Below are 55,748 nucleotides of genomic sequence, written 5' to 3'. Positions count from 1 at the left end.
CCAGAAGGTCGTCGACACCAAGGTGCGCTTCAAGCGTCTGTCCGGCTTCGATATCGAGAGCTACCTTGCGTCGGGCCAATGGCGCGGCAAGGCGGGCGGCTACGGCATCCAGGGCATCGCCGGCAGCTTCGTCGTCAAGCTCGTCGGCTCCTACAGCAACGTCGTCGGCCTGCCGCTCTACGAAACCGTCAGCCTGCTTGTCGGCGAAGGCTACGACGTGCACAATCGTTGGCTGGAAGGCTGAACGAGTGACCGACGAAACGAAGAAAAGCGGTTCGAACGTCGCGCCCCTGCGCGCGCCGCGCCCGTGCCCGGAATGTGGCCGGCCGTCGCACCGCGAACACTACCCCTTCTGCTCCGACCGCTGCCGCAACGTTGACCTCAACCGCTGGCTCTCCGGCTCCTACGCTATTCCGGTCGCCGACGACGAGGCGAAGGCCGACGACGGCGACGACCGCTAGGCGTGCCGCTACGGCCGGACCCGCCAGTCCGGCTTTTCCTTCCATATATCCTCTTTGCCGCGAACGACGCCGCGAAGATCCTCGCGCGCCACCAAGTGCGCGCGATCATCTTTTTCGGCTTCCGACGGCCACTTTCCACGAAAAATGGACGAGGGAGAGGATGCGATCTCTCTGAAACTCCTCGCTTTTTCGGTCATTCGATTGTCCACAGGATTTCGGTCAAAAAACTTTCATTTGGCGCTGGACACCGCCGAACAAGATGCTATAACCCCGCTCGTTCCCGGGGCACACACAGGCGCCCCGATGGTTCCGAAAGGAGCCAATGCCCGAAACGGCAGGATGCCCGGATAGCTCAGTTGGTAGAGCAGCGGATTGAAAATCCGCGTGTCGGTGGTTCAAATCCGCCTCCGGGCACCATTTTTTTCTCCAAGATCTTGGTCCTTTAAAGCGCGTTTCGCGCTAGCGTGCGTTCGCCTTGCGACTGCGCCTCCTCAATACGTCGTCCACTCCTGCACCAGCATCTCGCGAAAGCGGATGGCGGCCGGTGATAGTCTGCCGCCGCGGCGTTCGACGAGGCCGATGGTGCGGCTGACGGTGGGAGCGGTCAGTGGGACTGTGGCGATGACCGGGTGTTCGACCTGGGGTGTCGCCAGCCGCGGCATCACCGAGATGCCGAGGCCCGCCTCGACGAGGCCGAGCGAGGTCGAGAGGTGGTTGACCTCATAGAACCAGTTGAGCTGCACCTGCGCCGTTGTCAGCGCCCGGTCGAGCACGGCGCGGTTGCCACTGGTCTTGCTGACGCCGATCAGCGGGTGGCCGGTGAGGTCCGCCCAGGTCAGTTGTTTCGACGTCGCAAGCGGATGGTCGCGGCGGCAGGCGAGCACGAAGGGGTCGTCGACGAGCGGCGTGAAGCTGAGATCGGGGCGCGCAGCACCTGTTATGTTGATGCCGAATTCCACCTCGCCGTTGGCGACCGCATCGAGCCCTTCATTGGCCGAGAGATCGAGGATGCGGAAGCGGATGCCTGGAAATTTCTCGTTGAAGGACTGCACAACCCTGGGAAGAAAATAGAAGGCCGCGGTCGGGACCGAGGCGATTGTGACCTGGGCGCGGTGTCGCCCGCCGAGATCGCTGATCGAGAGGATCGATTCCTCGAATTCGTCCACCAGTCGCCGCACCAGCGGCAGAAGCTCGCGCCCGACCTGCGTCGGCGCCACGTGCCGGGTCGTGCGTTCGATCAGCTGCGCGCCGACGGAGGCTTCAAAACCCTTGATCCGCCGTGAAAGCGCAGGTTGTGAAAGATTGAGCTGGCGGGCAGCTTCGTTGAACGAGCCGAGGTCGAGGACGGCGAGAAAAGCCTTGAGGTCGAGGAATTCGAAATTATTGCGCATATCGGAATAATTACGTCATTCTTTGCATTTCACAACAGATTTGATCCGTGAGATCCCTCCGATCAGCCGGTTGCGGCCGGTGCGGAGGAGCATGCGGAATGGATGACTTGATCAGGATACCCTGCGTGATGATGCGCGGCGGAACGTCGAAGGGACCGTTTTTTCTGTCTCGCGATCTTCCGGCTGATCCGGTCGAGCGTGACCGCCTGCTGCTTGAAATCATGGGGTCGGGCCACCCGCTGCAGATCGATGGCATCGGTGGCGGCAACTCGCTGACGAGCAAGGTCGCGATCGTCGGCCCGTCGAGCCGTCCGGAAGCCGATGTCGATTATCTCTTTGCCCAGGTAAAAGTGCTGGAGCGCAGCGTCGATACGGCGCCGAACTGCGGCAACATGCTCTCGGCCGTCGGTCCCTTCGCCATCGAGGCCGGCCTGGTGTTGCCGACCGGCGACGAAACGGTCATCAAGGTGCACAACGTCAACACCGGCAAGATCATCGACGCCCGCATCCAGACGCCCGGCGGCGCGATCGCCTATCAGGGCGAGGCCGCCATCGACGGCGTCCCGGGCAAGGCGGCGCCTGTCTATCTGGCTTTTCGCGACGCGATCGGCGCCAAGACCGGCCGGCTCTTGCCGAGCGGTAAGGCCACCGATGTCATTCTCGGCCTCGAAGTGACCCTGCTGGATGGCGCGACGCCGGTGGTGATCATCACCGCTGGGGATATGGGCTACACCGGCTCGGAGCCGGCTGCGGTTTTCGACGCCGATGCGGATTTCATGGCCCGGCTCGAACAAATCCGGCGGGAGGCCGGAAGGCTGATGGGGATGGGGGACGTCAGCCAGTCGGTTCTGCCGAAGCCGGTGCTGATCGGCGCGTCCGCAAACGGCGGCGATCTGGCCGTGCGCTATTTCACGCCCGCCAATTGCCACACGGCGCTTGCAACGACCGGCGCGGTGAGCCTCGGCCTGGCGGCAACGATCCCGACGAGCCTGGTGGGGCAGCGGTTTCCGGAACTCTCGCTGCCGGCGACGATCGCCTTCGAGCACCCGACCGGCGAGCTCCGGGTGAGGGTCGAGAAGGCCATGGGGGACAACAGCCCGACGGTGTCTGTCATGCGCACCACACGTCGGCTGTTTGAAGGTGCGGCTCTTGTTCGCAAAGACGCTTAGGGTCTTGCCGAGCAACGTGTCGCGAATGCATTAACGAACTGGGAGGAGAACAAAATGCCCATGAAATTTACCCGTCGCGTCGCCCTTGCCCTGTGCGGGGTTGCCATGACCATGTCGGTCGCAGCCCCTGTGATGGCGCAGGATGCCTATCCGTCCAAGCCGATCACGCTGGTGGTTTCCTATGCCGCCGGCGGCGGCACGGATGCCATCGCCCGCGTCTTTGCCGCGCGGCTTGAAAAGGCGCTCGGCGGTCGCGTCATCGTCGAAAACCGCCCAGGTGCTGCCGCCAACCTCGGCACTGAAGTTGCTGCTGCGGCTGATCCCGACGGCTACACCCTGCTGATCGGCAATCAGGGCCCGATGGTCGTCAACCCGCATATCTTTAAGCTGAAGGCCGATCCGGGCACCGACCTCGATCCGATCGCGATGATCGCCGATGCGTCCCTCGTCGTCGTCGTCGGACCGTCGCTCAAGGTCAACACGCTCGGCGAGCTCGTCGAGGCGGCCAAGTCCGGAGAGCTGGTCTATGGTTCGGCCGGCAACGCCTCGGCCAGCCATCTCGGCGCCCTGCTGCTCGGCCAGACCGCCGGCATCAAGGTCAGGCACGTTCCCTACAAGGGTGCTGGCCCGGCGGTGAATGACCTCGTCGGCGGCCATATCGACTTCATGGTCACCACCATTCCCTCGGCGATCGGGCTGATCGAGAGCGGCACGCTGAAGGCGCTTGCCGTCACCGGCGACAAGCGCTTTGCGAGCCTGCCGGATGTGCCGACCGCCATCGAAGCCGGCGTTCCGGGTTACACTGCATCGGCCTGGTACGGCCTCGTCGGGCCGAAGGGCATGCCGGCAGACGTGAAGTCGAAGCTCGAAGCGGCGACGACCGAGACGCTCAGCGATGCGGACGTGCTCGACAAGCTGAAGAATGACGGTGCCGTGCCGTCCTCCATGGGCCCCCAGGCCTTTGCCGAGTTCATGGCCAAGGAGCGCGCGCGCTGGGGCGACGTGGTGAAAGCCGCCGACATCAAGGTCGAGTAAGATGCAGGCCACGTCCACGAACACTGAAACCGAGCCCTCTGCGGGAGGGCTCGGCCGGGAGAGGCTTGCCGGCATCGTGCTGGTCGGCCTTGGCGGGCTTGGCCTCTGGGCCGGCTCGGATTTGCCCTTCATGACCTCGGAAGGCGTCGGCTCGGGGCTGATGCCGCGGGTGCTGTCCGTCGTCATCCTGGGGCTCGGGCTCCTGCAACTGGTGCTGAGCCGAAAGGATCCGGGGCCGTCGACCGGCCGCTGGGCGATCCGCGAGACGATCCCCGTCATCCTCGGCGTCGTTCTTTTTGCCGTTACGGTGCGTGGCTATCATCTCGGTCCGGTTACCATTCCCGGTCTCGGCCTGTCGATCGCCTGTCCGCTGGCGGTCGTCGCTTCCGGCCTTGCCGCGCGCGATGCGCGCCTCGGCGAACTTCTCGTCTTTGCCGCCGTGCTAACAGCCTTCTGCATCGGCCTCTTTCGCTATGCGCTCGGGCTTTCGGTTCCCGTCGCGCCCTGGCTTCTAGGATACTGAGATGCTGGACGTCTTTATCAACCTCGGCCTCGGCATGACCGTGGCGTTCACCCTGCAGAACATCGCGCTCTGCTTCATCGGCTGTCTCATCGGCACGCTGGTCGGCGTGTTGCCGGGCGTCGGCCCGGTCGCCACCATCGCGATCCTTCTGCCGGTCACCCTCTCGCTCGATCCGACCGGCTCGCTGATCATGCTCGCCGGCATCTATTACGGCGCCCAGTATGGCGGCTCGACCACGGCCATCCTCGTCAACATTCCCGGTGAAGCGACAGCGGTCGTCACCGCCATCGACGGCCACAAGATGGCGCAGAAGGGCCAGGCGGGGCTTGCGCTCGGTCTGGCGGCGATCGGTTCGTTCTTTGCCGGCACGGTTGCCACCATCGTGATTGCCGCCCTCGGCGTTCCGATGACGCGCATGGGCCTACTCTTCGGTCCGACCGAGTATTTCTCGCTGATGATCATGGGTCTCGTCTTCGCCGTCGTGTTGGCGCATGGCTCGCTTCTGAAGGCGGTGTCGATGATCCTCGTCGGCGTGCTGCTCTCCTGCGTCGGCGCCGACATGGAGACGGGCCGCGAGCGCATGACCTTCGGCCTTGAAATGCTCCAGGACGGCATCGAATTCGTCGTGCTGGCCATGGGCATCTTCGGCTTTGGCGAGATCTTCAAGAACCTTGCCGATCCGGAATCCCGCGATGTCGTGCGCAGCCGCATCGGCCGCCTGTGGCCGACGCTGAAGGAGCTGAAGGAAAACTTCCCGCCGATCCTGCGCGGCACCTTTCTTGGCTCGGTCCTTGGCGTCCTGCCGGGCAACGGCGCGATCCTCGGCCCCTTTGCCAGCTACGCCGTGGAAAAGCGCATGTCGAAGCGGCCGCAGGACTTCGGCCATGGCGCACCGGCGGCTGTCGCCGGCCCGGAAAGCGCCAACAATGCCGGCGCGCAGACCTCCTTCATCCCGCTTCTCACCCTCGGACTGCCGCCAAACGCGGTGATGGCGCTGATGGTCGGCGCGATGATGATCCAGGGCATCGTGCCCGGACCCCAGGTGATCGAGCGCAATCCGGAACTGTTCTGGGGGCTCATCGCCTCGATGTGGATCGGCAACCTCATGCTGGTCATCATCAACCTGCCGCTGATAGGGCTCTGGGTGAAGCTGCTGCGCGTTCCCTATCGCCTGCTGTTTCCGGCGATCGTCTGCTTCTGCTGCATCGGCCTCTATTCGATCGCCAACGATGCCGCCCAGGTGATGATGGCCGCCCTGTTCGGGATCATCGGCTACGCCCTCTACAAGCTCGAATTCGAGCCTGCGCCGTTGGCGCTCGGCTTCGTGCTCGGCCGTTTGCTCGAGGAGAAGCTGCGCCAGTCACTGATCATCTCCGGCGGCAGCCCGCTGACGTTCCTGCAATCGCCACTGTCGGCCATTCTGCTTGCGATCGCCGTCATGGCGCTCGTGGTCGCCATCTCGCCGTCGATGCGGCGAAACCGCGACGAGGTCTTCAAGGAAGCCTAAGGCTGCTTTGAACCTTGATAAAGGCCACGGGCGTGCCGCGCCCGTGGCTTTCTTGTTTTCGGGTCGGCGGAAGAGGTATCGTCTCTGGTCGATCAAGAACATCGCTCCTCTTCACAAGTGCGCGGAAGCGGCGTAATCTCCAAGGATATTCTTAAGTAGAAATAATTTAAGTATTATATCCTGCGGGGACAAAGGAATGGCTGCGACGGGAGCGCGCGGCGACAGGCGGGAGCAAATTGACGGGCTTCGCGTGATCGCCATGACGGGGGTATTGTACGTTCATTACTGGAACGAGCATCCCACGCTTGAATCGGTTCGAGTTTCACTCTTCTTCATCATCAGCGGCTTTTTGATTGGGGTGATCCTGCTGTCGGCAAAAGACACCCAGGCGACGATCAACGTCACCAACTTCTACATTCGCCGATCGCTCCGCCTGCTTCCGGCCCTGTTCCTGATGCTGTTCGTGGCGGCGTTGTTCAACATGGATGGCATACGCAACAGCCTGGTGTGGCACACGTTTCAAATGTCGAGCCTGTATTTCGCCATCACCCAGGACTGGGAGCCCTGGGTTGCCGCGCATCTCTGGAGCCTCAACATCGTCGAGCAGTTCTACCTGACCGCTCCGCTGATCATCATCTTCCTGAGCCGGCGGCATATATTCGTGGCCTATGTCCTCATCTTTACGATGTCGGTGATCGCCCGGACCTACAGCGACGAGCTCGGGCTTCTCGCCTGGTCAAACATCGTTCTTGCCTTCGACCCCGTGGCGGCCGGGGCCATCCTCGCGCTGGTCAAGGACAATGTCGACGTGCGGGCGGTGCTGACGAGCAAGCTCAACAACCTCGTATCGGTCGCCATCATCGCGTCGCCGCTCTTCGTCGGTATCAAGTTCGGCCACTCGGAAACCTACAAGTTGCTTTGCATCTACGCGCTGTCGTCGATCGTTCTGAGTTCCTACATCGGATACAAGGGCGTGTCGGCCTATCTGCTTGCAAACCCTGTCACGCGCTTCCTCAGCCGGGTCAGCTACGCCACCTATGTGTACCATATGGCGCTCTGGTGGCTGGTCGCGGAGCAGTGGCCAGCGCTCTACAAGGCAGGGCCGATGACATTCCTCGTCATGAGCACCATCACCGTGATCGTCGCGACGATTTCCTGGCATCTGGTGGAAAAGCACTTCGACGCCCTGAAAGCCCTGTTCCCGGTAACCCAGCCGGTGCCGCTGGCGGCCGAGCGTGCCTGACCCCGGCTATGGGCCGGGCCGGGGCAGGGCCGCAATTTTTGCCAACGACCGGAAGCGCCGACGCAATATTTGCACGTCGAGGCGGGTTTCTTAAGTCCGCGTTAACCACGTATTTGGTTGTATCGCCACAATCACAGCGGCCCATGAAGGGCATTTTTCAATTTTAAGATGTCACTAATATGGTCAGCATTCTCACGAACGCTGGGGCGATTTCTGCGCTCCAGACTCTGCGTACGATCAATTCCGGCATGGCCGAAGTACGCGGGCAACTGAACTCCGGCCTCAGAATTCAGACGGCGGCGGACAACGCCGCCTATTGGTCGATTTCGACAACCATGCGCTCGGACGCCAAGGCCGTGTCCGCGGTTCAGGACGCGCTCGGGCTCGGAGCGGCCAAGGTCGAGACGGCCTATGCGGCGATGGATGCCGTTACCGGTATTCTCAGCGAGTTCAAGGCCAGGCTGGTGACGGCGAGGGAGCCCGGCGTCGACAAGGGCAAGCTTCAAAAGGAGCTCGACCAGCTCAAGCAGCAGATCCTGAGCATCGTGGATTCGGCGAGCTTCAGCGGGCAGAACTGGCTGAGAACCAGCGTCTCCGACATCTATGACAGCGACCTGAATCGCACCTCCGTCGCCTCCTCGTTTTCGCGAGACGCCCGCAACGGCGTGTCGCTGAACACGGCCGACTTTTTCCTGCGGGACTCCTCGCTGTTCAACAGCACCGGCGGCGGCATCCTGCAGGCCGATACGCGGGATCTGAGGACCATCGGCGGGATCCGTTTCATAACGTCGGTCGACGTCGACGGCTATACGACCAACAGCAACTACAACAATCGGATCGGCCAGGCCGGCGAATTCGTGTTCCAGTTCACGGGGCCGCTCAGCTTTTCGAATGCCGGCGACAAGATCACCTTTGATGTCATCGTCGACAAGGACAGCGGCTCCCAGGGCCTGTCGCCGCCGCTACACCCCGGAAAGACAACGCCGGTCACCGTCGACCGCGCGACCGTCGATACGGTGCTCGGTGCAGCCGCCAATGGCGTAATATCCGACTACACGCAGTATGCAGCGGTGCTCGACCATGCGGTCAAGCAGGCCGGGACCGGCGCCACGGTCAAGACCTACAGATACCCCTACGAGCCTTACGCCCCCATCATCAACCAGATCGGCTTTATGACACAGCAGAATTCCGCCCTCGACGGCTCCTATGTCGAGGTCGCCAACCTGGTCGTCAACACGTCGAGCGGCGGCGGAGCGGGTCTCGTCGAAAACTCGGACTTCGGCGAGCGCGGATCGGAAATGACGCTGACCTTCGAGCAGTTCGAGGTCTACAAGGACGTCGTCGTGTCCTTCAATTTTTCGGTGAACGGCGAGGCGCCCAGCACCCATTCCTTCGACCGCAACCAGGTGAACGCGCTGCTGGGCAAGGATACCGGCAAGATCGAGACGGTGGACGAGATGGTGACGGTGCTTCAGTCGCTCATCACCCGGCCCAACACCATCATTCAGAACAATGGCTCAGGCGGCATCCTGATAAAGTCCGATCCGGCCTTCGATCGGAAATCCGGTGCCGGGACCGGTATCGGCTTCACAAATATCGAGGTGAACATCGAGCCGATCGCCCGCAGAAACTTCCTTGACGTCGATATCGCGGCGAACCCGCAATCGGTCGATTCCTATCTCCAATACATCGAGGTCGTCCTGCAGCGGACCATCGATGGCGCCGCAGCACTCGGCTCGCTGCTGTCGCGCATCGATATGCAGACAACCTTCGCACAGACGCTGATCGCGACGATCGACAAGGGTGTCGGTCGGCTGGTGGATGCCGACATGAATGAAACGTCGACAAGGCTGAAGGCCCTGCAGTCGCAGGAGCAGCTCGGCATCCAAGCTTTGCAGATAGCCAATTCCGACGCTCAGAACATTCTGCAGCTTTTCCGCTGAGACAAAACGCAGCGGTCGATCTGGAGGGTTTGATTCAGGGACGGGAGAAATCCGTCCGCCGTGCGGACCTGCCTTCGACTGACCCCGAAGCTTAACCCAGCCAAGATTCCCCGGCTGTCACCTGCGTTACAGGCGTGTCGCAGCTTCTGCCTATTCTGGCGCCCGGGAGGACCTGAGCGGCGCAGTTCGTCGCCGCACAATTTAGGCCACGAAATCCGGGAAAAAACGGGGGCGTGGCCGGGTCAACGAGGATCAGACATGCGTAAACTTGCGACACTCTCTCTGGCAGCTTTGGTGACTGCGACGGTCGCCGTGGGCGGCGTCGCTCCGGCATTTGCCGGCGGAAGCTACTACAAGGGCGTATCGACAACGCCCATCAACGAAGGCCACAAGAGCGAGAAGTACAATCCTGAGGCCAAGGTTGTGAACCGCCCACCGCCGCGCAACGGCGCCTACTACAAGGGCATCATGCGCAAGTAGTGCGGTATCCCTGGGGCGTGCGTGGCCAAGCGGCCTCTTGCCCGTCGCGCTTCCCGGTATAACCTGCGAAAAGAAACGAGGGCGCCAGCGGCGCCCTTTTGTATTTTAAAGCAGAACGTGGTTGAGGATGTCGCTTTCGCTGACCACCAGGTTCGGCAGGTGCCCCTTGCGAAGATAGTGCTTGCGGTCGCTGTCAACAGTGACGAAGACGGCCGTGCGGGCAATTTCCTCCGGCGTGAGTTCCGTCGTGCCGGGAACGACGGCGAGATGGGAGCGCAGGCCAAGATCGCGCAACAGCTCTTCGATCGCTCCATAGTCGTCGACGCCGTGAAGCACCAGACGATCGATCTCGGCCACCGCGTTCGTATGCCACATCACCGTCTGCAGGGCGACCATGAGTGGCAGAACGCCCTTTGACCGCTGCAGTTCGGGATGGTGTTCGAAGCCGCCGAGCATCAGACGGGTATAAAGCTCATAGGCTCGGATGTAGTCCTTCTTCGCGAGCCACATGCGCAGCGCAACCGTCATGCGCAGCATGGTGAAATCCCGCACCTGCGCATCGAGATAGGCCCGACGCTCGGGCGTCAGCCGCACGGCGCCGCGCTTGGCGCCGGAATAGAGGAAATATTCAAGGCCGCCGCGGTAGCTGTCCCAGGCGGTGAGCACGTCGGCATGGCCGGCCTGCGGCCGGTCGCGGGCAATCTTCGAGCGGGTGACCTGTCGATAGAACGGCTTTCTCAGGAAGGCGACGGCGCCCTGCTCCAGGAAATGGGCGAGATAGGCGAAGGCCCAATAGGCGAAGTTCCTGGGTACCCAGGCCGATCGAAGCGCCGACGCCCGGTAGATGCCGATTTCCGGAAACACGTGTCGTTCGCAGAGAAAGTCGAACACCTCCTCGAATGCGCGCTTCTTGAACTTCGTGTCCTTGTCGACGATGTAGAACGGCGGATCGTCGCGCTCTTCGACTTCGTCATGCGTGTACCAGGGAGCGTAGCAGGCGGTGACCTCCGGATTGAGATCCAGGTAGCGGATTGCCTCGCGCATGCCGTCGTTGATCAGAATGTCGTCGTCGGCAAGGTAGAGCACATATTCGCCGGTCGCGCGGCTGAAGGCGCTGACGACGTTTGCGCCGGAACCGTAGTTTTCCGCCTGCCTGAGATAACGAATCGGCAAGCCCTTGGCGATGAAGCGCTCGGCCACGTCGCGCGTATCGTCCGTCGACGCGTTGTCGGAGATGATGATCTCGTACTTGTAGGAGAATTGGTAAAGGTCGACGAAATAGGCGAGCGCCTTTTCGAGAAACGCCGCGCGATTGTAGGTTGGAATGCAAATGCTCAGCTTAACCTGGCTCACGCGCCTCTCCATGGTGCTCATTTCGCGCGATTTCTCGTCGCTCGGACGCTGCCCGTTGCCCGCATTGCCAGCCCTGGGGCTGCCGCAAGACGCGGGGAAACCGCGCATGCAGGGAACTTCCCCTGCCCATTCGTTATTCCGCGTCGATCTTGTGTGAGCCTTATCTTGGATAGGGGATGCGCGACCGCTCTCGGCATCACTCGAATTAACGCTTTGTTAACCATGCGGGCGCACTCTCGGATCAGGCTCACGCCGCTCCTTGTCCGACGGATCTACGCGGCGGACGGGATACGCCGTCGCGGTCGTTCCGATGGTGCCGAGGTAAGGGTGTACGATATGGCAGAGCACATGATGAAAATGCTGATGAGCATCATGGCGGCGTTGTCGTTCGGCTCGCTGCTCTTTCTCGTGGCCATCCTTTAGGGTTGGCCACCTTTAACGCCGCGGCGTCCTTCGACGTCCGTCAGGGGTAGAGGTAGAATTCGTCCCAGCTCTCGTGCGGCACCAACTCGCCGATCTTGTATTCGAAAGACAGGACATCCAGGTGCTCGGCGTCGGTGCGGCACTTGAACTTCAGCTTGTACCATTCCCCCTTGCTGCGGAACACGGCGCCCGGCGCCTTCATCTTGTCTTCCTTCACGACCGGTTCGGCGAAGGTATAGGCAATCACCTTGTCCGGTTTGAAGCTCGACTTGTCGGCGTTGATGCGCTCCATCGCTTCGGTGTCGCAGCGCTGCTCCAGGCGGGTCTGGGGGTCGAGCTTTTCGAACTGGCGTACCAGGGACTGATCCATCGCCAGCGCCGGGGAAAACGTGGCGGCGAAGACGAGCGGGTACGCGAGTAGCTTCATGCTTGACGGACTCCTGGCAACGGAAGGACGGACCCAGCAAATCACTGCCGGGACGCGCCAGCGGTTTCAGTTAAGCTTTGTGGCCATTCCAAGGCAGGCCGCGTATCCGAAACGGCAAACTACGTTTCGGATACGTCGATCCACTCGGCGCCGGTCAGTTCGGCGATGCGGGTTGGGCTGATGTGCACAGCCGCGTTGGTGGCGCCGGCGGCCGGCACGACGATGTCGTAGGCCTTGAGCGACATGTCGCAATAGATGCTGTGCGGCTTGGCAAGACCGAAGGGGCAGACGCCGCCGACCGGATGGCCGGTTTCGGCCTCCACCTCGTCGAAGCCGAGCATGCGCGCCTTTGTGCCGAAGCGGGCTTTGTATTTCTTGTTGTCGAGGCGGGCGTCGCCGCGCGTGACGATCAGGATCACGTCGTCTCCGACGCGAAGCGCCAGCGTCTTGGCAATTTGCGCCGGCTCGACACCATGGCCCTCGGCCGCAAGCGCGACCGTTGCGGTGCTTTGCTGAAGCTCGATGACGTCGATGTCGGGGGCATGCTCTGAAAAGAAGTCTTTGACGGAGGTCAGGCTCATGGCGAACAGTTCACGTAATTAAAAGGCAATGGCGGTCGGCTGCGGCACGAAGAGCGCTATGGTTCTTCGTGCCGGGCGTGCAAATCTCTCAGTCGTCGTTGGAGGCGTCAAGGTCTTCCGGACGCAGACCTTCCTGTTGCGGTGGCAGGTAGCCATGATTGGTGAACCAGTTTTCGAGGATCGCGATGATCGCCTGATCCCGTGTCTGCATTCCCGGGTGATCGGCAATGAACGACTTCAGCGCCGTTTCGATCTTGTCGGTGTAAAGCGCGTTCATGCTCGCCTCCGTCTGGCTAAGTGCGATGTCCCGTCCGGCAGATCACAGTGCTACAGCGCCCTTCGCGCGTCCAGATGGAACGGCGCGGGGATGTCCCGGGCGCGAAGGGTACTGCCGTCGGCGATGGGTCAGGCTTGTTTGACGATGCGGATCAGCACCAGAAGGATGACGGCGCCGATCGTCGCGTGCAGGATCGCCGAGAGGATGCCGGTTCCGAGACTGATGCCGATCGCCGGGAAGAGGAAACCGGCGATGAAGGCGCCGATGATGCCGACGACCATATTGCCGATGAGGCCGAAACCGCCGCCCTTGACGATGAGCCCGGCGAGCCAGCCGGCGACCGCGCCGACGATCAGGAAGACGAGAATGCTTTCAATGCCCATGAACGGGTCCCTTTCCGTTTGGATCTCCAAGGGAAAGATAGATCAGGAATTGAAATCAGATAGGGGGCAATTTCATCGCGCAGCGATTTTTTGAGCGGTCGAGCGCAGGATGAGCGGAACCGGGCCTCAAATGGCAGCCCGGTGCCGCTTGGTTCAGGGTTAGACGATACCGCCCCCGCCGCCGGCAACGGCCGGGCGCTCAGCCGCGACTTTCGCGCGGTATCCGCCTCTGCGGTAGGTCGCAACAGGTGCGATTGCGCCGCCACTGTCGAGCCGCGCCATCGCGAGGATCGGCTCGACATCGGTGCGGAAGGCTACCTTCAGCGTCTCGCTCGCCATCAGCGCATCGTTGTCGTCCTGGTAGCCTGCGAGCGCCGGGCGGTCGACGATCAGCGCCTGGGCATAGGCGCGGCAAACCTCGGTGGCGCTCGTCATCAGGCTTTCGATCGGGTCGGTGACGTTGTGGCTCTGGTCGAGCATGTGCGCCGGCTGGAACCCTTTGGCCTTGCGGGTCTCCGCATCGACGAGTTCGTTGAAGACGAGGAACAGCCGGTAGGGATCGATCGAGCCGGTGTCGAGATCGTCGTCACCGTACTTCGAATCGTTGAAGTGGAAGCCGCCGAGCTTGCCGAACTGGATGAGGCGGGCGACGATCATCTCGATGTTGACGTTCGGCGCATGGTGGCCAAGGTCGACCAGGCAGAAGGCCTTGGGTCCGAGTTCCTGGGCGATCAGGTAGTTGCTGCCCCAGTCCTGGACGACCGTCGAGTAGAAGGCCGGCTCGAACATCTTGTGCTCGGTGTAGACGCGCCAATCCTCCGGCAGCGCCGCATAGACCGCTTTCATCGCATCGAGATAACGCTCGAAAGCGCGGGTGAAGTTGCTCTGGCCGGGGAAGTTGGAGCCGTCGCCAACCCAGACCGTCAGCGCCTTGGAGCCGAGCTGCCGGCCGATCTCGATGCATTCGAGATTGTGCTCCACCGCTTGGGCGCGCGTGGCGGCGTCGGCATGCGACAGCGAGCCGAATTTGTAGGAATGTTCCTGGCCCGGCGCATCGGAGAAGGTGTTGGAATTCATTGCATCGAAGCTGAGGCCGAGCGACGTGCCCTTTTCTCTCAGTTCGGAAATGTCGTTCACCTTGTCCCAGGGGATATGCAGCGAAACGGTCGGCGTTGCCCGCGTCAATTGCTGGATGACGGCGCAATCCTCGAGCTTGTCGAAGATGTTGCGCGGCTCGCCCTTGCCGGGGAAGCGGGCAAAGCGCGTGCCGCCGGTGCCGACACCCCAGGAGGGAACGGCAACGCCGTAGGCGGCGACCTTGCGCTTGATCTCGTCGATCGCGATGCCGCGCCGGCCGAGCCTCTCGCCGAGGCTCTCATAATCCCGGCGAAGTGCGCTGAGCCGGCTTTCGTTCTCGGCCTCGACCGTCGCCTGGCTGATCATGGTGGTCGTCATGAAACTCTCCTTGATCAGCGGGTAAATGACTGGGCGTTGCCCGCATCTACATTGATGATGTTGCCGGTCGATTTCGCCGACATGTCGGAGGAAAGGAAGTAGATCGCCTCGGCGATATCCTCCGGGAAGACGCTGAGTTTCAGCATCGAGCGTTCGCGATAATGTGCCTCGAGGTCATCGACATCCATCTTGTAGGCGGCGGCGCGCTGTTCCTTCCACTCGCCGGTCCAGATCTTCGAGCCGCGCAGCACCGCGTCCGGATTGACGACGTTGACGCGGATCTGTGCGGCAGCACCTTCCAGAGCGAGGCAGCGGGCGAGGTGGATTTCGGCGGCCTTGGCGGTGCAATAGGCCGACGCGCCGGGGGAGGCGGCAAGGCCGTTCTTGGAGGCGACGAAGACGACGTTGCCGCCGGCCTTCTGCTGGCGGAAGATGCGGAAGGCTTCTCGCGAGACGAGGAAATAGCCTGTCGTCAGGATGTCGATGTTCTTGGTCCAGAGTGCCAGCGTCGTGTCTTCGATCGCGGCAGACGAGGCGAGGCCGGCATTGGAGACCAGGATATCGAGGCCGCCGAAGGCGAGCAGAGCGTCGGCAAAACCGCCCTCGACCGCCGCCTCGCTGGTGACGTTCATGCTGACGGAGCGGACGAAATCCTTGCCGTAGCGCTTGGACAATTCGCCTTCGGCCGCCGCAAGCGCGGTCTCATCGATATCGGCGAGCACGACGCAGGCGCCTTCCTGCATCAGCCGGTTGGCCGTCGCCTTGCCGATACCGCCGGCGCCGCCGGTGACGAGCGCGATCCGGCCGGCGAGGCTCTTCGGCTTCGGCATGCGCTGGAGCTTTGCTTCCTCAAGCAGCCAGTATTCGATGTCGAAGGCTTCCTGTTCCGGCAGGCCGACATAGGTGGAGACGCCGGAGGCGCCGCGCATGACGTTGATGGCGTTGACATAGAACTCGCCGGAGATGCGGGCGGTCGCCTTGTCCTTGGCAAAGGTGATCATGCCGACGCCGGGCACGAGATAGACGACCGCGTTCGGGTCGCGCATGGCGGGGCTGTCGTCGTGCTTGCAGCGCTCGTAGTAGGCCGCATAGTCGGCGCGATAGGCGGCGATCGCTTCCGGCAGCGCCGTCAGCGTCTTGTCGGCATCGGGACTGGCCGGGTCGAAATCGACCACCAGCGGCCGGATCTTGGTGCGCAGGAAGTGGTCGGGGCAGCTCGTGCCGAGGGCGGCCAGCGGCTTCAGATCCTTCGACGTGACGAAATCGAGCACGGCCTGGCTGTCGTCGAAATGGCCGACCTTCTTCTCGTCGGCGCTGATCAGGCCGCGGATGACGGGCATCAGCTTGCGCGCGACGTCGGCGCGGGCCGCCGCGTCGAGCGCCGGCTTCACCGCACCGCCAAAGGCCGGCTTGGTGTTCTCGGCCTCGAACCAGGCGATTGCCTTGTTGATGATCTCGACCGTGGTCTCATAGGCTTCCTTCGCCGTGTCGCCCCAGGTGAAGAGGCCATGGCTTTCGAGCACGACACCGCGCGCCCGGGGATTTTCCAGGCAGAATTTTTCGAGCCACAGGCCGAGCTCGTAGCCCGGGCGCTTCCAGGGCAGCCAGCCGATGTCGTCGCCAAAAATCTTTGCCGTCAGTTCACGGCTGTTCTTGGCCGCGGCAATCGCGATGATCGCATCGGGGTGCATGTGGTCGACATGCTTCTTCGGCACATAGGCATGCAGGGGCGTGTCGATCGAGGCGGCGCGCGGATTGAGGTTGAAGGTGCAATGCGGCAGGTAGCCGACCATCTCGTCTTCGAACGCGACGCCGCGATAGATCGACTTCAGCGCGTTGAGCTTGTCCATGTAGAGCGTGGCAAAGCCGTCGAGCTCGATCGTGCCGACATCGCCGCCCGAACCCTTGACCCAGAGAACCTCGACCGTGCCACCCCCAAGCGGATCCTTCTCCATCACCTTGGCCGAGGTGTTGCCGCCGCCGTAATTGGTGATGCGCTTGTCGGAGCCGAGCAGGTTGGAGCGATAGAGCAGGCGCTCGGATTCGCTCATGCCGGCAGCCTTTGCCTCGTCCCAAAGGTTTGCAAGTCGCGCACCCTGCTGCTTGTCGAGCATCTCGAATTCCTCCCGGTCTGATGTCGCGCGGCTTGGCGACCGCGCAGAGATGTGGTTGGCATCAGATCACAGGACTTGAGCGTTAAAGTCAATCAAAAACGATCAAGTTCGCGCATACTGCGCTGCACAATGAAAAAATATGATTGTTTGTGATTGACAATGGTCGATCGTGATGGAAGCATGAACGCCATCGGAGGAACGCATGCACGAGAAAGAAAGACACCGGATCATTCAGTCGGCGGTTCAGGAAAAACCCGTCGTCACCGTCCAGGAGCTGGTCGATCTGACCGATAGTTCCGAGGCGACGATCCGGCGCGATATTGCAGCCCTCCACGTGCAGAAGAAGCTGCGCCGGGTGCGCGGCGGCGCCGAGGCGATCAATCCGCCGCAATTCGTCGGGCTCGCCGGCCGGCCGTTCAAGGTCAACGAGGGCCTGCATGCCCGCGAGAAGCAGGCGATCGCCAAGGAGGCGGTGGCGCTTTGCGAGGACGGCGAACCGATCATCATCAATGGTGGCACCACCACCTTTCAGATGGTGCATTTCCTCAGCAATCGGCGGATGCAGGTTTTCACCAATTCCTTCCCGATCGCCGAGCATCTTCTGAAGCACTCGAAGAACACGGTGATGCTGTCGGGCGGCACCATCTACCGCGAGCAGAACATCATCCTCAGCCCCTTCGACAATGACGTGACGCGCAATTTCTATGCGCGCCGCATGTTCATGGGGGCGCAGGGCCTCGGCCCGCTCGGCCTGATGGAGGCGGATCCGCTGTTGATCCAGGCGGAGCAGAAACTGATCGACCAGGCCGACGAACTCGTCGTGCTGGTCGACTCCTCGAAATTTCACAAGCGTTCCAGCCTGATCCTGTGCGGATTGAAGCGGATCGCCACTGTCATCACGGATTCGGGCATCGAGGACAGGCATGCCGCGATGCTCGAAAATGCCGGCGTGCGGCTGGTCGTTGCCAGCTCGAGAGCCGGCGCAGATGCGGAGAACGTGTCCTCGTCCGCCTGAGGCAGGCGAGGAGAGGGGAAGGTGACGCTCACGACCGGAGGGGCCGGGGCATCGCCAATGGAGGAAATCGCGCCGGTGACGCTTGTTGCGTGCCGGTCATTGGGAGGAAATGAGCATGAAGATCCTGAAGTCACTGATGGTCACGGCCGCCGTTTCGCTGGCGCTGATGGCCAATGCCGCGCATGCGGAAAACAAGAAGATCGCGCTCGTGGTCAAGGCGCTCGGCATCGGCTTCTTCGAAGCCGCCAACAAGGGCGCGCAGGAAGCCGCCAAGGAGCTGGGCGACGTCGAGGTGATCTATACCGGCCCGACGACGACGACCGCCGAAGGCCAGATCGAGGTGATCAACTCGTTGATCGCCCAGAAGGTTGATGCCATCGCCGTTTCCGCCAACGACACCGACGCCCTCGTTCCGGCGCTGAAGAAGGCGATGGATCGCGGCATCAAGGTCATCTCCTGGGATTCGGGTGTCGCCAAGGATGGCCGCCTGATGCACCTCAACCCGTCGTCGAGCCCGCTGATCGGCAACATGATCATCAAGCTCGCCGCCGACAACCTGCCTGAAGGCGGCGACGTTGCGGTGCTGTCGGCAACGGCGACCTCGACCAACCAGAACACTTGGATCGCCGAGATGAAGAAGGTTGAGGGCAACTACAAGGGCATCAATGTCGTTGCGACCGTCTACGGCGACGACCTCGCCGACAAGTCCTACCGCGAAACGCAAGGCCTCATTCAGTCCTATCCGAACCTGAAGGCGATCATCGCACCGACCTCGGTCGGCATCGTCGCAGCCGCACAGGCCGTCACCGACGCCGGCAAGATCGGCCAGATCAACGTCACCGGTCTCGGCCTTCCCTCGGAAATGGCAGGCCACGTGAAGTCCGGCGCTTCCAAGTCCTTCGCGATCTGGAACCCGATCGACCTCGGCTACTCCGCAACGATGATTGCCTACGACCTGATCAACGGTGCCGAAGCGAAGCCCGGTGCTGAACTGAAGATGGGCCGCATGGGCGCCGTCAAGCTCGACGACAACAACGAAGGCGCGATGGCCGACCCGTTCGTCTACGATGCCAAGAATGTCGAGGAATTCGCCAAGATCTTCTGATCCGGCGAAAGCCCCTCATCCGGCTGCCAGCACCTTCTCCCCGTTCGACGGGGAGAAGGGACAAGCGGCAACGGTTTGCCCCCTTCCCGACGAGGAGGGAGGCGTGCGGCATACTCGTTCCCTGTCTCCGTCCGCGGAGAGAGGGCAGGGTGAGGGGCATCCTCGCGCGGCGTAACCGTCGCCTCGACAAGCTTTGCATAATCGAAACGACTGAATGGTGGACTGTCTCTTGTTGCAGGATACGCTCACATCGCGGATGAAGCCCGCCATTGCGCTCGAGGGGATTTCGAAGTCCTTTCCCGGCGTGAAGGCGCTCTCCGATGTTTCGCTGGCGCTCTATCCAGGATCGGTGACCGCGCTGATCGGCGAAAACGGAGCCGGAAAGTCGACGCTGGTGAAGATCCTGACCGGAATCTACCAGCCGGACGAGGGCACGATCTCCGTCAGTGACCAGGAGGTTCATTTCCCGACGGCGCTTGCGGCCGCCCGCGCCGGCGTCACTGCCATTCACCAGGAAACCGTGCTCTTCGACGAGCTTTCGGTCGCCGAGAACATCTTTCTCGGCCACGCCCCGCGCAATCGCTTGGGACTGATCGACTGGAAGAAGCTCAATGCCGATGCGCGGGCGCTGCTTGCGCGCGCCGGCGCCGATCTCGATCCGACCATCCGCCTGCGCGATCTCGGTATCGCCAAGAAACATCTGGTCGCGATCGCCCGCGCGCTGTCGATCGATGCGCAGGTGGTGATCATGGATGAGCCGACGGCGGCGCTGTCGCACAAGGAAATCCACGAACTCTATGCCCTCGTCGAACGGCTGAAGGCAGACGGAAAGGCGATCCTGTTCATCAGCCACAAGTTCGATGAAATCTTCCGCATCGCCGACCGCTACACGGTGTTTCGCGACGGAACGATGGTCGATGAAGGGCTGATCGCCGATGTCAGCCAGGACGAACTGGTGCGCCTCATGGTTGGCCGCGCCGTCGGCTCGGTATACCCGAAGAAGGACGTGGCGATCGGCGAACCGGTGTTGACCGTTTCGGGCTATCGCCATCCGACCGAATTCGAGGACATCAACTTCGAGCTTCGCCGCGGCGAGATCCTTGGCTTCTACGGCCTCGTCGGCGCCGGCCGTTCCGAATTCATGCAGTCGCTGATCGGCGTCACCCGGCCGTCGGCCGGCGCCGTCCGGCTCGATGGCGAGGTGCTGGTGATCCGCAGCCCGTCCGAAGCGATCCGGGCTGGTATCGTCTATGTGCCGGAAGAGCGCGGCCGCCAGGGTGCGATCATCGGCCTGCCGATCTTCCAGAACGTCACTTTGCCGTCGCTGTCGCGCACCTCGCGCTCAGGCTTTCTGAAACTCGCCAACGAGTTCGCGCTCGCTCGCGAGTACACCGCGCGCCTCGACCTGCGCGCCGCCTCGCTCGATCAGGACGTCGGCACGCTTTCGGGCGGCAACCAGCAGAAGGTCGTCATCGCCAAGTGGCTGGCGACGAAGCCGAAGGTGATCATTCTCGACGAGCCGACCAAGGGCATCGACATCGGCTCCAAGGCCGCGGTCCATGCCTTCATGAGCGAACTGGCGGCACAGGGCCTGAGCGTCATCATGGTCTCCTCGGAAATCCCGGAGATCATGGGAATGTCCGATCGCGTCATTGTCATGCGCGAGGGGCGGATCGCCGGGCGCTTCGAGCGCGCGGATCTGACGGCGGAAAAGCTGGTGCGTGCCGCTGCCGGCATTCAGGAGGCCGCGTGATGGCAAACATCCTCAGGAACCGCGAACTGTTGCTGGTCGGCGCGATCGCCGTGCTGCTGGCGCTGATCACCTGGCGTTTCCCGCCCTTCGTCGCGCCCGCGAACCTCGCACGCGTCTATAACGACACGTCGATCCTGATCATTCTGGCGCTTGGCCAGATGGCGGTGATCCTGACACGCTGCATCGATCTTTCGATGGCCGCCAACCTCGCGCTCTCGGGCATGGTGGCGGCAATGCTGAACGCCGCCTTCCCGGGGCTGCCGATCCCGCTGATCATCCTTGCGGCGGTCGCGCTCGGCACGCTGCTCGGCATGATCAACGGCGCGCTCGTCTGGAAGCTCGACATTCCGCCGATCGTCGTAACCCTCGGCACACTCACCATCTATCGCGGCATGATCTTTCTCCTGAGTGGCGGCAAGTGGATCAACGCCCACCAGATGAGCGACGCCTTCAAGGCCTTGCCGCGCGACGAACTCCTTGGTTTCCCGGTTCTCTCCTGGCTCTCGCTGGTGATGATCGCGCTCGTCTTCCTGCTGATGAGCCGCACGGCGCTCGGGCGCGCCTTCTATGCCGTCGGCGGCAATCCGCATGCGGCCGTCTATACCGGCATCGATGTCGGCCGCACCCGCTTCTTCGCCTATTGCCTTTCGGGCGCACTCGCCGGGCTCTCGGGTTATCTCTGGGTGTCGCGTTATGCCGTCGCCTATGTCGATATCGCTGCCGGCTTCGAGCTCGACATCATCGCGGCCTGCGTCATCGGCGGCATATCGATCGCCGGCGGTATCGGCACGGTGGCAGGCGCGGTGCTCGGTGCGCTGTTCCTTGGCGTGATCAAGAACGCGCTACCGGTCATCAATATCTCGCCCTTCGCCCAGTTGGCGATTTCGGGCATGGTCATCATCGTCGCCGTTGCCGTCAACGCCCGCGCCGAGCGGCGCAAGGGCCGCGTCATCTTGAGAAAGGCGGAGGCTGTCTGATGGCCGAGACCCACCTTACCCCACGGCATATTCCCGACCGGCTGGAAGGCCGTGGCGCGCGGTTGCTGAAGAGCTGGGAAAGCCTGCTACTCGTCGTCGCCTGCCTCATCTTCCTCGGCAACTCGCTGGCCTCGCCCTATTTCCTCGACCCGTGGAACCTCTCGGACGCGACCTTCAACTTCACCGAAAAGGCGATGATTGCCTTCGCCATGGCGCTGGTGATCATTTCCGGCGAGATCGATCTGTCGGTGGCCTCGATCATCGCGCTCGCCTCGACGGCGATGGGCTATGCCGTGCAACTCGGCTTCGACACGCCGGCGCTGGTGGTGATCGGCCTCTCCGTCGGGCTCATATGCGGGGCGATCAACGGCCTTTTGATCACCGGTCTCGGGCTGCCGTCGATCGTGGTGACGATCGGCACCATGAGCCTTTTCCGCGGCCTCTCCTTCATCATCCTCGGTGACCAGGCTTTCACCGGTTATCCCGACAGCTTCTCCTGGTTCGGCCAAGGCTATGTCTGGTGGGTGTTCTCGTTCGAGTTCACGCTCTTCGCTGCCCTTGCGGTCGTCTATGGCGTCGTCCTGCACAAGACCAATTTCGGCCGGGCGGTCTACGCCATCGGCAACAACCAGACGGCAGCACTCTTCTCCGGCATCCGCGTTGCGCGCATCAAGTTCATCCTCTTCCTTCTGACCGGGCTGATGGCCGGGCTTGCCTCGATTTGCCTGACTTCGCGGCTCGGCTCGACGCGCCCGTCGATCGCGCTCGGCTGGGAACTGGAGGTGGTAACGATGGTGGTGCTCGGCGGCGTCAATATTCTCGGCGGCTCCGGCACCATCCCCGGCGTCGTGCTGGCAGCTCTTATCATGGGCATGGTGACCTTCGGCTTCGGTCTGCTCAACGTGCCGGGTATCGTCATGTCGATCTTCATCGGCCTGCTGCTGATCTCGGTGATCGCGCTCCCCATTCTCTGGCGGCGCGCGCGCCAGCGTCTCGCACATTGAGGATCTGATGGAAAAATACGCCTTCCGCATGCGCCTGAACCCGGGCATGGCCGCCGAATACAAGGCGCGGCACGATGCCATCTGGCCGGAACTAGTCACCCTGCTGAAGGAGGCCGGCGTCTCCGACTACTCCATCCACCTGGACGAGGAGACCGATCTGCTTTTCGGCGTGCTCTGGCGCACGGACGACCATCGCATGGCCGAGCTGCCGTCCCATCCCATCATGCAGAGATGGTGGGCGCATATGGCTGATATCATGGAAACCAAGGCCGATAACGAACCGGTGGCGGTGCCGCTCAAGACCGTCTTTCATATGGAATGATCGCATGCGGGTTGTTGGCGTTCTCGATATCGGCAAGACCAATGCCAAGGTTGCGGCAGTCGATCTCGACCGTTTCGAGGAGATCGCCGTCCGCAAGACGGCGAATGCGGTGCTGACCGATGGTCCTTATCCGCATTTCGATGTCGAGCATCTCTGGGCCTTCCTACTCGAAAGCCTCGCAGCACTCCATGCCGAACACGCCTTCGAGGCGATCTCGATCACCACCCATGGCGCAACCGCCGTCGTGCTCGATGCATCAGGCAATCTGGCGCTTCCGGTGCTCGACTACGAGCACGCCGGCCCCGACAGCCTCGCCGCCGAGTATGATCAAGTCAGGCCGCCCTTTTCCGAGACCGGTTCCGCGCGCCTGCCGATGGGGCTGAATGTCGGCGCCCAGCTCTATTGGCAGCAGAAGACATTTCCCGACGCCTTCGCCAGGGTCGCCTCGATCCTCACCTATGCGCAATACTGGACCTATCGGCTGACCGGCACGCTCTGCAACGAACTGACCTCGCTCGGCTGCCACACCGATCTCTGGAATCCGCGGGCCGGCGCGTTCTCGACCTTGGTCGAACGCCAGGGGTGGGCGCCCCTTTTCGCACCGGTGTTGAAGGCGAGCGATATCGCCGGTGCTCTGCGGCCGGAGCTCTGTGCTGCAACGGGCATCGCATCAGGGACCCCGGTCTATTGCGGCATTCATGATTCCAATGCCTCGCTGCTGCCGCATCTGCTGACGCGGGCCGCGCCCTTCTCGGTGATCTCCACCGGCACCTGGGTGGTGATGCTCGCGGTCGGCGCCGAGGCGAAGGCGCTCGACGAACACCGCGACACGCTTGTAAACGTCAACGCGCTTGGCGATCCCGTCCCCTCCGCCCGCTTCATGGGTGGCCGCGCCTTCCAGCTTCTTTTGGGGGAGGGGGCGGTCCCCGTGTCGCCGGAAAAGGAAGAGGCCGTGGCCAGGGCCGGCCACATGCTGCTGCCGTCCATTCCCGAGGGGTCCGGTCCCTTTCCGGCCGCAAAGGCGATCTGGACGACGGACGAAGAGGAGCTTGATCCCGCCGAACGTTTCGTCGTCGTCTCGTTCCACCTGGCGCTGATGACGGCCACCTGTCTCGACCTGATCGGAGCCCGCGGCGACATCGTCGTCGAGGGGCCTTTTGCTTCCAACAGGACCTATCTGCGCATGCTTGCTGCCGCGACCGGCCGGCCGGTCTTTGCCGATCCCCACAATATCACGGGGACAAGCCTCGGTGCTGCATGTCTCGTTAAGGGATCCGCTGTCCGGACCGGGGTCGAGCCGCTTGTGGGCGAGATCGCGGAGAGCCTCGCCACCTATGCGCAGGCATGGCAAAAGGCGACGCAGAACCATGTGGGCAAAGAAAAGCGGCCGTAGAACATCCGTTCCCGGCCGCAGAGATGCCTGGTTGTGTCAGTAAGAAACGGGTTAAGCCCCGATCAAAACACAGAGCTGCGCTTTGCCGACCGGTTGTGCTCGATGTTGAGCACGATCGATACTGCCATCATTGTCAGGATTGCTGTGAGTGCGGCGCCAATGCCAAGAACAATCATTGTTCGTTTCCTGTAAGCGCATCGTCATGATGTCGCTTTGCGTGATGCGAAGGTTTCTTCGCGCATGCAGCGCCCACTTCACTTTCGCTTCGATACGCGAGCGCAAGTCGAAGTACAATTCTAAACTCTTGTGATTGAGAACCTGTTGGTTTCAGGCGTGTTTATTACAGTTTTGTTGCAGCGCAAAAATGGCGCGTGAAAACACCCTGTGAATTTTAGTGATTCCGATTAGAGGCGAGGGACCGTTAACCTTCAAGCAAGGAATTAACCATAAACATGGTCCCACACGTCGGAATGGGATAATTCACAAGTCTCCTCAAGGCATGATGCCGCCCCGCCGTACCGGTTCCGGTCCGGTATCCATTCTTCACCGAATTTACTTGCGGGATGAACGACAGCAGACGCTTTGCGGCGGAGGCTGATCTCATCGATGTGGCGTGCACGTCCGGTGGACCGTGGCTCTCCCTGATGCTCCCCAGGCAAGTTCCGAACGTGCAGTACCGGGGATCAGCGTTGAGGCAGGAAGCATCGTCAGAACAGGCAAAAAAGGGCCAGGCAGGTAGCCTGCTGGAGCGCCTGCGCTTTGCCGGGCTCGATGACGAGAGCTGCAACCGCGTCCGCGATCACAGGCAAAAGCTTACTCCCCGGATTGATCAGGCGCTTCGCGATCTCTTCCAGCGCCTCCAGACCTATCCCGACGCCGCCCGCCATTTCGACAGCGACCGCCAGATCGATCGCCTTCAGGATCTTCAGTCGTCGCACTGGAACGTGCTGACCGACGCACGCTTTGACGGGCTTTATGCCGAGCGCATCAAGGTGCTCGCAGACACCGCAAGCCGCATGGGCCTCGACCCGCGCTGGCAGATGGCAAGTCATGCCGTCGTGCTCGAACATCTCATCGTCGGACTGATCGAAGACGCCTGGCCGCGATCCTTCCTGCCGATGGGCAAGGCGCGCCGCCGCGAACTTTGCGACCTCGTCGCCGCTCTGGTGCGCACGACCTTCGTCGACAGCGAGATCGGCGTTTCGCTCCGCTTCAACGCTCTCCGCCAGCAGCATCAGCGGCAGCTCGCCGAGCAGCGCAGCGCCGACGAACTGGAAGTGAAGGCGCTTTTCAGCGACTTTGCCGAAGGCGTAAGCCAGGGCGATCTCGGCGCGCGACTGCCGGAAACGGCCGTCGAAGCCTACCAGCCGATCGTCGCGAGCCTGAATGCGGCGCTCGAACAGATCCAGCAAAGCCTTCAGGCGTCCGATCAGCGCAACCAGGCCGCCGGGGCCCTGGTCGACCGCATGCGCGACGGCGCAACCGCCTTCTCGGGCAAGGCGAGCGCTGAAGCCGAAGCACTTTCCGGGCAGCTTGCCATGCTCTCAGACATGGCCGGACGCATGGCGACCGGCTCGGGCCGGATCAGCGCCACGGAAACGAAGACCAACGAGACCCGCATCGCGGTCGAGCGCAGCGGCGAGATCGCCGGCCAGGCGATCACCGCCATGGCCGACATCGAGGCGTCGGCCGAAAAGATCGGCCAGATCATCGGCGTCATCGACGAGATCGCCTTCCAGACCAACCTTCTGGCGCTCAACGCCGGCATCGAAGCGGCGCGCGCCGGCGACAGCGGTCGCGGCTTTGCCGTCGTTGCCCAGGAAGTGCGCGCGCTGGCGCAGCGCTCCGGCGAAGCGGCGCGCGAAATCAAGCAGCTCGTTTCCGGCACCAAGGCGCAGGTCGAGACCGGCGTCGAGATCGTCGGCCGCACCCAGGACGCGATCAGCAGCATTGTCGAGCAGGTGACGTCGATCAATTCCGCCGTATCCGGCATCGCCCGCGAGGCGGAGCAGCAGGTCGGCGACCTCCGCGGCGTTGCCAGCGAAATCGGCACGATCTCCAGGGGCGTCGAGGCAAGCGCCGCGCTCGCCGGCGATACCGTCCGCTCGTCGGACGATCTTCACACAGTCATCGTCGAACTCGGCGAGACCATCCGTCAGTTCCGCCTGGAGCGCCGCCATCCGGTTGCGCCGGCACGCACCGGTCGCGAGCCCTTCCGTCACGCATCGGCCGCCGTTGCCGACGAGCCGGCCGCACCGTTGTTTGATGATGGGCTGCAGCGGCAGCTCGCCGGTTGGCAGCGCTGATTATTAGGGCAGTAGAGAGTTAGCAGTCGAGGAAGACAGGAATGGCCAGCAAGAAGACCGCTCAGAAGACGCTTAGCCTCGCTCCGGTTTTGGACCTGAACGAGGCGACGGCACTGCACGAGAAGCTGCTCGCGCTTAAGGGCAGCGACATCGTGATCGACGCTTCCGCGGTCGAGCGGGTCGGGACGCTTTGTGTCCAGGTGCTGATGGCCGGCGCCAAGACCTGGGAAGAGGATCATTTGTCTTTCACCTTCAGCAAGGTGTCGGACGCTTTCGACAAAACGACACAGCTCATCGGGGTCGAGATCGACCACCTGATGGCAAAGGAGATTTGAGAAATGAAGAAGCGAGTTCTGACGGTCGACGACTCCCGGACGATCCGAAACATGCTGCTGGTCACGCTGAACAATGCCGGTTTCGAAACGATCCAGGCCGAAGACGGCGTCGAGGGCCTTGAGGTCCTGGAAGAAGCCAATCCGGACGTGATCGTCACCGACATCAACATGCCGCGTCTCGACGGCTTCGGCTTCATCGAAGGCGTGCGCAAGAACGATCGCTACCGCGCCATTCCGATCCTGGTACTGACCACCGAAAGCGATGCGGAAAAGAAGAACCGCGCGCGTCAGGCGGGTGCAACCGGCTGGATCGTCAAGCCGTTCGACCCGACCAAACTCATCGATGCAATCGAGCGCGTAACGGCCTGAAGTCCGGGGATAGCCTCCAATGGATATGAACGAAATCAAAGAGATCTTCTTCCAGGAATGCGAGGAACAACTCGCCGAACTGGAATCGGGTCTGCTGAAGCTCAATGATGGCGACCGCGACCCGGAAACGGTCAATGCCGTTTTCCGTGCGGTGCACTCCATCAAGGGTGGCGCCGGCGCCTTCGGGCTGGACGACCTGGTCTCCTTCGCGCACGTGTTCGAGACGACCCTTGATTGCGTTCGTTCCAACAGGCTCGATCCCGGTCCGGAAGTTCTGAAGGTGATGCTGAAGTCGGCCGACGTGCTCGCCGACCTCACCAACGCTGCGCGCGATGGCGGCAGCGTCGATGAGGCGCGCAGCCGCCAGCTGATCAAGGAACTCGAGGCGCTCGCAAACGGCGAAGTGCCGCAGGCATCGGCAGCACCGGCCGAACCGGTTGCCAAGCCCGTCGCCGCCGTGGCGCCGCCGCCGGTCAACGACGAAGGCTTCCAGCCCGTCGCCTTCTCCTTCGATGACTTCGACGCGGCCGAAGAACCGCCGCTGATGGAAATGCCCACCTACGAGATCGTCTTCAAGCCGAAGTCCGATCTCTACGCTAAGGGCAACGAGGCAACGCTGCTTCTGCGCGACCTCTCGCGCCTCGGCGAGATGAGCATCCATTGCGACATGGGCGCACTGCCGACGCTCGATCGGCTGAGCCCGGAAAGCGCTTACTTCTTCTGGAAGATCTCGCTCAAGACCGACAAGGGCGAGGACGCGATCCGCACCGTCTTCGAATTTGCCGAGTGGGATTGCGACCTGGAAATTTCGCTGATCGAAGACGAGGCTGCGCAGTCGGGCGAAGAGCTGCCGATGCAGCCGGTTCCCTTCGACCTGTCGATCCTTGATGACGAACCGGCGGTATCGGTCGGTGTCGTCGAGGAAGAAGAACAGCTTGCCTCCCAGCAGCAGGATCGCGACGCCGCGGTTTCGGCCGCCGGCACGGCAAGCAACGTGCTGCAGATGGCGCAGTCCGCCGCCCGCGCACCGGCCGAAAAGGCAGCACCCGCTGCCAGTGCCGCCGCCCAGAGCGCTGCCGCGCAGCAGGCCGCTGCATCGGCTGCAACGCCGACCATCCGCGTCGATCTCGATCGCGTCGACCGCCTGATCAACCTTGTCGGCGAACTCGTGATCAACCAGGCGATGCTCTCGCAGAGCGTCGTCGAGAACGACACCAACGGTACGTCCTCGATCAACATGGGCCTCGAAGAGCTGCAGCAGCTCACCCGCGAGATCCAGGATTCGGTCATGGCGATCCGCGCCCAGCCGGTGAAGCCTGTCTTCCAGCGCATGTCGCGTATCGTTCGCGAAATCGCCGACATGACCGGCAAGTCGGTCCGCCTCATCACCGAAGGCGAGAACACCGAAGTCGACAAGACGGTCATCGACAAGCTCGCCGAGCCGCTGACCCACATGATCCGCAACGCGGTCGACCACGGCCTCGAAACGCCGGAAAAACGCCTCGCCGCCGGCAAGAGCGCCGAAGGCACCGTGCGCCTGACGGCGAAGCACCGTTCCGGCCGCATCGTCATCGAGCTTGCCGACGACGGTGCCGGCATCAACCGCGAGAAGGTGCGCCAGAAGGCGATCGACAACGACCTGATTGCCGCCGATGCCAATCTGTCGGACGAAGAGATCGACAACCTGATCTTCCACGCCGGCTTCTCGACGGCCGACAAGATCTCCGACATTTCCGGCCGCGGCGTCGGCATGGACGTGGTCAAGCGCTCGATCCAGGCGCTCGGCGGTCGCATCAACATCTCGTCGAAGCCGGGCCACGGTTCGGTCTTCACCATGAGCCTGCCGCTGACGCTCGCCGTTCTCGACGGCATGGTGGTCACCGTTGCCAACCAGACGCTGGTTGTGCCGCTGACCGCGATCGTCGAAACGCTGCAGCCGGAAGCCTCGGCGATCCACTCCTTCGGCTCCAACCAGCGGCTTATCTCGATCCGCAACTCGTTCTGCCCGCTCGTCGACGTCGGTCGCATCCTCAACTTCCGCGCCATCCAGGCGAACCCGGTCGAGGGCGTCGCGCTCTTGGTGGAATCGGAAGGTGGCGGCCAGCGCGCTTTGATGGTCGATGCGATCCAGGGGCAGCGCCAGGTGGTGATCAAGAGCCTGGAAGCCAACTACACCCACGTGCCGGGTATCGCCGCCGCGACCATTCTCGGTGACGGCCGCGTGGCGCTGATCCTCGATGTCGACGCGATCGTCGCCGCCTCGCGCGGGCATTCGCTGAAACCTGAAATGTCACTTGCTGCAGTCGGATAATGACAATGACCTATGCCGCAAAAAATCTGACGACGGACGGACGGGAGCTGATCGCTTTCCGCGTCGGTGATCAGGAATTCTGCGTAAACATCATGCAGGTGCGCGAGATCCGTGGCTGGACGCCTGCGACATCCATGCCGCATGCGCCATCCTATGTGCTGGGTGTCATCAACCTTCGCGGTGCGGTGCTGCCGATCGTCGATCTCTCGGCCCGGCTCGGCATGAAACCGGCCGAACCGAACGTGCGCCACGTCATCATCGTCGCACAGGTCAAGAGCCAGGTCGTCGGCCTTCTGGTCGACGCTGTCTCCGACATCCTGACGATCACGGACGACAAGATCCAGCCGACGCCGGATGTCATCTCGTCGGAATTCGAAAAGAGCTTCGCCCGCGGCGTGCTCGCGATCGAAGGCCGGATGATCTGTCTTATTGAACTGGAAGCGATCTTCCCGCAGGAAGAAAGGGAAGCCGCATGAGAAGCCAGATCATCGCCGAACAGAAACTGTCGCCGGACGAGTGCCTGGCGAGCGGCGAGTATCCGTTGACCCGTCGCGATCTTACCGAGATCGCCGCGATGATCTATGCGGATGCCGGCATCTACCTCAACGAGACCAAGGCGTCGCTCGTCTATTCGCGGCTGTCGAAGCACATTCGCAATCTCGGGCTCAAAGGCTTCCGCGAGTATTGCCAGCTGGTCGCTTCGCCCGCCGGTGCGGCCGCACGGCGTGACATGCTCTCGCACCTGACGACGAACTTCACGCGCTTCTTCCGCGAGAACCATCACTTCGAGCACCTGAAGACCGACGTGCTGCCGGACCTGATCGCCCGTGCCAAGGCCGGTGGCCGGGTGCGCATCTGGTCGGCCGCCTGCTCGGACGGGCAGGAGCCCTATTCGATCGCGCTGACGGTCCTGTCGCTGCTGCCGAACGCCGCCGATTACGACTTCCGGATCCTTGCGACCGACATCGACCCGAAGATCCTGGCGCTCGCCCGCGCCGGTGCCTACGACGCGACCGCGCTCGAAACCGTCAATCCGGCCATGCGCAAGCAATATTTCTCCGAGGTCAACAGCGGCGGCCGCTTCAAGTGGCAAGTCGATGATCGCGTCAAGCGGCTGATCACCTTCAACGAACTGAACCTGATGGCGCAGTGGCCGTTCAAGGGTCCGTTCGATGTCATCTTCTGCCGCAACGTCGTCATCTATTTCGACGAGCCGACGCAGATGAAGATCTGGTCGCGCTTCGCCGGCATGCTGAACACCGACGGACACCTTTATATCGGCCATTCCGAACGGGTGTCCGGTGACGCCAAGGCGCACTTCGACAACATCGGCATTACCACCTACCGCCACACCGGCAAATTTCATGGAGGACGGGCATGACCGCTCCCGCTCGTGTTCTCGTCGTTGACGACTCCGCCACCATGCGTGGCCTGATCACCGCCGTGCTCAACGCCGATCCTGACGTGACCGTCGTCGGCCAGGCGGCCGACGCCATGGAAGCGCGCCAGGCGATCAAGCAGCTCGATCCCGATGTCGTCACCCTCGACATCGAAATGCCGAACATGAACGGCCTCGAATTCCTCGACAAGATCATGCGGCTGCGGCCGATGCCGGTCATCATGGTCTCGACGCTCACCCACAAGGGGGCCGAAGCCACGATCGCCGCACTCGAGATCGGCGCCTTCGATTGCGTCGGCAAGCCGCATCCGGGCGACCCGCATCCCTTTGCCGGCCTCGTCGACAAGGTGAAGGCTGCGGCTCGCTCGCAGCGCAAGTTCATCATCACCGGCAACAAGGTTGCGGCGCCGGCTCCGGCCAATGCAAATACGGCGTCCGAATACCGGGCCGGTCGCAAGATCATCGCCATCGGCGCCTCGACCGGCGGCGTCGAAGCCCTGATCACGGTTCTGCAGAAGTTCCCTGCCAATTGCCCGCCGACGGTGATCACGCAGCACATGCCGCACACCTTCACCAAAAGCTTCGCCGAGCGGTTGAACCGCCTCTGCGCGCCGACGGTGCAGGAGGCGACGGACGGTGCGCGGCTCGAAATCGGCAAGGTTTACCTGGCGCCCGGTGGCGAGCGCCATCTGCAGGTCGCCAATCCGACGGCGCCCTGCTGCCGGCTGGTGGACCGCGACCCGGTCAACGGGCATCGGCCTTCGGTCGACGTGCTGTTCGATTCGGTGGCCGAGCTTGCCGGGCGCAATGCGATCGGTGTCATTCTGACCGGCATGGGGCGCGACGGCGCCTCCGGTCTCCTGAAAATGCGGCATGCCGGAGCAAAGACCTTCGGCCAGAACGAAAAGACATGTGTCGTCTACGGCATGCCGAGAGTCGCCTATGAATTGGGCGCCGTTGAAACCCAGCTCCCCCTCGGCTCCATCGGGGAGGAGGTCCTGAAAGCAGCGGCGCTCCGCAAGGAAGGAAGCGAATAATGTCCATCGCCGAAAAAATCAAAGTTCTGATCGTCGACGATCAGGTGACAAGCCGCCTGCTTCTGGGCGACGCCCTGCAGCAGCTCGGCTTCAAGCAGATCACCGCCGCCGGTGACGGGGAGCAGGGCATGAAGATCATGGCTCAGAACCCGCACCACCTGGTGATCTCCGACTTCAACATGCCGAAGATGGACGGGCTTGGCCTGCTGCAGGCGGTCCGTTCGAACCCGGCGACCAAGAAGGCGGCCTTCATCATCCTGACGGCTCAGGGCGACCGTGCCCTGGTTCAGAAGGCGGCGGCCCTCGGTGCCAACAACGTTCTGGCCAAGCCCTTCACCATCGAAAAGATGAAGGCTGCGATCGAAGCCGTATTCGGGGCGCTCAAATGAACATGGAAGCCGCCGGCAAGCGCGTGCATGTCATCCAGGGCGAGTACAAGGTCTTCAACGATCCGAACATCGTTCTGTCGACCATTCTCGGCTCCTGTGTGGCAGCCTGCATGCGCGATCCCGTGGTCGGCGTCGGCGGCATGAATCACTTCCTGCTGCCAGGTTCCGCGACGTCGCCCACATCTGGCGGCGACGCGACCCGCTACGGGGTCCACCTGATGGAGTTGCTTATCAACGGCCTCCTGAAACAGGGCGCCCGGCGAGATCGTCTCGAAGCCAAGATCTTCGGCGGCGCCAAGACGATCGCGCGGTTTTCCAATGTCGGAGAACAGAACGCCGCCTTCGCGCGCCAGTTCCTGCTCGACGAGGGCATCCGCATCGTCGGCGAGAGCACCGGTGGCGAGCACGGTCGCAAGCTCGAATACTGGCCGTCGTCCGGCCGCGCCCGGCAATATGCCCTGACCGGTGTCGAAACGCAGCGCACGGTGCAACTGGAGGAACGCCCGATCGTCGCGCCGAAGCCGGCCGAAAGCTCCATCGAATTCTTCTGATCCTGCGAGGCAGGCGCCTCGCAGGCCCGAAATACGACTTCTACCGCAGCCCCGAGCCACGTGAGACATACACATGCAGACCGACTACCAGGCCCACATGCCGCACGTGGAAGAAGCGCTCCCCGAAGTGCTGATGCGCATCGTCACCGAATTGCACGACGTCGCCTATCTGATCGAGCGGATCGAGCCACAGCTTGCCGGTGACCATGGCGCCGATGCGCTTGCCAATCCCGACAAGATGATGGTGCTGCAGGGTATCGACCTTGCCGTGCAGAAGACCCGCGGGCTGGCCGAATTCATCGACACGATTACCGCATCGATCCCGGACGCCTGGATGGTCGACGTCACCACGGCCGTCAACCTGGTGAAGCTTGCCGATATGAAAAAGGCACTTGGCAACGGCATGTTGCGCCACGGCCACTCCCAGCCGCTGACGAAGGCGGCCGGCGATTTCGAAGCGTTCTGACGCTTGCGAAGCGCGCTTCAGGGCGCGCGTCTGAGAATATCCTTTTATAATCAGCATCTTGCTGCACCGTGTCCCGATGCCGCCGCAGCTTTGCGGCGAGGCTTGGCTGCGCCCGATGGCCCGTTTCGCGCCGGTGGATAAGTTTTGTGGCGAGGCTTCCGCCGCTTCGTTTGGGCTCATCAAGCCAAGTTCGCGCAAGTTTCGTTTCCTACGGTCCGGATCGGGACTGGTGGATTCGCGCGCATTGGAAGTCGATACTCGGCATGTCGATACCCAGAAAACCCGAATGTTGGAACTGCGCAGGGCGCTCGGCCGATGATCGGCCCGATGACCTTGCGATACTGGGTGCGGAAACAGAATGAGTCTGTTGGATCAACTCTCGACGTTCACGAAGAACCTGAGCAGTCTCGGGCAAGGCAAGCTGATCGCGTTGGCGGCGGCTGGCATTGTTGCGGTCGGCATGGTGCTCGGGGCTGGAATTTACGTCAACAGACCCTCGTTCGAGACGCTCTATGTCGGGCTCGAACGCAGCGATGTCACCCAGATCAGCATCGCGCTGGCCGAGGCCAACATCGATTTCAATGTCGGGGCTGACGGCGCCAGTTTGCAGGTTCCGGTCGGCATGACCAGCAAGGCGCGCCTTCTGCTCGCCGAGCGTGGCCTGCCGAGCAGCGCCAATGCCGGCTATGAACTCTTCGACAATGTCGGTTCGCTCGGACTCACGTCGTTCATGCAGGAAGTGACCCGCGTACGTGCGCTCGAAGGCGAAATCGGCCGCACCATCCAGCAGATTTCCGGCATCGCCGCCGCCCGCGTACACATCGTGATGCCGGAGCGCGGCAGCTTCCGCAAGGCAGACCAGAACCCCACCGCCTCGGTCATGATCCGCGCCAGCGCCACGGTCGGCCGCAGCGCTGCCGCTTCGATCCGTCATCTCGTCGCCTCGTCCGTACCGGGGCTCGACGTCGATGACGTGACCGTGCTCGATTCGACCGGGCAGCTTCTCGCCTCCGGCGACGACCCGGCCAACAGCGCCCTTAATCAGTCGCTCGGCGTTGTCCAGAACGTGCAGACCGAGCTTGAGAAGAAGATCGACAACGCGCTTGCTCCGTTCCTCGGCATGGACAACTTCCGCTCGAGCGTCACGGCACGTCTGAACACCGACACGCAGCAGATCCAGGAAACGGTCTTCGATCCGGAATCGCGTGTCGAGCGCTCGACCCGTGTGACCAAGGAAGAGCAGAAGTCCAGCCAGCAGCAGCCGGACAATGCCGCGACCGTACAGCAGAACATTCCTCAGGCCGCCCCGAAGGGCGGTGCCGGCCCGCAGTCGAGCGATCAGGCCGAGAAGAAGGAAGAGCAGACCAACTACGAAATCAACAGCAAGACGATCGCCACCGTCAAGAACAGCTACACCGTCGAGCGGCTCTCCGTTGCCGTCGTCGTCAACCGTGGCCGCCTGGCAGCAATGGTGGGCGAGCCGGCCGACCAGGCCAAGATCGACGCCTATCTCGCTGACATGCAGAAGATCGTCGCCTCGGCTGCAGGCCTCGACACCAGCCGCGGCGATATCGTGACCCTGACTGCCATGGACTTCGTCGAGACGCAGCTGCTCGACCAGGCGGTTGCCGGCCCCGGCGTCATGGAAACGCTGACCCGCAACCTCGGCGGCATCATCAACGCGCTCGCCTTCATCGTGGTTGCCTTCCTGGTGGTCTGGATGGGCATGCGGCCACTGGCTCGCCAGCTCGGTCTCGGCGGTGGCGCCGGCCAGATCCAGGGCGAGGCAGCTGGCCTCGAGCTGCCCGACTTCTCTCCGGCCAATGCCGGCGCCGGTGGCGCGCTCATGGAAGGCTTCGGCTCGGACTTCGGCTTCGACAGCACCGACGACCTGCTCAGCATGGGCGACGACAGCGGCAGCTTCAACCGCCGCGTCAAGGAAGGGCCGGAGCGGCGCCTGGCCCGCATGGTCGAGATCAGCGAAGAGCGCGCGGCGAAGATCCTGCGCAAGTGGGCTCTCGACAAGGCGGCCTGACGGACAGAAAACGGCCCCGGAACTTCTTGCAAATCCCGCCCTTGTGGCGGGATTTTTCTTGTCGCCGCCACGCCTCATCGCGCCTGCGGTGGGTTTTGGTGTTCGGGTCAAATATTGCCGGAGTCCGGCCGCCATATTTCATCTGGCGCCGAAATTGCTTCAAGTTTCCAAGGGAGTTCGGCGGAGTCCCGGTGGAATCTCGGATGGTAATATTTTAACGATATCTTAATTTATAGATTCGGCGCGCCCGCATGACGTGCATTCCGCGTTGCTATCTACTATTCCGGATTCGGGCTATACAGAGTTCATCGCAAATATATCATTATTGCTATAGAAATTTATTCTTTGACTTTCACAATTTATATATCGGTAAAATGAGCTGCGCCTGAAAATAGGCTGGTGCATTTGAGCAACAGCTATGAAAACAAAGTATAATATCGCGCGCATTCGAAATTCTCTGTGCGCGAAAAACCGTCCTTTTTTGGGATGAAATCCCATCATTTTCCACTCGCAATGCGGCCCCCTCTCTCGTTCCGCGCGCGAAAATCGCTGATTTTCAAGAGAAAAGGCCTTTCCTTTCAAGGCGTTGCGATTCTGAGTCGGTTCATGCGGCAGCAGGTGGGTGTTGGCAGGGGCGTGTGATTGCGAATCGCGACATGCTGGCGACACGAAGTAAATAGCCAGAAGAGGGCGATGTTTTTTTTCTCGCGTCGATGTACATTTTTAGCAGTTGATTCGCGTCCTGATCTGCGACTGGTGGTAATATTCGGCTTCGGCCGGCTGTTGGCGGCGGCAGCGCAAATGCAGTTCCGGGATGTGGATCCGGCACAGGGGCTGAACTCATGGACATTTCGCAAGCAGACATTGCTGTCTGGCCTTTGCCGACGGCACCGACACGCGCACGCGGCGGCGGGTTTTCGCGCGAGCAGCTTTTGCGACGACTGGGCGAAGTCGCCGGGCGCGGCGGTCTCGGAAGCGGCCTTTCGGCGCTGACGGAATATGTCGGCGCGAGCCATTATCTGTTGGCGCGCTATGATCTGTCGCAGGACAGCGGCCTCGACCACGTGGTCTGCTCGGACTGGCCTTTCGACGTCGTCCGGCGGCTTTCCGGCGTGATCACCGCGCTTCATGCCAAGACGACGGAGCTGGAAAAGTGCCTCGCGGTGCTGCAGCCGTGTTTTCATGCGCTTCCCGACAATACCGAATTGCCGCGCGGCATCAGCCGCGAATACTGCGCAGTCACATTCAATGTCGGGCGCCTGCGTTTCTCCCTGATGCTGCTGGTCCCGGAAGACGTGATCCTGTCGCAGGAGAGCCTGCGGGACGTCACGCTTCTGGCGGGCTATCTGGCAAGCTTCACCACGCGCGCCGAAGTGCGCCATGACCGCGACTTCGAGCTGACCGAGCGCGAACTGGAGTGCCTGTTCTGGATTGCCGAAGGCAAGACGAGCGAAGAGATCGCGGTGATCCTCGGCATCTCGCGCAACACCATCAACAATTACATCACCAGCGTCATGCGCAAGACCGCGACCCGGACGCGGTCCGAAGCGATTGCCTACGCGGTGCGCAATAATCTTGTGTAAGGAACGGGCGCGATGACGCATTTTCTTGGCGGCGGGCGGATCGAGGACGAGCAGAAGCTCGCAAGAAACGGCAACCGCGCCGCGCGAGCGGCCACCTTGGTCACGCGCCTGCAAGCCATGCAGCGTCAGATCAACGCCAAGCACTTCGCAGTCCTGCGCCTCAACGGCAAGGGAACGGGCAGCGCCCGAAAGCTCACCTGCGTCCTCGACAACTGGGGCGTCGCAGCGGAAGCCAACGCCCATGATCTCGTCAACGCCTATGGCGAAGAACTGGTCGCGCATCTCGACCAGTCGCTGCTACCGATCCTTTGGGACGGCGCCGGCGAGCACCAGGCGGCCGAGCTCTCCGAGCTTGCGCCTTTCGCGCATCGCCTGAAGGGTCGCAAACTTCCCTATTCCGGCATTGCTTTCCCCGTCAGGCTCGGCGCCCAGGGCAACGGTTACGTCGTCTTTGCCGGCAGTTACGTCGACGCCTCCACGGAGCAGGTGGTCGATCTGCACGGCCGCAGTTGCATGATCATGACCGACCTTCTGGCGGCCGACGAGAAGCGCGTCGCCCCGGCGGAAACCTTGAGCGATCGCGAGATCGCCTGCCTGCAGATGGCCGGCGACGGTCACATCAGCGAAGAGATCGCCGAGCGCATGGGACTTTCGGTCCACACGGTCAACGCCTACCTGGGGGCTGCGACCACCAAGCTCGATTCGGTCAACCGCATCCAGGCGATCGCCAAGGCGATCCGCCTCGGCTACATCAGCTAGCCCCGGACACGACGGACCACGCTGGCCTTTTGAGCAGCGGAGCCGAGGGAATTGCCAGCGTCAATTGCACGTCCAGACGAGATCCGTCCGAGCGGCGCTTTCAGCTCGCCAGCGGCAACTCGTAGGACTTGATGAATTTCGCCTCTGCGAGGCTCCGCGCCAGGAAGGCGGTGTTCTCGTCCGGGTCGGACGAAGGGTTCTGGAAATTGATGTGGCTGATTTCGATCCCGGCCGTCTCGTTGCCGAGCGACAGGCGGACATAGATGGTCACGCCGCGGGGCTTCAGTTCGAGGTCGAGCACGATTTCCGGCTCGCTGTCCCAATCCAGATTGTAGTTGCCACCGAGGCCGAAATTGACCGTGCCGGGCAGAAAATAGAGCTCCGCTGCCGATTCGACGAGGTCAGCGAGGCTGGCATAGGACTCGAACCGCAATAGCGCGATGAAATCGGCGGCGTCGATGAGACGCAGTTCGGTCGCCACAGGGCGAATTGCTTCAGCTACGATCTGTTCTCGCTTCTCGGAGAATTCGCACTTTTTCATCGGAGTTATGTCATCCGTTTTGGTTGCGACGCATGCACGCGGTGAATGAGTTCGGCAACAGCCTTGTAAAACACCGGTGGAATCACACTATCGACCGAGACTTGTGCAAACATGGAGCGTGCAAGCGGCGGGTCCTCGAAGACGGGAATGCCGTTTTTCTCTGCGATTTCACGGATCTTGAGGGCAACCAGGTCCTGGCCCATTGCCACGACGATAGGCGCGTCGCTCTCCTCGCGGACATAACGCAAGGCGACGGCATAGTGGGTCGGGTTGGCGATGACCAGCGTGGCGCGCGGCACCGACGAGATCATGCGCTTGCGCGCCCGGTCGCGCTGCATCGAGCGCAGGCGCGACTTGACGATCGGGTCGCCCTGCGCCTGCTTCATTTCCTCCTTCACTTCCTGCTTGGTCATCATCAGTTCGGTGTACCAATGGTGCCGCGACCAGAAGAGGTCGGCGATCGCCAGCACTGCGGTCGACAGCAGAATGACGATCATGATCTCGTTGAGGTCGCTCGCCATTGTCGAGAACATCGTGACCGGATCGGAAAACATCAGGTCGAGCGTGGCGAAATAGTCGTTCCAGAGCACCAGGACGACGACGACCGACACGATGATGATCTTGAACAACGACTTGCCGAATTCGACCAGGCCCTGGATGCCGAAGATCCGCTTGAGCCCCGCCATCGGTGAAACCCGATTGAGCTTGGGCTGGATGCGGTCGAGAACCGGCAGGGGCAAGTTCTGGAAGATGGAGGCGCCGACACCGAAGACGATCAGCAGGACGAAAACCGGGACAACCAGGGCCGTCGATTTCCAGATCAGATGGGTGATCAGGGCCACGACGTCGGTGGCGTTTTCCAGCCGCCAGGCCTCGGGTTGCTCGAAGATATCCTTGAGCGCCTCGGTGAGGGTGGCGACGCCGTCGGTCAGGAAGAAGACGAAGAAAATGTAGATCGCGAGCGTCGATGCGAACATCGTGGCTTCGCGTGAAAAGGGCACGTTACCCTTTTCGGCGGCGTCGGAGATCTTCTTCTCTGACGGGGCTTCTGTTTTGCTGTCTTTATCCTGATCGTCCGACATGAGACAGGACGGCTCCCAGTTCCTCTGCAGCGACGCGCGTCCGGCGGACATACGCCCTGCATTGCGCCTCCTGTAGTGGACCCAGCGCGGAAACCAGGCAAGAGTTGAGCCCCGGCATTCGCCGGGGCTCAACAGAAATTACCCTTCGGGGAGCGGTCCGTTGGCCGCGTTGCGCGGCTCGTTGGACGGAGGCAGGCCTCACGCGGCCTGCACATCCTTTTCCTTGAGCTCGAGCTGTCCGTTCGCAGCCAGCCGGATGGCTTCCTGCGTGATCGAACGCCGTGCGATGGCGATATCGCGCGGGTTGATGCCGGCATCGCCCATGGCGAGATCGGACTCGATCATGCGGCGCTGGCGCGCGCCGATGGAGGCAAGCACGGATTCGCGCAGTTCCGACGTCGAGCCGCGCAGCGCCATCGTGATGATGTCGGTCGACACGTCGTTGAAGAGCTGAACGCGGCTGCGCTGCGGCATGTAGAGTACGTCGTCGAAGAGGAAGATCTTCGGACGAACCTTGTTGGCCGACGCGGTGCTGAGCGATTCGAGCGAGGCAAGCAGCGTATCGACCTGCGGCTTGTCGAGTTCGTTCATCACCTCGGCGATCTTGGCCGGGCCTGCCGAATTGCGCTCCGCTTCCATCTCGCCGATCATTTCCATGACGCGGTTTTCGATGATTGCGGCGGCCTTCGGGTTGACGTCCTTCATGTTGACGGCGCGCTTCAGGATGTCCGGGCGCTGTTCTTCCGACAGCTGCAGCAGCACCTTGGCACCGAAGCTCGAAGGCATCATCGACAGCACGTAAGCGATCGTCTGTGCATGTTCCTTGGCAAGCTGGACGGAAACGGCGACCGGGTCGCACTCCTGCAGGCGATCCCAGATGTTGGCTTCGTAGGACTGGAAGGTGGCGCGTCGGCCGAGCAGGCCGTCGACTTCGTCCGGCGTCAGGCCTTCCTCGAGAATGCTCTCGATCGCCTTGGCGTTGTCCATGAGGCCAGCACCCTCGGTGAAGAGGTCTTCGAACTCGTTGACGAGGGCTTCGAGCTCATGCGGCGGAATGGCGCGCAGCGACTGCGCCGAGGCGATGATCGACTGCAGTTCGCTCTGGGTGAAGAACTTCAACAGCTTGCTGGCGACGCCCTTGCCCATGGCAAGCAGAACGGCCGCCGCCTTGTCCGTCTGGCTGAGCGGCCTTGATAGCGCCTGAGCCTCGAAACTTTCGAAATCCATCATGGATTCATCCTTCGCCCAATCATTGAGCCCTATGACTTCTTATTGCCCTTGATCTCGATGAGTTTGACGCCGAAGCGGGTATCGTCGCCTTCGAGAACGGTAATTTCGCCACGGCCGATCACGCGACCGTTGACCATGATCTCCACCGGCTCGCCGATGCGGCGATCCAGCGCGATCGTTGCGCCTTCGCTGAGGTTCATGAGGCCCGAAACCTGCATCCGGCTCGAGCCAAGCACGATCTGCACGTCGATCGGAATGTCCATGATCAGATCGAGATTGGCGTTCATGCCACTGCCGGGCGGCGTATCGACGGCCACATCAGCGCTGTCGAAGGACGTAGCGGCAAAATCGGTGCCGCCGAAATCGCTCGTCGCGGCCGCGCCGCCGAGATCGGCGCCGAAGTCGCCGGAGCCGAAATCGCCGCCGAATGCGTCGAGGCCGCCAGCGGCCGGTGCGCCAAAATCACTGCCGAAATCGGTGGTGCCAAGCGTTTCGCCGCCGAATTCGGAGCCGAAAGCATCAGGCGTGTCGGAATCCTGCTTCAGGACACCGCGCAGGTCGTTGATCGCCTGGTCGAGTTCCATATCTCCGACAGCGACTTCGGCCTGTTCGTTGATGGGTGCTTTTTTGGGTGCCATGTGAGAACTATTCCAGTTGAAGCTTGCCTCAGGCATGCTGCGAGCGCGCGGCAGGCCGATTTAACTCATGATGTGGCGAAGGATGTCCTGTTCGGATCCGTGCGTATCCTTGACCCGAACCGTGTATTTCGATCCGGCGCGCCCGAATTCGCAGACATAGAGGTCGCGGCCATTGGCGTTGACATCGACGCGAACGTCCTGGGCATCGAGGAAGGGAATGACGTCGCCCGGTTGCAGGCGGCTGATCGTGTCGAGCGTCAGGCTTTCGAGCCGGATGCGGGCCTCGATCGTCACAGCCGAACGGCGAACCTGTTCCTCCAGCTGTTCCGTCCACTCGGCCTTCGCCTTGCGCTGCTGTCCGCTTCCCTTGGGGAAGACGATCGTCGTCTTCAGAAGCACGCTTTGCGGAACGATGATCGAGAAGGTGGAAAGCACGGGGCCGAAGCCGATCGTCATGTCGATCGCGCCGGCGTGAACGTCCTCGATCATCGGATCGGGCTTGGCGCGCGCCACGCTGTTGAGCGGGCGTTCGACGATTGGCTCGAAGCTGCCAGGCGCATTGACGGCCGTCCTGAGCACGTCGGCGATCTTCTCGAACAGCGGCACGGCCACGTCGATTTCGATCTGGGAAAGGGCGCGCGGCTGCGGCTCCTCGATGCCGGCGGGCTCGGCGCCGAGCAGCGCCTCCACCAGAGCGATGATGATCGGGCTGTCGCAGCCGATCTGAAAGTCCGCGCACCAGTTGCGCAGCGAAACCTCGCTGATCAGCACGCCCGTGCCCATCGACGAGATCAAGTCGCGGCGCATCCCGGTCCGGTGGCCGGCATAGCCGATGGTGATGTCGAGACCCGTCTCCGCCCGGCACATGTCCGGCAGGAATTCGCCGAAGACCTGGCCGAGTTCGAGAGCCAGCCGGCCGATCACCCGGTCGTCGCCGAGCGCGCCGGTCATACGTGCGAGGAGCTTGCGGTCGAATGCGTGAACGTTGGAGGTCATCAGATCAAGCCGCCTTGCTTTCGCCGCCGCCGCCGGGGTTCATCATTTCCTGCTCGACCGCGTCGATGGACGGACGCTCGTAGGCCGAGATGGTCTTGCGGCCATATTCGAGAGCGACCTGCGGAACCGAACCGTTCATGTAGGCAAGCAGTGTCTGCTTGACGATGATGTAGAGCCGGTTCTGCTTCTCGCGCACCGATTTGACGTTGGCCACGAGCGGCGCGACGATCGAATAGGAAAGAAACACGCCGAGCAGTGTGCCGACGAGAGCGGCCGCGATCTTGGCGCCGAGAACTTCGGGCGCCTCGCTGATCGCGCCCATCGCCTTGATGACGCCGAGAACGGCCGCGACGATACCGATCGCCGGGAAGGCGTCGCCCATCGTGTTCAGCGCGTGGTAGCACTTCATCTTGTCGTGGGTGATGGTCTGGATTTCCTCGTCCATCAGCGCTTCGATCTCGTGCGAGCGGGCGTTTCCAATGATGATCAGGCGCACGTAGTCGCAGATGAAGGCGGTCAGTTCCTTGTTCTTCAGAACCGTCGGCGCCGACTGGAAGATCGTGGATTCCTCGGGGTTGTCGATGTGGCTTTCGATCTCGTTGCGCGACTTGGTGCGCAGGTCGCGCATCAGCGAATAGAGAACGCCGAGCGTGTCGAGATACTCGCGTTCCTTCGGCACCTTGTGGCGAAAGGCTTCGCCAAGCGCCTTGCCGGTATCCTTCACCACCTTCATCGAGTTGGCCATGATGAAGCCGCCGACGCCGGCGCCGCCGATGATCAGCAGTTCGAACGGCTGGTTGAGGACTTCCATGTGGCCGCCCATCGCCAGATAGCCGCCGAGGATACAGCCGAACGTCACAAGAAGTCCGATGATGATGTTCATATTCGATACCTGTCGCGATCTTATTTTCCGCTAACGGGATACGGTTTCATCCTTGCGTGAGGCTGGCCGGTCCTGGCGACAGGGCCACCTGGCGGAACAGGTTCGCGCAAGGCTGCCCGGTCAGGATTTGTCAGAACAGGCTCAGGGGCTGCCTGTCTCATTCCGGCAGGGGCGGAGCGATCGTGACCACGACTTATACGAGCTACAAGCTGATTACGGCCGACTTGACGAAGTCGCTGGCCCGTGTTGCCGAGCAGCCCGATGTGGCGCGCGAGACTGCGTACTATCTGTCGAAGATCGGTGACGTCAAAACGATCGACGACTTCTTTGCCGATACCCGCCTCTACAATTACGCGATGAAGGCGCACGGCCTCGAAGACATGGCCTATGCCAAGGCCTTCATGCGCAAGGTGCTGACGGAAGGCGTCGACAACGAAGATGCCTTCGCCAACAAGCTGACCGACAACCGCTACAAGCAGCTCGTCGAATCGCTGAATTTTGCAGCCCACGGCGCGGCCGCCACGTCGTTTGATCGTGCGCAGAAGGGCGTCGCAGAAAAATATACGCGCCAGACCCTGGAACAGGACGCAGGCGAAGAGAATGCCGGCGTCAGGCTTGCCCTTTATTTTTCCCGCATGGCGCCGACGATCAACAGCGGCTACGCCATCATCGCCGACGAGGCGATCGCCCAGGTGGTGCGCACGGCCCTGCAGCTGCCCGACGAATTTGCAGCGACCAATGTCGATCGCCAGGCCGAGACCTATGAGCAGGCGCTCGATTTCAAGGACTTCCAGGACCCGACCAAGGTTGCCGATTTTCTCGACCGGTTCACTGCGCTCTGGGAAACCAAAAATTCAACGGACGGTTATGATCCGCTCGCGGTCTTCGGCTCATCGAGCGGCTACGGCATTTCTTCCGATCTTCTCCTGTCCATCAACAGCCTGAAACTCGGGGGAAACTGAGCGTGCAAACCGGTCTTTACGTTGCGATTTCGTCGCAGATGGCGCTTGAAAAGCGCCTCAACACACTTGCCGACAACATCGCGAACGCCAACACCGTCGGCTTCCGTGGCACCGAGGTGAAGTTCAACCAGATGCTCGGCGACACCAAGCCGACCAAGGTTGCCTATGTCAGCAAGGGCGAGGAGTTCCTGAACACCAGCAACGGTTCGCTGACGCGCACGGGCTCGGCGCTCGATTTTGCCGTCAAGGGCGACGCCTGGTTCCAGATCGAGACGCCCGCCGGCCCGGCGCTGACGCGCGACGGGCGGTTCACGCTAACGGATACCGGCGAACTGGTCACCATCCGCGGCTATCCGGTGCTCGACGCCGGCGGCGCGCCGATCCAGCTCAACGGCAACGGCGGCGAGATTACCGTCGGCGCCGATGGCGCGCTTCACCAGAACGGTGTCGCCGTCGCCTCGCTCGGCCTCTACGAGGCCGATTTCAGCAAGGGGTTCGTTCGCCTCGACAACAGCGCGGTTCAGCCGGCGGCACAGGTCGAGCCGGTCGTCGACCGTTTCGATGTCGGCGTCATGCAGGGCTTCCTCGAAGAGTCCAACGTCAATGCCATTCAGGAAATGTCGCAGCTGATCATGGTCACCCGTGCCTTCGACAACATCACCGCCCTGCTGCGTGACGGCGAAGGATCGCTTGAAGAAGCGGTCAAGACGCTTGGCGGCAGCCGCTAACCTGTGACGGACATCGGCATGCAAAGCGAAGGCCAGAAAACGAGCGCAGGATCGACATCTCTGGCGGCACTTGCCGGCCTGGTCGAACGCTATGCCAAACCCGAATTCTCGATCGCGCCCGGCGGTCACGTCCAGACGATCTCGCCTGGCCACTACACGGTGACCGGCCTGTCGCGGCATGTGCGGCTCGGCGATTTCGTCGCCCACAAGAGCGTCACTGGGACCCATCTCGGCGAGGTGGTTCGGGTCGAACCGGAGCGGGTGGTCGTCTGCCCGATCGAGCCCGGCGATCCGATCGGCATCCATGACACCGTCATTCGCAAGGGCGCCTTCCGTGTCGCGCCGACCGACCAATGGTGCGGCCGTGCGATCAATGCGCTCGGCGAGCCGATCGATGGTCTCGGTCCCCTGCAACAGGGCGACGTACGCCGCTCGATCACCAACACCGCGCCGCCGTCGATGACCCGCAAGCGGGTCGAGAAGGGTTTCCTGACCGGCGTGCGCGCGATCGACATCTTCTCGCCGCTCTGCCTCGGCCAGCGTCTCGGCATCTTCGCCGGCTCCGGCGTCGGCAAGTCGACGCTGCTCTCCATGCTGGCGCGCGCCGATGCCTTCGACAAGGTGGTGATTGCCCTGGTCGGCGAACGCGGCCGTGAAGTGCGCGAATTCATCGAGGACACACTGGGCGACAATCTGGCGAAGTCCGTCGCGGTCGTCGCGACAAGTGACGAGAGCCCGATGCTACGCAAGATGGCGCCGCTGACCGCCGTCACCATCGCCGAGCATTATCGCGACAACGGTGACAACGTTCTGTTGATCGTCGACAGCGTCACCCGCTTCGCCCATGCAATCCGCGAGGTCGCAACCGCGTCCGGCGAGCCGCCGATCGCGCGCGGCTATCCGGCCTCCGTCTTCACCGAACTGCCGCGCCTGCTGGAGCGCGCCGGCCCGGGCACCGAAGGCGCGGGCACGATCACGGCGATCATCTCCATCCTCGTCGACGGCGACAACCACAACGATCCGGTTGCCGACTCGACGCGCGGCATCCTCGACGGCCACATCGTTCTCGAGCGCAGCCTTGCGGAGGAGGGGCGGTACCCGCCGATCAATCCGCTCGCCTCGATCTCGCGTCTCGCGCGCAAGGCCTGGACCCCCGACCAGGAGAAACTGGTCTCGCGCCTGAAGGCGCTGATCCACCGCTTCGAAGAGACCCGCGACCTTCGCCTGATCGGCGGCTACCGCCCGGGTGGCGATCCGGACCTCGACATGGCGATCAAGCAGGTCCCGGTCATCTACGAGGTCCTGACGCAGACCGCCGGTGAGCGCCCGGCACAGGACGCCTTTTCCGATCTCGCCAACGCGCTGAAGGCGGCGGCGATGGGCAATCAGCCGGGTGCGAGAGCGAGGTGATGACCATGACCGATTATGATGCGGACGAGATGGTTCATCAGCGCAAGCGAAGCCGCATGCCGATGACCGACAAGTTCCTGGCCGCGACCGGCGTGGCGCTTGCCGCTTTCGCGACTTTCTTTCCCTGGTATGCCTTCTTCCACCAGGACAAGTTCACCATGCCGCCCTTGTGGCAGGGCTCGACCCGCGACCTGCCGGAGCGCGCCGCGCGCAACGTCGTCTCGGTCTCCCCGCTCGCCATGCCCGACGCGGACGGCGAGACCATGGCCGCCATCGACCAACTGACGACGGCGACCGTGCCCGGCATTGGCGGTGGTCCGGGGCCGGAAGGGGCAGCCACGGAAGAGGGGCTGTCACAGCCTTTTCCCGGCAAGTCCGGCTTCAAGCTGATGCATGTCGCCAACGGTCGTGCGCTGATCGAGGATGCGAGCGGCATGTACATCGTGCGCGTCGGTTCGGTTCTGCCCGACAACACGCGTCTTGCCACGCTCGAGCAGCGGGATGGCCACTGGGTGATGATCACCTCCTCCGGCGAAATGTACCAGGCCAACTGACTTAGGCTTGCCTTCTTGCCCACGAGGGCCGCGCCATCTCTGACGGATGCCGCGGCTTTCCGCCGTTTACAGGCAATCTCCGGCCGTCGCCGCCGCGTTCCCTCGGGCATCGCTTTCCGACGAAAGTCCCACGCAAGATTACCGGCCTAGGTTCGCATCACCAAGCATGGAGCTTTTGATGCAACCGATTCAGCTTTTCGAACTCGCGTCCCGGCAGGCCCAGTGGCTGACCGTTCGCCAGAACGTGGTGGCCGGCAACATCGCCAATGCGAACACGCCGCACTACAAGGCCAAGGACGTCAAGCCGTTCGAAAGCGTTCTGCAGGACGCCGGCATCCAGATGGCGGCGACCAACAAGATGCATTTCACGGACGGCCTCGCAGCCTCTCAGGTGGCTGAAGTCGGCATGGTCGACGGTGTGCAGATCCAGCAATCGGGCAACAGCGTCGCGATCGAGCAGGAAATGATGAAGACCGGCGAAATCAAGCGCGACTACGAGCTCTCCGCGGGCCTCGTAAAGGCCTTTCACCGAATGATGCTAATGGCGGTACGGAAGTAAGAACCATGGATCCATTGACCTCGGCCCTCAAGGTATCGGCCTCCGGCCTGCAGGCGGAATCGACCCGCCTGCGCATCGTCTCCGAAAACATCGCCAACGCCCGCTCCACCGGCGATACGCCGGGCGCGGATCCCTATCGGCGCAAGACCATCAGCTTTGCCGCCGAAGTGGACCGCGCAAGCGGCGCCTCGCTGGTCGAGATCGAGCGCCAGGGAACGGACGATTCGGACTTCAACATCGAGTTCGATCCGGGCAATCCGGCCGCCAACGAAAAGGGCATGGTCAAGCTGCCGAACGTCAACATCCTGGTCGAGATGGCCGATATGCGCGAAGCCAACCGCGCCTATGAGGCGAACCTGCAGACCATCAAGCAGTCCCGCGACCTGATTTCCCAGACAATCGACCTGTTGAGAGCCTCGCAATAATGATCGATGCAGTTAAATCCCTCGGCGCGTTCTCGGTCACCAAAGAGACCGACGGCACCCACTCTACGTCATCCTCGTCGTCGATCTTCGGCATGCCGGCCGCCACCCAGGGCGTGCCGCAGGGGCAGAGCTTCGCTTCGGTTCTCGGCGACATGGCGACCGACGCCATCGGCGCGATGAAGAAGGCGGAAGGCATGTCGCTCGACGGCATTCGCGGCCAGGCAAACACCCGTGAGGTGGTCGATGCGGTGATGAGCGCCGAACAGTCGCTGCAGACCGCGATCGCGATCCGCGACAAGGTGGTCACCGCCTACCTCGAAATTGCGCGCATGCAGATCTGAAGGAACGAGACATGAAGGCCCTTTCCATTGCCGCCACCGGCATGAACGCCCAGCAGCTGAACCTCGAAGTCATCGCGAACAACATCGCGAACATCAACACGACGGGTTACAAGCGCGCGCGCGCCGAGTTTTCCGATCTGCTGTACCAGACCGAACGCGCTCAGGGCGTGCCGAACCGCTCCAACCAGGCGATCGTTCCGGAAGGCGCGATCATCGGCCTCGGCGTGCAGACGGCAGCCGTGCGCAATCTTCACATCCAGGGCAGCATGGTTTCGACCGGCAACGAGTACGACCTGGCGCTGATCGGCCGCGGCTGGTTCCAGGTCGAAACGCCCGATGGCGAGACGGTCTATACCCGCGCCGGCGCCTTCAACAAGAATGCCCAGGGCCAGCTCGTAACGATCGACGGCTACACCGTTGTTCCGGGTATCACCGTTCCGCAGGACGCGACCGACATCGTCTTCACCAGCTCCGGCCAGGTGATGGTGCGCATCGGCAACGACCCCGCCATGCAGGAAATCGGCCAGCTGACGATCGCCAACTTCGTCAACGAGGCGGGTCTCGAGCCGCAGGGCGAAAACCTCTTCAAGCAGACGCCGGCCTCCGGCGACGCGATCGTCGGCACGCCGGCCGATCCGGGCTTCGCGCAGATCAAGCAGAAGTATCTCGAAGCGTCCAACGTCGATCCGGTCAAGGAAATCACCGACCTGATCTCGGCGCAGCGCGCCTACGAGATGAACTCCAAGATCATTCAGGCCGCCGACGAAATGGCGGCCACGGTGAGCAAGAACCTCAGGTAACGAAAGAGGGGGCAAACATGACGTTTCGCCGATCCGCAGACATCAAGGCTTCGAAGGCCGGCCGCGCCAGGGCGCGGCGGCTGGCGGCTGGCGCGCTCCTTGCCGCCGCTTTCCTGTTGCCTTCGGCAGGTTATGCGGAACGGCTGACGGCGGTAATCCCCACGCAGACCATCTATCCGGGCGAAACCGTCGATGCGAGCCGCGTCGAAGTCGTCGACGTCACCAACCCTGATCTCGCCGACGGTTACATCAGAACGCTGGGCGAGATCGACGGCAAGGTCACCAAGCGCACGCTTCTTCCCGGCCGGGTGATTCTCGCGAGCGCGCTGCGCGAGCAGTACGCCGTCGAGCGCGGTTCGACCGTGCGCCTCGTCTTTAGCAATGGCGGCCTGACCATCAGCGCTGCCGGATCGCCGCTCCAGGACGCCGCCGTCGGCGAACTGATCCGGGCGCGCAACATCGATACCGGCGTCATCGTTTCCGGAACGGTGATGGCCGACGGCACTGTCCATGTGGTGGCGAAATGAAAATGCTTGCATGCAAATGGTTCCTGTCGCTGGCCGTCGCGTTTTCCATGGCGCTGACGCCCGCCTTCGGCGCATCCAGGATCAAGGACGTCGCCTCGCTTCAGGCCGGTCGTGACAACCAGCTCATCGGATACGGCCTCGTCGTCGGCCTCCAGGGCACGGGCGACAGCCTGCGCTCGTCGCCGTTCACCGACCAGTCGATCCGCGCGATGCTGCAGAATCTCGGCATCTCCACCCAGGGCGGCGAGTCCCGGACGCGCAACGTCGCGGCCGTGCTGGTGACGGCGAACCTGCCGCCTTTCGCCAGCCCCGGCAGCCGCGTCGATGTGACCGTCGGCTCGCTCGGCGACAGCACGTCGCTGCGCGGCGGCACGCTGGTCATGACCTCGCTTTCAGGTGCCGACGGCCAGATCTATGCGGTCGCGCAAGGCTCCGTCGTCGTCACCGGCTTCAACGCGCAGGGCGATGCTGCGACCCTCAACCAGGGTGTCACGACGTCTGGTCGCGTGCCGAACGGCGCCATCATCGAGCGCGAGCTGCCGTCGAAGTTCAAGGACGGCTTCAATCTTGTGCTGCAGCTGCGCAATCCTGATTTCTCGACCGCCGTCGGCATGGCCGCAGCGATCAACAAATATGCGGCCCAGCAATATGGCGGTCGCATTGCGGAAGCCCGCGATAGCCAGGCCGTTCTCGTCGAGAAGCCGAAGATGGCGGATCTCGCGCGGCTGATGGCCGACATCGAAAACATCGTCATCGAAACCGACGTGCCCGCGCGCGTCGTCATCAACGAACGCACCGGCACGATCGTCATCGGCCAGGATGTCCGGGTCAACGAGGTGGCCGTCAGTTACGGAACCTTGACCGTGGAAGTCAGCGAGACGCCGACGGTGGTGCAGCCGCTGCCCTTCTCGCGCGGACAGACGGCGATGGAGCCGAACACGACCATCAACGCGCAGTCCGACGGCGGCACGGTGGCGATCCTCAACGGGTCGAGCCTTCGCTCGCTCGTCGCCGGCCTCAACAATATCGGCGTCAAGCCGGATGGCATCATCGCTATCCTGCAGAGCATCAAGACGGCCGGTGCCCTCCAGGCGGAGCTCGTGCTGCAATGACGGCAAACGACAATCATTCTCTCGGCCTGACGCCCAAGCTGCTGCTCGCCGCAGCGGCTGTCGCGTCCATGCTCTCGATGCCCGGCGCCTTCGCCCAGGACGTCACGGCGCCGCCGGCCAGCGACGCGACCCAGAACGAAATCCAGCAGTTCTGCACCAACATCGCCGATGCCGCGCGCGACCAGCGCTATGTGCTGCAGCGCAAGGATCTCGAAACGCTGCAGGCCAGCATCGACGAGCGTATCGCAACGCTCGAAAAGCGCCGCGACGAATACGAAGACTGGCTGAAGCGCCGCAACGATTTCCTGAAACAGGCGGAACTCAACCTCGTCGGCATCTACAAGACGATGAAGCCGGACGCAGCTGCCGGGAAGCTTGAGATGGTGAGGCCCGAAATCGCCGCCGCCATCGTCATGCAGCTGCCGGCGCGCCAGTCGTCGTTGATCCTGAGCGAAATGAGCGACGAGAAGGCGGCGGTTCTCACCAACATCATCTCGAGCGCCAGCGACCCGAACACCTCGAAGGAACCATCATGAAAACGCGTCTAACGGCTATACTGACCGGGGCCGCCCTCCTTGCGGGATGTCAGAACCAGGCGCTCAACGAAATCGGCCGCGCGCCGTCGATGAGCCCGATCGGCAGCGGCCTGCAATATTCGCAGACGCCGCAGCTGGCGATGTACCCGAAGCAGCCGCGCCAGATGACGAACGGCTATTCGTTGTGGAACGACCAGCAGGCGGCCCTCTTCAAGGACGCACGCGCGATCAATGTCGGCGACATCCTGACGGTCGACATCAAGATCAACGAAGGCGCCACCTTCGACAACAAGACCGACCGCAGCCGCAAGAATGCGAGCGGCTTCAACATCGGCGCCAACGGCAAGTCGCAGACGAGCGATTTCGATTGGTCCGGCGAACTGAAATACGGCTCGAACACCAAGACCGAAGGCGACGGCAAGACCGAGCGCTCGGAAAAGCTGCGCCTGCTCGTTGCGGCCGTCGTGACCGGCGTGCTCGAAAACGGCAACCTGTTGATCAGCGGTTCGCAGGAAGTGCGCGTCAACCATGAACTGCGCATCCTGAACGTCGCCGGCATCGTCCGGCCGCGGGACGTCGATGCCGACAACGTCATCTCCTACGACCGCATCGCCGAGGCGCGCATCTCCTACGGTGGCCGTGGCCGCCTGACTGAAGTGCAGCAGCCGCCCTACGGCCAGCAGTTCATGGATCTATTTTCGCCGATCTGATCGGCAGGGAACGGCAAGATGGAAGAACTCGATTCCAACGCTCCGAAGCCTCCGTCGAAGGTGTTGACCATTGCGGCCATCGCCGTGCTGACGCTGGTTGCCGGTGGCGGCGGCTGGCTGGTCGGCGGCCTGCTCGCGCCACCGCCGCCGAAGGAGCAGGTGGAAGCAGCCAAAGAGCCGGCCGCCAATGCGACCGGCGAAGAGGGGCTGCCGAAGGTCGCGATCGAAGCGAACGGCGTTGTCCAGCTCGACCCGATCACCACGAACCTTGCCTATCCCTCGGAAAACTGGATCCGCCTGGAAGTGGCGCTGCAGTTCGACGGCGTGCCCGACCCGAAACTGGCCGAGCAGATCCACCAGGATATCGCCGCCTACCTGAAAACCGTCTCCCTGCAGCAGATCCAGGGACCGCGCGGCTTTCAATATCTCCGGGATGACATCCAGGAGCGGGTTGACCTGCGCTCCGATGGGCGCGTAACCAATGTGATGTTCAGAACCTTCGTCATCCAATGATTCGATAAATGGTCCGGCTAGTCGCCTTTATAGTTGCCATGATGGCGATGTCCGGTATTGCCGGCGCCCAGAGCTTCCCCTCTGATATCCTGAATACGCCTGTCGACGGCTCTGCCGCCTCGTGGATCATCCGCACTTTCGGTCTTCTGACCGTGCTGTCGGTGGCCCCCGGCATCCTGATCATGGTCACCAGCTTTCCACGCTTCGTGATCGCCTTTGCGATCCTGCGCACCGGCATGGGCCTGGCAACGACGCCGTCCAACATGATCATGGTTTCGCTGGCGCTGTTCATGACCTTCTATGTCATGGGGCCGACCTTCGATCGCGCCTGGCGGGACGGCATCGACCCGCTGATGAAGAACCAGATCACCGAGACGGAAGCGATCCCCCGGATCACCGAGCCGTTCCGCGACTTCATGCTCGCCAATACGCGCGACAAGGACCTGCAGCTCTTCATCGACATCGCCAAGGAAAAGGGCCAGACGGTCGTCGTCGATGATAAAGTCGACCTGCGCGCCGTCGTGCCGGCCTTCATGATCTCGGAAATTCGCCGCGGCTTCGAAATCGGCTTCCTGATCATGCTGCCGTTCCTGGTGATCGACCTGATCGTCGCCACGATCACCATGGCCATGGGCATGATGATGCTGCCGCCGACGGCGATCTCGCTGCCGTTCAAGATTCTCTTCTTCGTCTTGATCGACGGCTGGAACCTGCTCGTCGGCAGCCTGGTGCGCTCCTTCAGTTGAGCCTGCCGCGCAAACCTGCGCGGCGCGGCAACGACAGATCAAAAATTCAAAGAGGAAAGGCGTGCCCGACAGACCGCGATGGGCTCACCTTTGACGCATGACGCTCCGGATCATTCGCGTCATCGGGCGTCGCGATCTTCGAAACGGGACAACAAAAAAGGCAGCGCCGCGGCGCTGCCTTTTGTCTTTTTAGGAATTGTCGCCGTTCAGCGTTCGAACGACCCGCTGCGCGGCGGCAACGCCGGAACGTCGATGTGATCGGGTGCAAGTCCGCGCTTGGCGCGATCGGCCATCATTTCGTAGCCCGTTTCCAGGTGCTGGCAGAAACGTTCCGCGTCGAACAGCGGCATCCGGAACCGGTTCTCGTCCAGCCTCTTCCGATAGTCGGCGATCTTGTCACGGTTGTTGTAGAGCGCGACAGCTTCCTTGACGTAGTCCTCCGGTCCGGCGGCCACGAGCTCCGGCACGCCGATGGCGTTCAGCAAGCTCTCGCTCACGCGTGAAGCGAAGTTCGTGCCTTTGAAGGAGAGCACCGGCAGGCCTGCCCAGAGCTGCTCGGATGTGGTCGTGTGGCCGTTGTAGGGATAGGTGTCGAGGCCGAGATCGGCCAGCGGAACGCGGTCGACGTGGTTCTGGTAGGCGAGCTTGCCGCAGATGACGATGCGCTTGGTATCGATGCCGGCGCTCTTGAACTTGGCCAGCAGATTTGTGCGTGCGTCCGCCCTGTCGCACAGCACCCACAGCAGGCTTCCCGGCGTCTGGCGGAGGATGTCGACCCAGAGGTTGACCGTCTGAAGCGAGATCTTGCGGTTTGCGTTGAAGGAGGCAAACACGAATGCATCTTCGGGAAGGCCGACATTCTGTCGCGACATCGCCCGTGGGCGCGCGCGCTCGTAGGGATCGTTGGGCTGGTAGGTCTCCGGCAGACGGCAGTACTTTTCATAGTAATGCGCCTTGCTGCTGTCCGGAAGCACGCACGGGTCGCCGATGATGTAGTCGAGATCGACGTTGACCGTGGTGCCTGGGAAGCCCAGCCAGCCGACCTGCACGGGAGCTGCCGCCCGGTTGAAGATAGAGACCCGGCTTTCGAGCGTGTGCCCCTTCAGGTCGACGAGAATGTCGATGTTTTCCTGGCGAATGACGTGCGCGGCCTCGTCGTCGGAGAGGTCGCCGATCTCGACGATCCTCCCCCATTTTGCGCGTATGTCCTGGTCGCGCGTCGCAAGCGCGCTCTTGGTATGGCAGAAGAGGGTGACATCGAAGCGCGTCTTGTCGTGCGCCATCAGCACCGCCTTCAGCAGCTTCATCGTCGCATGGTCGTCCCAGAAATCGGCGGAAACATAGCCGATGCGGATACGCTCGCCCCAGCTGTGCGGCGCGGCGCGGCGGACTTCCGTCAGGCTGCTCGGGAACGGGTTGAGCTGTGCGCCGGCGACACGGTTGAAGCTTTCGTCGCCGCACCAGGTCGCATGATAGTAGGGCGCTTCAGCCGCAAGAATTTCGGTCTGCCCGGCTTTCAGCGCCCTCTGGATGTCGCGTTCGTGCTTCTCGACCTCGGCATAGTCGTTGGCTTCGCGCGCATAGACGAGATGAGCCGAACGCAACGTGGTGTTCTTCGGGTTGTTGCGGAAGAGGTTGGCGAGCGCGTCACGATCTTGCAGGTCGTTGATCTCGGCGGTCAACAGCTTGAAGGCAAGCGCATTGTGCAGGCGGTTGGTGCTCAAGGTCAGCGGCGCCTTGAAAAGCCCGAGGATTTCCTTTTCGCCGCGCTTGAGGAAGATCGAGGCGATGATGAAGGCGATCTCGGCGTCCGTCTTGGCCTTCTCCAGAAGCGGCAGTCCGATGCTCAGCGCCTCGTCCTCCTGCCCGTTTGCGAAGTAGAGCTTCATGGCGTCGGTGAGGTAATCCTCCGCCCGCGAGCCGCCGGCTTCGCCGGCGAGCTGGTAGGCGCGGGCCGCCTCAGCCTTGAAGCCGAGTTTTACAAGCACCTTCGCCAGAAGCACGTAGGTCTTGGTGTCGCGGTTGATCCCCATCAGCACATTCAGCTGGTTGAGCGCGTCTGTGTACTGCCCCTTCTGGTATTGCCGGGAGGCGGTCGAAAAGATGGCTTGGGCGTTCACTAAGAGCTCCGTCGAAGAGGTGCGGCGACCGGCGCCGGCTTGCTAGTCCTTGTTCGAAGGCGAGTTTACTTGGGGGAGCTTGCCTCAGGCAGGAGCGAACGACCGTCCGACACATCTATGCAGGCGGCGGCGGGGACTGTGCCCCCTGCATCCGGGAGACCATTAAAGTCTTGTTAAGTATAAGTTATCTCGGACGAAGCTGCCTTGGGCATTTAATCAATTCGCAAGCTTTGCACGCGATAGTCCCTTTCACATGACGGGTTTGGTTTCTTCCGAGATAGTTGGAACCGAGTGGCATGAAGCCGATCCGCCATCACCGGGAAGTCCGGTATGTCCCCTAAATCGTCTAAAGTAATCAAGGGACACTCTAATGACGAGCATCATCACCAATTCTTCCGCCATGGGCGCACTCGCCACCCTGCGTTCGATCAACTCCTCGATGGAAACCACCCAGGAGCGTA

At 62.4% G+C, this 55,748-nt stretch carries 59 protein-coding genes and 1 tRNA gene (1 of these 60 running past the window's edge); 44 read left to right on the top strand and 16 right to left on the bottom strand.

Translation table 11 applies throughout. The annotated features are described in order from the left end of the window. Positions 1-244 carry the final stretch of a Maf-like protein gene (locus L981_RS06600; RefSeq protein WP_034797002.1) on the top strand. 377 nt of this gene lie to the left of the window's left edge, so only the last 244 of its 621 coding nucleotides appear in the window; its start codon lies off the left edge, out of view; its stop codon occupies positions 242-244. A 4-nt stretch (positions 245-248) separates the two neighbouring features. Beyond that, a complete protein-coding gene (gene yacG / locus L981_RS06595; RefSeq protein WP_043613109.1) occupies positions 249-461 on the top strand; it encodes a DNA gyrase inhibitor YacG in 213 nt (70 codons plus the stop codon). 8 nt (positions 462-469) lie between these two features. Here yacG and L981_RS34410 read toward each other — a convergent pair whose 3' ends face one another. Further along, complete coding sequence (locus L981_RS34410; protein ID WP_156133996.1) at positions 470-658, bottom strand: hypothetical protein; 189 nt, start codon at positions 656-658, stop codon at positions 470-472. Between the two features lie 144 nt (positions 659-802). On the opposite strand from L981_RS34410, the gene L981_RS06590 reads away from it, so the two are divergent. Beyond that, a tRNA-Phe gene (locus L981_RS06590) sits at positions 803-878 on the top strand. Between the two features lie 74 nt (positions 879-952). Here L981_RS06590 and L981_RS06585 read toward each other — a convergent pair. Next, positions 953-1,852, bottom strand: a complete 900-nt coding sequence (locus L981_RS06585; RefSeq protein ID WP_034796999.1) for a LysR family transcriptional regulator — start codon at positions 1,850-1,852, stop codon at positions 953-955. A 98-nt stretch (positions 1,853-1,950) separates the two neighbouring features. Between L981_RS06585 and L981_RS06580 the strand changes: the two genes are divergently transcribed. The 7 genes from L981_RS06580 to L981_RS06550 all read left to right on the top strand — a co-directional run bounded on the left by L981_RS06580 (position 1,951) and on the right by L981_RS06550 (position 9,752). Further along, on the top strand, positions 1,951-3,021 hold the full coding sequence (locus L981_RS06580; protein WP_043613106.1) for a 4-oxalomesaconate tautomerase: 1,071 nt from the start codon (positions 1,951-1,953) through the stop codon (positions 3,019-3,021). A 54-nt stretch (positions 3,022-3,075) separates the two neighbouring features. After that, positions 3,076-4,056 carry a tripartite tricarboxylate transporter substrate binding protein gene (locus L981_RS06575; RefSeq protein WP_245281596.1) on the top strand — a complete coding sequence of 327 codons (981 nt, stop codon included), beginning with the start codon at positions 3,076-3,078 and terminating at the stop codon, positions 4,054-4,056. A gap of 1 nt (position 4,057) precedes the next feature. Then, positions 4,058-4,579, top strand: a complete 522-nt coding sequence (locus L981_RS06570) for a tripartite tricarboxylate transporter TctB family protein (RefSeq protein ID WP_082005919.1) — start codon at positions 4,058-4,060, stop codon at positions 4,577-4,579. A 1-nt stretch (position 4,580) separates the two neighbouring features. Next, complete coding sequence (locus L981_RS06565; RefSeq protein ID WP_043613103.1) at positions 4,581-6,086, top strand: tripartite tricarboxylate transporter permease; 1,506 nt, start codon at positions 4,581-4,583, stop codon at positions 6,084-6,086. Between the two features lie 196 nt (positions 6,087-6,282). Next, positions 6,283-7,329: an acyltransferase gene (locus tag L981_RS06560; RefSeq protein ID WP_043613102.1), complete on the top strand. Its 1,047-nt coding sequence runs from the start codon at positions 6,283-6,285 to the stop codon at positions 7,327-7,329. Between the two features lie 179 nt (positions 7,330-7,508). Then, the gene (locus L981_RS06555; protein ID WP_043613100.1) at positions 7,509-9,272 is read left to right on the top strand and encodes a flagellin; all 1,764 of its coding nucleotides are present in this window, start codon (positions 7,509-7,511) and stop codon (positions 9,270-9,272) included. A 258-nt stretch (positions 9,273-9,530) separates the two neighbouring features. Then, the gene (locus L981_RS06550; RefSeq protein ID WP_034796981.1) at positions 9,531-9,752 is read left to right on the top strand and encodes a hypothetical protein; all 222 of its coding nucleotides are present in this window, start codon (positions 9,531-9,533) and stop codon (positions 9,750-9,752) included. Positions 9,753-9,857: 105 nt separating this feature from the next. Here the strand turns inward: L981_RS06550 and L981_RS06545 are convergent, their stop codons facing one another. From L981_RS06545 to L981_RS06510, 7 genes are all read right to left on the bottom strand, one after another. Beyond that, positions 9,858-11,105, bottom strand: a complete 1,248-nt coding sequence (locus tag L981_RS06545) for a glycosyltransferase family 2 protein (protein WP_043613191.1) — start codon at positions 11,103-11,105, stop codon at positions 9,858-9,860. Between the two features lie 463 nt (positions 11,106-11,568). After that, on the bottom strand, positions 11,569-11,955 hold the full coding sequence (locus L981_RS06535) for a DUF930 domain-containing protein (protein ID WP_043613096.1): 387 nt from the start codon (positions 11,953-11,955) through the stop codon (positions 11,569-11,571). Between the two features lie 119 nt (positions 11,956-12,074). Beyond that, positions 12,075-12,536 (bottom strand): YbaK/EbsC family protein, encoded by a 462-nt coding sequence (locus L981_RS06530; RefSeq protein WP_043613094.1) that lies wholly within the window; start codon positions 12,534-12,536, stop codon positions 12,075-12,077. An 88-nt stretch (positions 12,537-12,624) separates the two neighbouring features. After that, positions 12,625-12,813 (bottom strand): hypothetical protein, encoded by a 189-nt coding sequence (locus L981_RS06525; RefSeq protein WP_034796970.1) that lies wholly within the window; start codon positions 12,811-12,813, stop codon positions 12,625-12,627. 128 nt (positions 12,814-12,941) lie between these two features. Then, on the bottom strand, positions 12,942-13,196 hold the full coding sequence (locus tag L981_RS06520; protein ID WP_034796969.1) for a GlsB/YeaQ/YmgE family stress response membrane protein: 255 nt from the start codon (positions 13,194-13,196) through the stop codon (positions 12,942-12,944). Positions 13,197-13,355: 159 nt separating this feature from the next. Further along, positions 13,356-14,651, bottom strand: a complete 1,296-nt coding sequence (rhaI, locus tag L981_RS06515; RefSeq protein WP_043613092.1) for an L-rhamnose catabolism isomerase — start codon at positions 14,649-14,651, stop codon at positions 13,356-13,358. 14 nt (positions 14,652-14,665) lie between these two features. Next, entirely contained in the window at positions 14,666-16,765 is a 2,100-nt protein-coding gene (locus L981_RS06510; RefSeq protein WP_043613089.1) for a bifunctional rhamnulose-1-phosphate aldolase/short-chain dehydrogenase, read from the bottom strand. A gap of 202 nt (positions 16,766-16,967) precedes the next feature. Between L981_RS06510 and L981_RS06505 the strand changes: the two genes are divergently transcribed. The 20 genes from L981_RS06505 to visR all read left to right on the top strand — a co-directional run bounded on the left by L981_RS06505 (position 16,968) and on the right by visR (position 37,874). Beyond that, a complete protein-coding gene (locus L981_RS06505) occupies positions 16,968-17,780 on the top strand; it encodes a DeoR/GlpR family DNA-binding transcription regulator (protein ID WP_043613086.1) in 813 nt (270 codons plus the stop codon). Positions 17,781-17,895: 115 nt separating this feature from the next. Then, positions 17,896-18,885 (top strand): rhamnose ABC transporter substrate-binding protein, encoded by a 990-nt coding sequence (gene rhaS / locus L981_RS06500; RefSeq protein ID WP_043613083.1) that lies wholly within the window; start codon positions 17,896-17,898, stop codon positions 18,883-18,885. A 256-nt stretch (positions 18,886-19,141) separates the two neighbouring features. Continuing rightward, positions 19,142-20,638 carry a sugar ABC transporter ATP-binding protein gene (locus L981_RS06495; RefSeq protein WP_043613189.1) on the top strand — a complete coding sequence of 499 codons (1,497 nt, stop codon included), beginning with the start codon at positions 19,142-19,144 and terminating at the stop codon, positions 20,636-20,638. After that, on the top strand, positions 20,635-21,615 hold the full coding sequence (locus L981_RS06490; RefSeq protein WP_043613081.1) for an ABC transporter permease: 981 nt from the start codon (positions 20,635-20,637) through the stop codon (positions 21,613-21,615). The genes L981_RS06495 and L981_RS06490 overlap by 4 nt, the downstream gene beginning before the upstream one ends. Then, positions 21,615-22,619 carry an ABC transporter permease gene (locus L981_RS06485; RefSeq protein WP_043613078.1) on the top strand — a complete coding sequence of 335 codons (1,005 nt, stop codon included), beginning with the start codon at positions 21,615-21,617 and terminating at the stop codon, positions 22,617-22,619. Before L981_RS06490 ends, L981_RS06485 begins: the two co-directional genes overlap by 1 nt. A gap of 7 nt (positions 22,620-22,626) precedes the next feature. Continuing rightward, positions 22,627-22,941: an L-rhamnose mutarotase gene (gene rhaM, locus L981_RS06480; RefSeq protein ID WP_043613076.1), complete on the top strand. Its 315-nt coding sequence runs from the start codon at positions 22,627-22,629 to the stop codon at positions 22,939-22,941. A gap of 4 nt (positions 22,942-22,945) precedes the next feature. Further along, positions 22,946-24,334 (top strand): FGGY-family carbohydrate kinase, encoded by a 1,389-nt coding sequence (locus tag L981_RS06475; protein WP_043613073.1) that lies wholly within the window; start codon positions 22,946-22,948, stop codon positions 24,332-24,334. 689 nt (positions 24,335-25,023) lie between these two features. After that, entirely contained in the window at positions 25,024-26,640 is a 1,617-nt protein-coding gene (locus L981_RS06470; RefSeq protein WP_043613071.1) for a globin-coupled sensor protein, read from the top strand. A 41-nt stretch (positions 26,641-26,681) separates the two neighbouring features. Further along, positions 26,682-26,975 (top strand): STAS domain-containing protein, encoded by a 294-nt coding sequence (locus tag L981_RS06465; protein WP_043613068.1) that lies wholly within the window; start codon positions 26,682-26,684, stop codon positions 26,973-26,975. A 3-nt stretch (positions 26,976-26,978) separates the two neighbouring features. Continuing rightward, on the top strand, positions 26,979-27,344 hold the full coding sequence (locus L981_RS06460; RefSeq protein WP_025425897.1) for a response regulator: 366 nt from the start codon (positions 26,979-26,981) through the stop codon (positions 27,342-27,344). A gap of 19 nt (positions 27,345-27,363) precedes the next feature. Then, positions 27,364-29,655, top strand: a complete 2,292-nt coding sequence (locus tag L981_RS06455; protein WP_043613067.1) for a chemotaxis protein CheA — start codon at positions 27,364-27,366, stop codon at positions 29,653-29,655. A gap of 5 nt (positions 29,656-29,660) precedes the next feature. Then, entirely contained in the window at positions 29,661-30,131 is a 471-nt protein-coding gene (locus L981_RS06450) for a chemotaxis protein CheW (protein ID WP_043613065.1), read from the top strand. Next, positions 30,128-31,036, top strand: a complete 909-nt coding sequence (gene cheR, locus L981_RS06445; protein ID WP_043613064.1) for a protein-glutamate O-methyltransferase CheR — start codon at positions 30,128-30,130, stop codon at positions 31,034-31,036. The genes L981_RS06450 and cheR overlap by 4 nt, the downstream gene beginning before the upstream one ends. Beyond that, positions 31,033-32,091 (top strand): protein-glutamate O-methylesterase CheB, encoded by a 1,059-nt coding sequence (gene cheB, locus L981_RS06440; RefSeq protein ID WP_043613062.1) that lies wholly within the window; start codon positions 31,033-31,035, stop codon positions 32,089-32,091. The genes cheR and cheB overlap by 4 nt, the downstream gene beginning before the upstream one ends. Then, positions 32,091-32,480: a response regulator gene (locus L981_RS06435; RefSeq protein WP_025425902.1), complete on the top strand. Its 390-nt coding sequence runs from the start codon at positions 32,091-32,093 to the stop codon at positions 32,478-32,480. The genes cheB and L981_RS06435 overlap by 1 nt, the downstream gene beginning before the upstream one ends. Further along, positions 32,477-33,031 (top strand): chemoreceptor glutamine deamidase CheD, encoded by a 555-nt coding sequence (gene cheD, locus L981_RS06430; RefSeq protein ID WP_043613058.1) that lies wholly within the window; start codon positions 32,477-32,479, stop codon positions 33,029-33,031. Before L981_RS06435 ends, cheD begins: the two co-directional genes overlap by 4 nt. 73 nt (positions 33,032-33,104) lie before the next feature. Beyond that, complete coding sequence (locus tag L981_RS06425; RefSeq protein WP_043613055.1) at positions 33,105-33,497, top strand: hypothetical protein; 393 nt, start codon at positions 33,105-33,107, stop codon at positions 33,495-33,497. A 358-nt stretch (positions 33,498-33,855) separates the two neighbouring features. After that, the gene (gene fliF, locus L981_RS06420) at positions 33,856-35,532 is read left to right on the top strand and encodes a flagellar basal-body MS-ring/collar protein FliF (protein WP_043613052.1); all 1,677 of its coding nucleotides are present in this window, start codon (positions 33,856-33,858) and stop codon (positions 35,530-35,532) included. An 842-nt stretch (positions 35,533-36,374) separates the two neighbouring features. After that, a complete protein-coding gene (visN, locus tag L981_RS06415) occupies positions 36,375-37,115 on the top strand; it encodes a transcriptional regulator VisN (protein WP_043613049.1) in 741 nt (246 codons plus the stop codon). A 12-nt stretch (positions 37,116-37,127) separates the two neighbouring features. Beyond that, positions 37,128-37,874 (top strand): transcriptional regulator VisR, encoded by a 747-nt coding sequence (gene visR, locus L981_RS06410; RefSeq protein ID WP_052201630.1) that lies wholly within the window; start codon positions 37,128-37,130, stop codon positions 37,872-37,874. Between the two features lie 100 nt (positions 37,875-37,974). Here visR and L981_RS06405 read toward each other — a convergent pair whose 3' ends face one another. The 6 genes from L981_RS06405 to motA form a co-directional block, all read right to left on the bottom strand. After that, positions 37,975-38,415: a hypothetical protein gene (locus L981_RS06405; RefSeq protein ID WP_043613045.1), complete on the bottom strand. Its 441-nt coding sequence runs from the start codon at positions 38,413-38,415 to the stop codon at positions 37,975-37,977. Positions 38,416-38,420: 5 nt separating this feature from the next. Further along, a complete protein-coding gene (gene flhB / locus L981_RS06400) occupies positions 38,421-39,497 on the bottom strand; it encodes a flagellar biosynthesis protein FlhB (RefSeq protein ID WP_043613043.1) in 1,077 nt (358 codons plus the stop codon). A gap of 198 nt (positions 39,498-39,695) precedes the next feature. Next, entirely contained in the window at positions 39,696-40,727 is a 1,032-nt protein-coding gene (gene fliG, locus L981_RS06395; RefSeq protein ID WP_034796925.1) for a flagellar motor switch protein FliG, read from the bottom strand. Between the two features lie 29 nt (positions 40,728-40,756). Continuing rightward, positions 40,757-41,365 (bottom strand): flagellar motor switch protein FliN, encoded by a 609-nt coding sequence (gene fliN / locus L981_RS06390; RefSeq protein WP_043613041.1) that lies wholly within the window; start codon positions 41,363-41,365, stop codon positions 40,757-40,759. A 60-nt stretch (positions 41,366-41,425) separates the two neighbouring features. After that, positions 41,426-42,361 (bottom strand): FliM/FliN family flagellar motor switch protein, encoded by a 936-nt coding sequence (locus L981_RS06385; protein WP_043613039.1) that lies wholly within the window; start codon positions 42,359-42,361, stop codon positions 41,426-41,428. Positions 42,362-42,365: 4 nt separating this feature from the next. Beyond that, entirely contained in the window at positions 42,366-43,244 is an 879-nt protein-coding gene (gene motA, locus L981_RS06380) for a flagellar motor stator protein MotA (protein ID WP_043613037.1), read from the bottom strand. Between the two features lie 182 nt (positions 43,245-43,426). Here motA and L981_RS06375 point away from each other — a divergent pair, with 182 nt between their 5' ends. The 14 genes from L981_RS06375 to fliP all read left to right on the top strand — a co-directional run bounded on the left by L981_RS06375 (position 43,427) and on the right by fliP (position 53,167). Beyond that, the gene (locus L981_RS06375; RefSeq protein ID WP_043613033.1) at positions 43,427-44,206 is read left to right on the top strand and encodes a DUF1217 domain-containing protein; all 780 of its coding nucleotides are present in this window, start codon (positions 43,427-43,429) and stop codon (positions 44,204-44,206) included. Positions 44,207-44,208: 2 nt separating this feature from the next. Then, a complete protein-coding gene (gene flgF / locus L981_RS06370) occupies positions 44,209-44,934 on the top strand; it encodes a flagellar basal-body rod protein FlgF (RefSeq protein WP_043613031.1) in 726 nt (241 codons plus the stop codon). A gap of 18 nt (positions 44,935-44,952) precedes the next feature. After that, complete coding sequence (fliI, locus tag L981_RS06365; RefSeq protein WP_043613184.1) at positions 44,953-46,344, top strand: flagellar protein export ATPase FliI; 1,392 nt, start codon at positions 44,953-44,955, stop codon at positions 46,342-46,344. Beyond that, positions 46,344-46,898, top strand: a complete 555-nt coding sequence (locus L981_RS06360) for a hypothetical protein (RefSeq protein WP_043613029.1) — start codon at positions 46,344-46,346, stop codon at positions 46,896-46,898. The genes fliI and L981_RS06360 overlap by 1 nt, the downstream gene beginning before the upstream one ends. 178 nt (positions 46,899-47,076) lie before the next feature. Beyond that, positions 47,077-47,457 (top strand): flagellar basal body rod protein FlgB, encoded by a 381-nt coding sequence (gene flgB, locus L981_RS06355; protein ID WP_034797574.1) that lies wholly within the window; start codon positions 47,077-47,079, stop codon positions 47,455-47,457. A 5-nt stretch (positions 47,458-47,462) separates the two neighbouring features. Beyond that, complete coding sequence (flgC, locus tag L981_RS06350; RefSeq protein ID WP_034796910.1) at positions 47,463-47,882, top strand: flagellar basal body rod protein FlgC; 420 nt, start codon at positions 47,463-47,465, stop codon at positions 47,880-47,882. Then, positions 47,882-48,223, top strand: a complete 342-nt coding sequence (locus L981_RS06345) for a flagellar hook-basal body complex protein FliE (protein WP_043613027.1) — start codon at positions 47,882-47,884, stop codon at positions 48,221-48,223. The genes flgC and L981_RS06345 overlap by 1 nt, the downstream gene beginning before the upstream one ends. Positions 48,224-48,234: 11 nt before the next feature. Next, positions 48,235-49,023, top strand: coding sequence for a flagellar basal-body rod protein FlgG (gene flgG, locus L981_RS06340; RefSeq protein WP_034796905.1), 789 nt, complete (start codon positions 48,235-48,237; stop codon positions 49,021-49,023). 17 nt (positions 49,024-49,040) lie between these two features. After that, complete coding sequence (flgA, locus tag L981_RS06335; protein WP_052201629.1) at positions 49,041-49,550, top strand: flagellar basal body P-ring formation chaperone FlgA; 510 nt, start codon at positions 49,041-49,043, stop codon at positions 49,548-49,550. Next, positions 49,547-50,662, top strand: coding sequence for a flagellar basal body P-ring protein FlgI (locus L981_RS06330; protein WP_043613025.1), 1,116 nt, complete (start codon positions 49,547-49,549; stop codon positions 50,660-50,662). Before flgA ends, L981_RS06330 begins: the two co-directional genes overlap by 4 nt. Then, complete coding sequence (locus L981_RS06325; protein ID WP_043613023.1) at positions 50,659-51,198, top strand: MotE family protein; 540 nt, start codon at positions 50,659-50,661, stop codon at positions 51,196-51,198. Before L981_RS06330 ends, L981_RS06325 begins: the two co-directional genes overlap by 4 nt. Continuing rightward, positions 51,195-51,908, top strand: coding sequence for a flagellar basal body L-ring protein FlgH (gene flgH, locus L981_RS06320; RefSeq protein ID WP_043613021.1), 714 nt, complete (start codon positions 51,195-51,197; stop codon positions 51,906-51,908). The genes L981_RS06325 and flgH overlap by 4 nt, the downstream gene beginning before the upstream one ends. A gap of 18 nt (positions 51,909-51,926) precedes the next feature. Then, a complete protein-coding gene (locus tag L981_RS06315) occupies positions 51,927-52,421 on the top strand; it encodes a flagellar basal body-associated FliL family protein (protein ID WP_043613019.1) in 495 nt (164 codons plus the stop codon). Positions 52,422-52,429: 8 nt separating this feature from the next. Then, entirely contained in the window at positions 52,430-53,167 is a 738-nt protein-coding gene (gene fliP / locus L981_RS06310; RefSeq protein ID WP_043613015.1) for a flagellar type III secretion system pore protein FliP, read from the top strand. A 206-nt stretch (positions 53,168-53,373) separates the two neighbouring features. On the opposite strand, the gene L981_RS06305 is transcribed toward fliP, so the two are convergent. Next, complete coding sequence (locus L981_RS06305) at positions 53,374-55,287, bottom strand: glycosyltransferase family 41 protein (protein WP_043613011.1); 1,914 nt, start codon at positions 55,285-55,287, stop codon at positions 53,374-53,376. Positions 55,288-55,748 lie beyond the last annotated feature (461 nt).

It is taken from the genome of Ensifer sp. ZNC0028 (assembly GCF_000799055.1).
GTDB lineage: Bacteria > Pseudomonadota > Alphaproteobacteria > Rhizobiales > Rhizobiaceae > Ensifer.
This window is presented reverse-complemented; position numbering and strand designations above follow the sequence as displayed.

What these genes read in the sequence shown, in the direction of transcription:
- L981_RS34410 (WP_156133996.1), bottom strand. Translation starts at nt 658, where the DNA reads ATGACCGAAAAAGCGAGGAGTTTCAGAGAGATCGCATCCTCTCCCTCG.
- L981_RS06585 (WP_034796999.1), bottom strand. Translation starts at nt 1,852, where the DNA reads ATGCGCAATAATTTCGAATTCCTCGACCTCAAGGCTTTTCTCGCCGTC.
- L981_RS06580 (WP_043613106.1), top strand. Translation starts at nt 1,951, where the DNA reads ATGGATGACTTGATCAGGATACCCTGCGTGATGATGCGCGGCGGAACG.
- L981_RS06575 (WP_245281596.1), top strand. Translation starts at nt 3,076, where the DNA reads ATGCCCATGAAATTTACCCGTCGCGTCGCCCTTGCCCTGTGCGGGGTT.
- L981_RS06570 (WP_082005919.1), top strand. Translation starts at nt 4,058, where the DNA reads ATGCAGGCCACGTCCACGAACACTGAAACCGAGCCCTCTGCGGGAGGG.
- L981_RS06565 (WP_043613103.1), top strand. Translation starts at nt 4,581, where the DNA reads ATGCTGGACGTCTTTATCAACCTCGGCCTCGGCATGACCGTGGCGTTC.
- L981_RS06560 (WP_043613102.1), top strand. Translation starts at nt 6,283, where the DNA reads ATGGCTGCGACGGGAGCGCGCGGCGACAGGCGGGAGCAAATTGACGGG.
- L981_RS06555 (WP_043613100.1), top strand. Translation starts at nt 7,509, where the DNA reads ATGGTCAGCATTCTCACGAACGCTGGGGCGATTTCTGCGCTCCAGACT.
- L981_RS06550 (WP_034796981.1), top strand. Translation starts at nt 9,531, where the DNA reads ATGCGTAAACTTGCGACACTCTCTCTGGCAGCTTTGGTGACTGCGACG.
- L981_RS06535 (WP_043613096.1), bottom strand. Translation starts at nt 11,955, where the DNA reads ATGAAGCTACTCGCGTACCCGCTCGTCTTCGCCGCCACGTTTTCCCCG.
- L981_RS06530 (WP_043613094.1), bottom strand. Translation starts at nt 12,536, where the DNA reads ATGAGCCTGACCTCCGTCAAAGACTTCTTTTCAGAGCATGCCCCCGAC.
- L981_RS06525 (WP_034796970.1), bottom strand. Translation starts at nt 12,813, where the DNA reads ATGAACGCGCTTTACACCGACAAGATCGAAACGGCGCTGAAGTCGTTC.
- L981_RS06520 (WP_034796969.1), bottom strand. Translation starts at nt 13,196, where the DNA reads ATGGGCATTGAAAGCATTCTCGTCTTCCTGATCGTCGGCGCGGTCGCC.
- rhaI (WP_043613092.1), bottom strand. Translation starts at nt 14,651, where the DNA reads ATGACGACCACCATGATCAGCCAGGCGACGGTCGAGGCCGAGAACGAA.
- L981_RS06510 (WP_043613089.1), bottom strand. Translation starts at nt 16,765, where the DNA reads ATGCTCGACAAGCAGCAGGGTGCGCGACTTGCAAACCTTTGGGACGAG.
- L981_RS06505 (WP_043613086.1), top strand. Translation starts at nt 16,968, where the DNA reads ATGCACGAGAAAGAAAGACACCGGATCATTCAGTCGGCGGTTCAGGAA.
- rhaS (WP_043613083.1), top strand. Translation starts at nt 17,896, where the DNA reads ATGAAGATCCTGAAGTCACTGATGGTCACGGCCGCCGTTTCGCTGGCG.
- L981_RS06495 (WP_043613189.1), top strand. Translation starts at nt 19,142, where the DNA reads ATGAAGCCCGCCATTGCGCTCGAGGGGATTTCGAAGTCCTTTCCCGGC.
- L981_RS06485 (WP_043613078.1), top strand. Translation starts at nt 21,615, where the DNA reads ATGGCCGAGACCCACCTTACCCCACGGCATATTCCCGACCGGCTGGAA.
- rhaM (WP_043613076.1), top strand. Translation starts at nt 22,627, where the DNA reads ATGGAAAAATACGCCTTCCGCATGCGCCTGAACCCGGGCATGGCCGCC.
- L981_RS06475 (WP_043613073.1), top strand. Translation starts at nt 22,946, where the DNA reads ATGCGGGTTGTTGGCGTTCTCGATATCGGCAAGACCAATGCCAAGGTT.
- L981_RS06465 (WP_043613068.1), top strand. Translation starts at nt 26,682, where the DNA reads ATGGCCAGCAAGAAGACCGCTCAGAAGACGCTTAGCCTCGCTCCGGTT.
- L981_RS06460 (WP_025425897.1), top strand. Translation starts at nt 26,979, where the DNA reads ATGAAGAAGCGAGTTCTGACGGTCGACGACTCCCGGACGATCCGAAAC.
- L981_RS06455 (WP_043613067.1), top strand. Translation starts at nt 27,364, where the DNA reads ATGGATATGAACGAAATCAAAGAGATCTTCTTCCAGGAATGCGAGGAA.
- L981_RS06450 (WP_043613065.1), top strand. Translation starts at nt 29,661, where the DNA reads ATGACCTATGCCGCAAAAAATCTGACGACGGACGGACGGGAGCTGATC.
- cheR (WP_043613064.1), top strand. Translation starts at nt 30,128, where the DNA reads ATGAGAAGCCAGATCATCGCCGAACAGAAACTGTCGCCGGACGAGTGC.
- cheB (WP_043613062.1), top strand. Translation starts at nt 31,033, where the DNA reads ATGACCGCTCCCGCTCGTGTTCTCGTCGTTGACGACTCCGCCACCATG.
- L981_RS06435 (WP_025425902.1), top strand. Translation starts at nt 32,091, where the DNA reads ATGTCCATCGCCGAAAAAATCAAAGTTCTGATCGTCGACGATCAGGTG.
- cheD (WP_043613058.1), top strand. Translation starts at nt 32,477, where the DNA reads ATGAACATGGAAGCCGCCGGCAAGCGCGTGCATGTCATCCAGGGCGAG.
- L981_RS06425 (WP_043613055.1), top strand. Translation starts at nt 33,105, where the DNA reads ATGCAGACCGACTACCAGGCCCACATGCCGCACGTGGAAGAAGCGCTC.
- fliF (WP_043613052.1), top strand. Translation starts at nt 33,856, where the DNA reads ATGAGTCTGTTGGATCAACTCTCGACGTTCACGAAGAACCTGAGCAGT.
- visN (WP_043613049.1), top strand. Translation starts at nt 36,375, where the DNA reads ATGGACATTTCGCAAGCAGACATTGCTGTCTGGCCTTTGCCGACGGCA.
- visR (WP_052201630.1), top strand. Translation starts at nt 37,128, where the DNA reads ATGACGCATTTTCTTGGCGGCGGGCGGATCGAGGACGAGCAGAAGCTC.
- L981_RS06405 (WP_043613045.1), bottom strand. Translation starts at nt 38,415, where the DNA reads ATGAAAAAGTGCGAATTCTCCGAGAAGCGAGAACAGATCGTAGCTGAA.
- flhB (WP_043613043.1), bottom strand. Translation starts at nt 39,497, where the DNA reads ATGTCGGACGATCAGGATAAAGACAGCAAAACAGAAGCCCCGTCAGAG.
- fliG (WP_034796925.1), bottom strand. Translation starts at nt 40,727, where the DNA reads ATGATGGATTTCGAAAGTTTCGAGGCTCAGGCGCTATCAAGGCCGCTC.
- fliN (WP_043613041.1), bottom strand. Translation starts at nt 41,365, where the DNA reads ATGGCACCCAAAAAAGCACCCATCAACGAACAGGCCGAAGTCGCTGTC.
- L981_RS06385 (WP_043613039.1), bottom strand. Translation starts at nt 42,361, where the DNA reads ATGACCTCCAACGTTCACGCATTCGACCGCAAGCTCCTCGCACGTATG.
- motA (WP_043613037.1), bottom strand. Translation starts at nt 43,244, where the DNA reads ATGAACATCATCATCGGACTTCTTGTGACGTTCGGCTGTATCCTCGGC.
- fliI (WP_043613184.1), top strand. Translation starts at nt 44,953, where the DNA reads ATGCAAAGCGAAGGCCAGAAAACGAGCGCAGGATCGACATCTCTGGCG.
- L981_RS06360 (WP_043613029.1), top strand. Translation starts at nt 46,344, where the DNA reads ATGACCATGACCGATTATGATGCGGACGAGATGGTTCATCAGCGCAAG.
- flgB (WP_034797574.1), top strand. Translation starts at nt 47,077, where the DNA reads ATGCAACCGATTCAGCTTTTCGAACTCGCGTCCCGGCAGGCCCAGTGG.
- flgC (WP_034796910.1), top strand. Translation starts at nt 47,463, where the DNA reads ATGGATCCATTGACCTCGGCCCTCAAGGTATCGGCCTCCGGCCTGCAG.
- L981_RS06345 (WP_043613027.1), top strand. Translation starts at nt 47,882, where the DNA reads ATGATCGATGCAGTTAAATCCCTCGGCGCGTTCTCGGTCACCAAAGAG.
- flgG (WP_034796905.1), top strand. Translation starts at nt 48,235, where the DNA reads ATGAAGGCCCTTTCCATTGCCGCCACCGGCATGAACGCCCAGCAGCTG.
- flgA (WP_052201629.1), top strand. Translation starts at nt 49,041, where the DNA reads ATGACGTTTCGCCGATCCGCAGACATCAAGGCTTCGAAGGCCGGCCGC.
- L981_RS06330 (WP_043613025.1), top strand. Translation starts at nt 49,547, where the DNA reads ATGAAAATGCTTGCATGCAAATGGTTCCTGTCGCTGGCCGTCGCGTTT.
- L981_RS06325 (WP_043613023.1), top strand. Translation starts at nt 50,659, where the DNA reads ATGACGGCAAACGACAATCATTCTCTCGGCCTGACGCCCAAGCTGCTG.
- flgH (WP_043613021.1), top strand. Translation starts at nt 51,195, where the DNA reads ATGAAAACGCGTCTAACGGCTATACTGACCGGGGCCGCCCTCCTTGCG.
- L981_RS06315 (WP_043613019.1), top strand. Translation starts at nt 51,927, where the DNA reads ATGGAAGAACTCGATTCCAACGCTCCGAAGCCTCCGTCGAAGGTGTTG.
- fliP (WP_043613015.1), top strand. Translation starts at nt 52,430, where the DNA reads ATGGTCCGGCTAGTCGCCTTTATAGTTGCCATGATGGCGATGTCCGGT.